The organism is Microbacterium marinilacus, from assembly GCF_019753765.1.
GTDB lineage: Bacteria > Actinomycetota > Actinomycetes > Actinomycetales > Microbacteriaceae > Microbacterium > Microbacterium marinilacus.
In genome coordinates this window covers 610855-656564 of sequence record NZ_JAIJZW010000001.1, presented here as the reverse complement: position 1 = coordinate 656564, position 45710 = coordinate 610855, and the positions used below count along the sequence as shown (strand labels likewise).

The 45710-nt window shown below is 71.6% G+C and carries 45 protein-coding genes and 2 riboswitches (1 of these 47 running past the window's edge); of the genes, 17 read left to right on the top strand and 28 right to left on the bottom strand.

The genetic code is table 11. From position 1 onward, the window contains the following. Positions 1–88: 88 nt before the first annotated feature. The 3 genes from K5S26_RS02990 to dapE form a co-directional block, all read right to left on the bottom strand. Complete coding sequence (locus K5S26_RS02990) at positions 89–259, bottom strand: DUF3117 domain-containing protein (protein ID WP_188756929.1); 171 nt, start codon at positions 257–259, stop codon at positions 89–91. Positions 260–379: 120 nt separating this feature from the next. After that, positions 380–1585: a hypothetical protein gene (locus tag K5S26_RS02985; RefSeq protein ID WP_308122733.1), complete on the bottom strand. Its 1206-nt coding sequence runs from the start codon at positions 1583–1585 to the stop codon at positions 380–382. Continuing rightward, positions 1567–2658 carry a succinyl-diaminopimelate desuccinylase gene (gene dapE / locus K5S26_RS02980; RefSeq protein ID WP_221855806.1) on the bottom strand — a complete coding sequence of 364 codons (1092 nt, stop codon included), beginning with the start codon at positions 2656–2658 and terminating at the stop codon, positions 1567–1569. The genes K5S26_RS02985 and dapE overlap by 19 nt, the downstream gene beginning before the upstream one ends. A 194-nt stretch (positions 2659–2852) precedes the next feature. On the opposite strand from dapE, the gene dapD reads away from it, so the two are divergent. Then, positions 2853–3800: a 2,3,4,5-tetrahydropyridine-2,6-dicarboxylate N-succinyltransferase gene (gene dapD, locus K5S26_RS02975; RefSeq protein WP_221855805.1), complete on the top strand. Its 948-nt coding sequence runs from the start codon at positions 2853–2855 to the stop codon at positions 3798–3800. A 94-nt stretch (positions 3801–3894) separates the two neighbouring features. Here the strand turns inward: dapD and K5S26_RS02970 are convergent, their stop codons facing one another. From K5S26_RS02970 to K5S26_RS02945, 6 genes are all read right to left on the bottom strand, one after another. Then, complete coding sequence (locus K5S26_RS02970) at positions 3895–5193, bottom strand: citrate synthase (RefSeq protein WP_221855804.1); 1299 nt, start codon at positions 5191–5193, stop codon at positions 3895–3897. Between the two features lie 231 nt (positions 5194–5424). Next, positions 5425–6534 carry a succinyldiaminopimelate transaminase gene (dapC, locus tag K5S26_RS02965; protein WP_221855803.1) on the bottom strand — a complete coding sequence of 370 codons (1110 nt, stop codon included), beginning with the start codon at positions 6532–6534 and terminating at the stop codon, positions 5425–5427. A gap of 70 nt (positions 6535–6604) precedes the next feature. After that, the gene (fdxA, locus tag K5S26_RS02960; RefSeq protein ID WP_221855802.1) at positions 6605–6925 is read right to left on the bottom strand and encodes a ferredoxin; all 321 of its coding nucleotides are present in this window, start codon (positions 6923–6925) and stop codon (positions 6605–6607) included. Continuing rightward, a complete protein-coding gene (locus K5S26_RS02955) occupies positions 6922–7380 on the bottom strand; it encodes a histidinol dehydrogenase (RefSeq protein WP_221855801.1) in 459 nt (152 codons plus the stop codon). The genes fdxA and K5S26_RS02955 overlap by 4 nt, the downstream gene beginning before the upstream one ends. A 25-nt stretch (positions 7381–7405) precedes the next feature. Then, positions 7406–7720 carry an AzlD domain-containing protein gene (locus K5S26_RS02950; RefSeq protein ID WP_221855800.1) on the bottom strand — a complete coding sequence of 105 codons (315 nt, stop codon included), beginning with the start codon at positions 7718–7720 and terminating at the stop codon, positions 7406–7408. Next, positions 7717–8433: an AzlC family ABC transporter permease gene (locus tag K5S26_RS02945; RefSeq protein ID WP_308122732.1), complete on the bottom strand. Its 717-nt coding sequence runs from the start codon at positions 8431–8433 to the stop codon at positions 7717–7719. The genes K5S26_RS02950 and K5S26_RS02945 overlap by 4 nt, the downstream gene beginning before the upstream one ends. 94 nt (positions 8434–8527) lie before the next feature. Here K5S26_RS02945 and K5S26_RS02940 point away from each other — a divergent pair, with 94 nt between their 5' ends. Further along, positions 8528–9076 carry a helix-turn-helix domain-containing protein gene (locus K5S26_RS02940; protein WP_221855796.1) on the top strand — a complete coding sequence of 183 codons (549 nt, stop codon included), beginning with the start codon at positions 8528–8530 and terminating at the stop codon, positions 9074–9076. Positions 9077–9114: 38 nt separating this feature from the next. Here K5S26_RS02940 and K5S26_RS02935 read toward each other — a convergent pair whose 3' ends face one another. From K5S26_RS02935 to K5S26_RS02905, 7 genes are all read right to left on the bottom strand, one after another. Beyond that, positions 9115–9591: an NUDIX hydrolase gene (locus K5S26_RS02935; protein WP_221855794.1), complete on the bottom strand. Its 477-nt coding sequence runs from the start codon at positions 9589–9591 to the stop codon at positions 9115–9117. A 14-nt stretch (positions 9592–9605) separates the two neighbouring features. Continuing rightward, positions 9606–11510 carry a translational GTPase TypA gene (gene typA, locus K5S26_RS02930; protein ID WP_221855792.1) on the bottom strand — a complete coding sequence of 635 codons (1905 nt, stop codon included), beginning with the start codon at positions 11508–11510 and terminating at the stop codon, positions 9606–9608. 119 nt (positions 11511–11629) lie between these two features. After that, positions 11630–12196 carry a PH domain-containing protein gene (locus K5S26_RS02925; protein ID WP_221855790.1) on the bottom strand — a complete coding sequence of 189 codons (567 nt, stop codon included), beginning with the start codon at positions 12194–12196 and terminating at the stop codon, positions 11630–11632. 2 nt (positions 12197–12198) lie between these two features. Then, on the bottom strand, positions 12199–13914 hold the full coding sequence (locus tag K5S26_RS02920) for an ABC transporter ATP-binding protein (RefSeq protein WP_221855788.1): 1716 nt from the start codon (positions 13912–13914) through the stop codon (positions 12199–12201). Next, positions 13911–14855 carry an ABC transporter permease gene (locus tag K5S26_RS02915; protein WP_221855785.1) on the bottom strand — a complete coding sequence of 315 codons (945 nt, stop codon included), beginning with the start codon at positions 14853–14855 and terminating at the stop codon, positions 13911–13913. The genes K5S26_RS02920 and K5S26_RS02915 overlap by 4 nt, the downstream gene beginning before the upstream one ends. Next, on the bottom strand, positions 14845–15774 hold the full coding sequence (locus tag K5S26_RS02910; RefSeq protein WP_221855783.1) for an ABC transporter permease: 930 nt from the start codon (positions 15772–15774) through the stop codon (positions 14845–14847). Before K5S26_RS02910 ends, K5S26_RS02915 begins: the two co-directional genes overlap by 11 nt. Positions 15775–15956: 182 nt before the next feature. Beyond that, complete coding sequence (locus tag K5S26_RS02905; protein ID WP_221855781.1) at positions 15957–17582, bottom strand: peptide ABC transporter substrate-binding protein; 1626 nt, start codon at positions 17580–17582, stop codon at positions 15957–15959. 215 nt (positions 17583–17797) lie between these two features. On the opposite strand from K5S26_RS02905, the gene K5S26_RS02900 reads away from it, so the two are divergent. Both K5S26_RS02900 and K5S26_RS02895 read left to right on the top strand, forming a co-directional pair. Next, positions 17798–18583 carry a CPBP family intramembrane glutamic endopeptidase gene (locus K5S26_RS02900; protein ID WP_308122731.1) on the top strand — a complete coding sequence of 262 codons (786 nt, stop codon included), beginning with the start codon at positions 17798–17800 and terminating at the stop codon, positions 18581–18583. Positions 18584–18687: 104 nt separating this feature from the next. Then, positions 18688–19329: a hypothetical protein gene (locus K5S26_RS02895; RefSeq protein WP_221855777.1), complete on the top strand. Its 642-nt coding sequence runs from the start codon at positions 18688–18690 to the stop codon at positions 19327–19329. A gap of 3 nt (positions 19330–19332) precedes the next feature. Here the strand turns inward: K5S26_RS02895 and K5S26_RS02890 are convergent, their stop codons facing one another. The 4 genes from K5S26_RS02890 to gcvT form a co-directional block, all read right to left on the bottom strand. Beyond that, complete coding sequence (locus tag K5S26_RS02890) at positions 19333–19914, bottom strand: GNAT family N-acetyltransferase (protein ID WP_221855774.1); 582 nt, start codon at positions 19912–19914, stop codon at positions 19333–19335. A gap of 89 nt (positions 19915–20003) precedes the next feature. Then, a complete protein-coding gene (gcvP, locus tag K5S26_RS02885; RefSeq protein ID WP_221855772.1) occupies positions 20004–22886 on the bottom strand; it encodes an aminomethyl-transferring glycine dehydrogenase in 2883 nt (960 codons plus the stop codon). After that, complete coding sequence (gene gcvH, locus K5S26_RS02880; protein ID WP_221855770.1) at positions 22883–23269, bottom strand: glycine cleavage system protein GcvH; 387 nt, start codon at positions 23267–23269, stop codon at positions 22883–22885. The genes gcvP and gcvH overlap by 4 nt, the downstream gene beginning before the upstream one ends. Further along, positions 23266–24408, bottom strand: a complete 1143-nt coding sequence (gene gcvT / locus K5S26_RS02875) for a glycine cleavage system aminomethyltransferase GcvT (RefSeq protein ID WP_221855768.1) — start codon at positions 24406–24408, stop codon at positions 23266–23268. The genes gcvH and gcvT overlap by 4 nt, the downstream gene beginning before the upstream one ends. Positions 24409–24449: 41 nt before the next feature. Then, positions 24450–24565: riboswitch (glycine riboswitch) on the bottom strand. Positions 24566–24588: 23 nt separating this feature from the next. After that, positions 24589–24713, bottom strand: a riboswitch (glycine riboswitch). 301 nt (positions 24714–25014) lie between these two features. Here gcvT and K5S26_RS02870 point away from each other — a divergent pair. Then, the gene (locus K5S26_RS02870) at positions 25015–25590 is read left to right on the top strand and encodes an excalibur calcium-binding domain-containing protein (protein WP_221855766.1); all 576 of its coding nucleotides are present in this window, start codon (positions 25015–25017) and stop codon (positions 25588–25590) included. Between the two features lie 15 nt (positions 25591–25605). On the opposite strand, the gene K5S26_RS02865 is transcribed toward K5S26_RS02870, so the two are convergent. Next, on the bottom strand, positions 25606–27384 hold the full coding sequence (locus K5S26_RS02865) for an MDR family MFS transporter (protein WP_221855764.1): 1779 nt from the start codon (positions 27382–27384) through the stop codon (positions 25606–25608). Between the two features lie 115 nt (positions 27385–27499). On the opposite strand from K5S26_RS02865, the gene K5S26_RS02860 reads away from it, so the two are divergent. The 6 genes from K5S26_RS02860 to K5S26_RS02835 all read left to right on the top strand — a co-directional run bounded on the left by K5S26_RS02860 (position 27500) and on the right by K5S26_RS02835 (position 34439). Further along, positions 27500–28198: an NUDIX hydrolase gene (locus K5S26_RS02860; RefSeq protein WP_308122730.1), complete on the top strand. Its 699-nt coding sequence runs from the start codon at positions 27500–27502 to the stop codon at positions 28196–28198. Positions 28199–28421: 223 nt separating this feature from the next. Beyond that, the gene (gene nadA, locus K5S26_RS02855) at positions 28422–29756 is read left to right on the top strand and encodes a quinolinate synthase NadA (protein ID WP_221855762.1); all 1335 of its coding nucleotides are present in this window, start codon (positions 28422–28424) and stop codon (positions 29754–29756) included. 1 nt (position 29757) lies between these two features. Then, positions 29758–31338, top strand: a complete 1581-nt coding sequence (nadB, locus tag K5S26_RS02850; protein ID WP_221855760.1) for an L-aspartate oxidase — start codon at positions 29758–29760, stop codon at positions 31336–31338. Further along, positions 31332–32204, top strand: a complete 873-nt coding sequence (gene nadC / locus K5S26_RS02845; RefSeq protein ID WP_221855758.1) for a carboxylating nicotinate-nucleotide diphosphorylase — start codon at positions 31332–31334, stop codon at positions 32202–32204. Before nadB ends, nadC begins: the two co-directional genes overlap by 7 nt. A 3-nt stretch (positions 32205–32207) precedes the next feature. Then, positions 32208–33398: a cysteine desulfurase family protein gene (locus K5S26_RS02840; RefSeq protein WP_221855756.1), complete on the top strand. Its 1191-nt coding sequence runs from the start codon at positions 32208–32210 to the stop codon at positions 33396–33398. Positions 33399–33542: 144 nt separating this feature from the next. Next, the gene (locus K5S26_RS02835) at positions 33543–34439 is read left to right on the top strand and encodes a glycosyltransferase family 2 protein (RefSeq protein WP_221855754.1); all 897 of its coding nucleotides are present in this window, start codon (positions 33543–33545) and stop codon (positions 34437–34439) included. A 57-nt stretch (positions 34440–34496) separates the two neighbouring features. On the opposite strand, the gene K5S26_RS02830 is transcribed toward K5S26_RS02835, so the two are convergent. Beyond that, a complete protein-coding gene (locus K5S26_RS02830) occupies positions 34497–34898 on the bottom strand; it encodes a barstar family protein (RefSeq protein ID WP_221855752.1) in 402 nt (133 codons plus the stop codon). After that, positions 34895–36895 (bottom strand): ABC transporter ATP-binding protein, encoded by a 2001-nt coding sequence (locus tag K5S26_RS02825; RefSeq protein WP_221855750.1) that lies wholly within the window; start codon positions 36893–36895, stop codon positions 34895–34897. Before K5S26_RS02825 ends, K5S26_RS02830 begins: the two co-directional genes overlap by 4 nt. Positions 36896–37094: 199 nt before the next feature. Between K5S26_RS02825 and K5S26_RS02820 the strand changes: the two genes are divergently transcribed. Continuing rightward, positions 37095–38588: a DHA2 family efflux MFS transporter permease subunit gene (locus K5S26_RS02820; RefSeq protein ID WP_221855748.1), complete on the top strand. Its 1494-nt coding sequence runs from the start codon at positions 37095–37097 to the stop codon at positions 38586–38588. Positions 38589–38650: 62 nt separating this feature from the next. Here K5S26_RS02820 and K5S26_RS02815 read toward each other — a convergent pair whose 3' ends face one another. Both K5S26_RS02815 and K5S26_RS02810 read right to left on the bottom strand, forming a co-directional pair. After that, on the bottom strand, positions 38651–38860 hold the full coding sequence (locus tag K5S26_RS02815; protein WP_221855746.1) for a hypothetical protein: 210 nt from the start codon (positions 38858–38860) through the stop codon (positions 38651–38653). A gap of 56 nt (positions 38861–38916) precedes the next feature. Next, positions 38917–39525: a flavodoxin family protein gene (locus tag K5S26_RS02810; protein ID WP_221856036.1), complete on the bottom strand. Its 609-nt coding sequence runs from the start codon at positions 39523–39525 to the stop codon at positions 38917–38919. 193 nt (positions 39526–39718) lie between these two features. On the opposite strand from K5S26_RS02810, the gene K5S26_RS02805 reads away from it, so the two are divergent. Both K5S26_RS02805 and K5S26_RS02800 read left to right on the top strand, forming a co-directional pair. After that, entirely contained in the window at positions 39719–40429 is a 711-nt protein-coding gene (locus K5S26_RS02805) for an SGNH/GDSL hydrolase family protein (protein WP_221855744.1), read from the top strand. A gap of 101 nt (positions 40430–40530) precedes the next feature. Further along, positions 40531–40947 carry a pyridoxamine 5'-phosphate oxidase family protein gene (locus tag K5S26_RS02800; protein WP_221855742.1) on the top strand — a complete coding sequence of 139 codons (417 nt, stop codon included), beginning with the start codon at positions 40531–40533 and terminating at the stop codon, positions 40945–40947. A 15-nt stretch (positions 40948–40962) separates the two neighbouring features. Here the strand turns inward: K5S26_RS02800 and K5S26_RS02795 are convergent, their stop codons facing one another. After that, positions 40963–41193, bottom strand: a complete 231-nt coding sequence (locus K5S26_RS02795) for a hypothetical protein (RefSeq protein WP_221855741.1) — start codon at positions 41191–41193, stop codon at positions 40963–40965. A gap of 185 nt (positions 41194–41378) precedes the next feature. Here K5S26_RS02795 and K5S26_RS02790 point away from each other — a divergent pair, with 185 nt between their 5' ends. The 3 genes from K5S26_RS02790 (at position 41379) to K5S26_RS02780 (ending at position 44286) form a co-directional block, all read left to right on the top strand. After that, entirely contained in the window at positions 41379–43277 is a 1899-nt protein-coding gene (locus tag K5S26_RS02790; RefSeq protein WP_221855739.1) for a penicillin-binding transpeptidase domain-containing protein, read from the top strand. Between the two features lie 34 nt (positions 43278–43311). Continuing rightward, positions 43312–43605 carry a DUF1905 domain-containing protein gene (locus K5S26_RS02785; RefSeq protein ID WP_221855737.1) on the top strand — a complete coding sequence of 98 codons (294 nt, stop codon included), beginning with the start codon at positions 43312–43314 and terminating at the stop codon, positions 43603–43605. Between the two features lie 105 nt (positions 43606–43710). Beyond that, positions 43711–44286 carry a 1-acyl-sn-glycerol-3-phosphate acyltransferase gene (locus tag K5S26_RS02780; RefSeq protein WP_221855735.1) on the top strand — a complete coding sequence of 192 codons (576 nt, stop codon included), beginning with the start codon at positions 43711–43713 and terminating at the stop codon, positions 44284–44286. Between the two features lie 40 nt (positions 44287–44326). Here the strand turns inward: K5S26_RS02780 and K5S26_RS18575 are convergent, their stop codons facing one another. Beyond that, positions 44327–45007 carry a G5 domain-containing protein gene (locus K5S26_RS18575; protein ID WP_246603417.1) on the bottom strand — a complete coding sequence of 227 codons (681 nt, stop codon included), beginning with the start codon at positions 45005–45007 and terminating at the stop codon, positions 44327–44329. A 146-nt stretch (positions 45008–45153) separates the two neighbouring features. Further along, positions 45154–45710 carry the 3' portion of a hypothetical protein gene (locus K5S26_RS02770; RefSeq protein ID WP_221855733.1) on the bottom strand. 136 nt of this gene lie beyond the right edge of the window, so 557 of the gene's 693 nt are visible here — the last part of the coding sequence; its start codon lies beyond the right edge, outside the window; it ends in the stop codon at positions 45154–45156.

Genomic DNA, 45710 nt, shown 5'->3' with positions numbered 1-45710 from the left:
CGCTGCGGGTTGCTCCCCGCCCCGCCGCCGGCTCCGCGGCCGGCCCCCCGCGGGGCCCGCACCTCTTCTCTTCACGAGTCGGTGTGGCTCAGGCGTTCACGACCTCGCCGAGGACGCCGTAGAGCTCCTTGGCCTCGTCATCGTTGACAGAGACGACCAGACGGCCGCCGCCCTCGAGCGGCACGCGCACGATGATGAGGCGCCCCTCCTTCACGGCCTCCATCGGTCCGTCACCGGTTCTGGGCTTCATGGCTGCCATCGTGGCTTCCTTTCGTCGTGGTCTCCCTCGTACAGTTTACCGGGCGCCGGGGCACCGGCCCACTCGAGTGCGCAGGATGGCGCCGATATCCCGGTTGTCCGGCGGTGAGGAACCAGACGTTCAGGGAACCTGCCAGAAGGTATTCCCCGAGCCGTACATGGCAGCGGTCCACGCCCACTGGCCCACGAGGCACAGCACCAGGGTCGCGGAGCGGCCCGCCCGCGATCGCGGCGCGGCTCCCCAGAGCGGAGCCAACGGCAGCAGCAGCCGGAAGGTGCTCGACTGCGGGAAGAAGACGGCCAGGAGATAGAGGATGTAGCTCGCCGACCACAGGCGCACCTCGACCGGCAGACGGCGCACGGAACGCGAGAGCAGACCGGCCGCCGCGCCGATCACCAGCACCGCGAGGGCGACGTAGCCCAGCCACTCGGGCAGGCCCCACAGCCGCATCCAGAGCTCTGCGGCGCGCACCCAGCCCTCGAACGGCACGAAGGACTCGATGCCGGGCACCCAGCCGCGCCGCCACGCCAGCTCGGTCTCGAGGTAGGCGTCTGCCCGGCCGGTGACGACCGCCGCGATCAGCTGCCACGAGAACCCGACCACGACGGCGAGTCCGCCGAGCGCGATGACGTGGACGATCTCGCGCACCGGCAGCGGATCCGTCGCACGACGCATCCACCGCCATATGCCGTAGAGGCCCAGCAGCAACGCGAAAGCGAGCACGCCGGGCCGCGTGTAGCCCATCAGCGGGATCAGCGCGTACAGCGCCCACCAGCGCCGCAGCGCCAGGCACAGCAGCGCCCCGAGCAGAAGCGCGAGGAACAGCGACTCCGCGTAACCGACCTGGAACAGGACGGCGAGCGGCGAGTTCGCGAACAGGACGACCGCCCAGGTCGCCGCGCGATCGCCGACGCGCGCGCGCAGCAGGCGGTGCAGCAGCAGGCAGGCGGCGAAGCCGGAGACGAGCGAGATCAGGAGCGCGCCGAGACCCCAGGAGCCGAACCCGACGACCTTCGCGAGGTACGCGTAGACCGGCATGAAGGCCCACGCGTTCTCGGAGACGACGCCGCTGTCGTCGACAGGGAGCTCGGTGGGATACCCGGAGACCGCCACGAGCCAGTACCACTGTGCGTCCCAGCCCAGCACGTACGTCGCGGGCGACGCATCGGCGCCGAACCGAGAGTCGCTCCCTGCCCCGGCCCCCACCGCCAGCATCAGCAGCGTGGTGAGCACGCGGGCGGCCACGTAGATCGCGGCGATCCGCGCCACCGCGGGCCAGGCGCGCCACGCGGCGCGCACGGTGCCGATCACGGAGTGGTCAGCCACGCCCGCAGACCTCGCTCGACCTCGGCGATCTGCGAGACCAGGACCCGCTCCTCGTCGTGGTGCGCGAGCAGCGGGTCGCCCGGCCCGTAGTTCACGGCGGGCACGCCGAGGCGCGAGAAGCGCGCGACGTCGGTCCAGCCGTACTTCGGCCGGGGCGTGCCGCCGACGGCGCGCAGGAAGTCCTGCGCGAGCGGGGCGTCCAGCCCGGGGCGTGCGCCGCCCGACAGGTCGGTGATCTCGACCTCGAACCCCTGGAAGACGCGCCGGACGTGTGCGACCGCCTCGTCATCGCTGCGGCTCGGCGCGAAGCGGAAGTTCACCTCGACCTCGCAGAGGTCGGGGATGACGTTGCCGGCGACGCCGCCCGAGATGCGCACGGCGTTGAGTCCCTCGCGGTAGTCGAGGCCGTCGACCGCGAGGGTGCGCGGCCGGTGCTCGGCCAGGCGCGCGAGGATCGGAGCGGCCGCGTGGATCGCGTTCTCCCCGATCCAGGCTCGCGCGCTGTGGGCCCGCACGCCGTGCGTCCGCACGACGGCCCGCAGGGTTCCGTTGCAGCCGCCCTCCACGAGCCCGGCGGTGGGCTCGCCCAGGATCGCGAAGTCCCCCGCGAACAGATCGGGACGGTTCGCGGCGAGCCGGGTGAGCCCGCTCAGCTCCGCGGCGACCTCCTCGTGGTCGTACCAGATCCAGGTGATGTCCACCGCGGGCTCCGTCAGCTCGGCGGCGAGCTTCAGCTGCACGGCGACGCCGGCCTTCATGTCGACCGTGCCGCGACCCCAGATGTACTGTTCGCCGTCGATCACGATGTCGCGGGTCGGCACGTTGCGGCCGTCCTCGCGCTCGCTGATCGGCACGGTGTCGATGTGCCCGGCGATCACCACGCGCTGGGCGCGCCCGCCCGAGGTCCGCGCGACGATCGTGTCGCCGTCCCGGTGCACCTCCAGGTGCGCGAGCGGTGCGAGCGCCTCCTCGATCGCGTCGGCGAGCAGCGTCTCGTCATCCGACACGCTCGGGATGTCGCAGATCGCCCGGGTGATGTCGGCGGCGGAGGCGGTCAGGTCGAGCGTCGGCATGCACCCAACTCTACGGTCGAGCGGGGGGGGGGGGGGGGGGGGGGGGGGGGGGGGGGGGGGGGGGGGGGGGGGGGGGGGGGGGGGGGGTGGGGGGGGGGCGGTGCGGCCCCCCCACCCCCCGCGCTCCCCCCCCCCCCCCCCCCCCCCCCCCCGCGCCGTGCGGGACGAGCTCGCGCGCTCAATAGGATGGGGCCATGACTGATGAGCGATGGGTATCCGGTGTCGGCCTTGCGACGGTGGCCGCGGACGGCACCGTCCTGGACACGTGGTTCCCCTCGCCCCGCGCGGGTCGTGCGGGCGATCTGACGGACGAGATCGAGAGCCTCGACCGCCTGGCCGCCCCCGACGATCGCCGGGGCGTGTCGGTCGAGGTCGTGACGCTCGAGATCGACCTCGACGCCGCGCCCGCGTCCACGTCGGACGCCTACCTGCGGCTGCACGCACTGTCGCACCGCCTCGTGCAGCCGAACGGCCTGAACCTCGACGGCGTCTTCGCCCACCTGCCGACGGTCGCGTGGACGAACGCGGGACCGATGCATCCGGCGGACGCCGTCCGTCTGCGTCCTTACCTGCAGCGCGACGGCGTGCAGATCGTCTCGCTCGACAAGTTCCCGCGCCTGACCGACTACGTCGCCCCCGAGGGCGTGCGCATCGCGGACGCGTCGCGTGTGCGCCTGGGCGCCCACCTCTCCCCCGGCACCACGGTGATGCACGAGGGCTTCGTCAACTTCAACGCCGGCACGCTCGGCGCGTCGATGGTCGAGGGACGCATCTCCCAGGGCGTCGTGGTGGGCGACGGCTCGGACATCGGCGGCGGCGCCTCGATCATGGGCACGCTCTCGGGCGGCGGCACCCACCGCGTCTCGATCGGCCAGCGCTCGCTGCTCGGCGCGAACTCGGGGGTGGGGATCTCCATCGGCGACGACTGCGTCGTCGAGGCGGGGCTGTACCTGACTGCGGGCAGCAAGGTGCTCCTGCCCGACGAGCCGCGGACGGCCGACGGGACCCCGCAGGCCGTCAAGGGCGCGGAGCTCTCAGGTCGTCCCGGGCTGCTCTTCCTGCGCAACTCGCTCACGGGCGCGATCGAGGCCCGTCGCCGCACGGGCGTCGGCGTCACTCTCAACGAGGCGCTGCACGCCTGACGCGCCGGTGCCGGGGCGGGGCGGTCGTGCACTGGCCCCACTCACCCGGCCGCCCACCCCCTGGGGGGCGGGCGCCCTTCTTCGTCTCGGCTGCTTACGCGCCCGGGTAGCCCCGCTCGGGCGAGCCCGTGTACAGCTGCTGCGGACGGCCGATCTTCGTCTTCGCGTCGAGGTGCAGCTCGCGCCAGTGGGCGAGCCAGCCGGGAAGGCGGCCGATCGCGAAGAGCACCGTGAACATGCGGGTGGGGAAGCCCATCGCCTTGTAGATCACGCCGGTGTAGAAGTCGACGTTCGGGTAGAGGCGGCGCTCCTTGAAGTAGTCGTCGCTCAGCGCGATCTCCTCGAGCTCCTTGGCGAGGTCGAGCAGCGGGTCGTGCACGCCCAGCTGGTCGAGGACCTCGTCGGCCGACTGCTTGACGAGCTTGGCCCGGGGGTCGTAGTTCTTGTAGACGCGGTGCCCGAAGCCCATCAGCTTCACGCCGTCTTCCTTGTTCTTCACCTTCTCGACGAAGCGTGCGACGCCCTGACCGGAGTCGCGGATCTGCGCGAGCATGGTCAGCACGGCCTCGTTCGCGCCGCCGTGCAGGGGGCCGGAGAGAGCGTGGATGCCGGCGGAGATCGACGCGAACTGGTCGGCGCCGGTCGATCCGACGAGACGGACGGTCGACGTCGACGCGTTCTGCTCGTGGTCCTCGTGGAGGATGAGCAGGCGCTCGAGTGCGCGCGACATCACCGGGTCGACCTCGTAGTCCTCGCTGCGCACGCCGAAGTTCAGCTTGAGGAAGTTGTCGACGAAGCTCAGCGAGTTGTCCGGGTAGAGGAACGCCTGCCCGACGCTCTTCTTGTGCGCGTACGCGGCGATCACCGGCAGCTTGGCGAGCAGACGGATCATGTTCAGCTCGACGTGCTCGGGATTGGCGGGGTCGGACTCGTTCTCGTAGTACGTCGACAGCGCCGAGACTCCGGACGACAGCACGGCCATGGGGTGAGCCGTGTGCGGCAGCGCCGTGAAGAAGCGCTCCTTCAGGTCCTCGTGCAGCAGCGTGTGGTGACGGATCTTGTCGTCGAACTCCGCCAGCTGGTCGGCGGTCGGCAGCTCCCCGTAGATGAGCAGCCACGCGACCTCGAGGTAGCTCGAGTGCGTGGCCAGGTGCTCGATCGGATAGCCGCGATAGCGCAGGATGCCCTTGTCGCCATCGATGAACGTGATGTCCGACTTGGTCGCGGACGTGTTCACGAAGCCGTAGTCGAGGGCCGTGTACCCGGTCTGCCGGGTCAGGGTGGAGACGTCGATGCTGGGGGCACCGTTCGTCGCAGGCTCCACCGGGAACTCGGCGGTCTTGTCACCGATCGTCAGTGTGGCCTTGTCGGGCAGCTGTCCCGCGTCGCTCACGGCGCCTCCTTGCGATGTGCTGTCGCGAATCGTGTCGCTAAGTCGAGGGAGTCGGCCCGCCGTCGTGGTTCGTCGACGCACCGCTTGCGGCGCTCCGGTATGCCGGGACCGCCTCGTACAGCCTATCGGCCGTTGAGCACACTGGTGACACCGGCCAGGGACCGGGCCGATCCGTTGAGGGTTCCCACGAAAGATCGTCCTCGCCGGCGCCTCCCCCGGGCAGGGCGGAACTCAGGCCGTCGCGTGCAGGCGCGCCGCGGCGGCGGCGATCCTCTCGTCGCTCGCGGTCAGCGACAGGCGGACATGCTGCGGGAAGTGCGGGCCGTAGAAGACGCCGGGGCCGGCCAGGATGCCGAGGTCGGCGAGGCGGCCCATCGACTCCCAGGCGTCGCGCCCCTCGGTCGCCCAGAGGTACAGCCCTGCCTCGCTGCGGTCGACACGGAAGCCGGCCGCCTCGACGGCCGGCCGCAGCGTCGCGCGCCGTGCGCGGTACCGCTCCCACTGCTCGGCGACGTGCCCGTCGTCCGCGAGCGCGACCGCCATCGCGTGCTGCACGGGTGCGGGCGGCATCAGGCCGAGATGCTTGCGGGCGGCGAGCAGGTCGCCGACGACGCGGGCGCATCCGGCGACGAACGCGGCACGGTAGCCGGCGAGGTTCGACTGCTTGCTCAGCGAGTAGACGCTCAGCACGTTCTCCCGGGTGTCGCCGACGACGCGGGGGTCGAGGATGCTCGGCACCGGCTCCGCGTCCCACGGGGCGTCCCAGCCCAGCTCGGCGTAGCACTCGTCCCCCGCGATGACCGCGCCGAGCTCACGCGCCCGCGCGACGGCACGACGCAGCTCGGGGACGTCCCAGACGCGGCCGTCGGGGTTTCCCGGCGAGTTGATCCAGATGAGCCGCGTGCCCTCGGGCCACTCGTCCGGCTCGTCCGAGGCCAACGGGGTCGCGCCGACGATCCGCGCCCCGACCTCGTAGGTGGGATACGCCGCCCGTGGATGCACCACGACGTCGCCGGCGCCGAGACCGAGCAGCGTCGGCAGCAGCGCGACCAGCTCCTTCGATCCGATCGTGGGCAGCACATGACGAGCCTCCAGGCCCGGCACGCCCCGCCGACGCGCGAACCACTCGACGATGGCCTCGCGCAGCCGCGGGGTGCCCACCGTCTGCGGGTAGGCGTGCGCGTCCGTCGCTTCGCTCAGCGCGCGGCGCACGACCTCCGGGGTCGGGTCGACCGGCGACCCGATGGACAGGTCGCAGATGCCGTCCGCGTGAGCACGAGCCCGCTCCGCGTAGGGGACGACCGCGTCCCAGGGATAGTCGGCCAGGTCACGAACGCTCATTCAGACTCCTCGGAGGCGACGGACGAGGGCGGTGCCGCCGCACGCGACGGCACAGGCTTCGCGGGACGCTCTAGTCGCCCTGCGGGGGCAGCGCGGCGATGATCGGGTGGTCCTTGGGGATCACGCCCACCTTGGCAGCTCCGCCCGGAGAGCCGACCTCCTCGAAGAACTCGACGTTCGCCTTGTAGTAGTCCTGCCACTCCTCGGGCAGGTCGTCCTCGTAGTAGATCGCCTCCACCGGGCACACCGGCTCGCACGCCCCGCAGTCCACGCACTCGTCCGGATGGATGTACAGGCTGCGCTCACCCTCGTAGATGCAGTCGACCGGACACTCGTCGATGCACGCTCGATCCTTGACGTCCACACACGGGAGGGCGATCACATAAGTCACGGTTCGATCCTACGCGTCCCCGGGGCGCCATCCTCCGAGGCCCCTGCGTGCCCGTCGCCCGCCGGAGACGGAGCGCTCCTGCGAAGCCGCGAGAGGTCGGGCCAGGCCCCGACGAGCAGCACGACGCCGGTGAGCGCGTAGGTCCACACGATCCCGAGCGGGAACTCCCCCGGCGCAGCCTGCGGCACGACGACGGAGCCGCCGGGCCCACGCCCCGAGAAGACGAACAGCATCGCCAGCATCGCGAGCCCCGCCACCCAGGCGACCCACCGGTGCTCGCCCAGCAGACGCAGCCCGATGAGCAGAGCGGCGCACCCGCCGAGCGCCAGTACGAGCCCGATCGGCATCCAGCCGAGCGTGTATGCGTGCGCGATCGTCCCCGCCACGCCGAAGACCGCGCCGGAGACGACGGCGAACACGACGAGCAGGACGCGAGTGGGCAGGGATGCGCGCATCGCCCCAGGCTACGCGGAGCGGCTGTCAGGCCGCCCAGCCGACGGCTCGCAGGGCCGCAGCGACCACGGCCGCCGCCAGCACCACCACGAGGAAGGACGCGCGCAGCCACAGCAGGACGCCGGCGACGGCGACCGCGGGCAGGCGGGCGTCGAGCTCGACGGCCATCCCGGAGCCCACGGTCTGGACGGCCACCAGCGCCGCCAGCAGCGCGACGGTGAGCAGGTCGGTGATGCGCGCCGGGCGCTCCCGCTCGAGCCACTCGGCCGGGGTGAGGTACCCCGCGAGCTTCAGCGCGACGCACGCCACGGCGGCGATCAGGATCGCGGTCCACATCGTCATCGCCGCTCCTCCCCCGAGCGCAGAACGCCGTCCGTGCGCGGACGCCCGAGCCAGTCGAACCAGCCGACGAGGACCGCCACCAGAGCGGCGATCAGCACCGGCATCCCGGGCATCAGCGAGGGCGTGAGCGCGGCGGCCACGACCGCGGCGGCCACGCCCACGGCGATCGCCTGACGAGAGCGCAGCCGCGGCCAGAGCAGGGCCAGGAACGCGGCGGCCGCGGCGGCGTCGAGGCCGTAGGCGCGCACGTCGCCCAGCACGTCGCCGAGCAGGGCTCCGGCGAGCGTCGTCAGGTTCCAGCCGAGATAGATGCCGATGCCGGTGACCCAGAAGCCGATCCGTCGCGCCCGCGGGTCGGTGTGCGCCAGCGCCACGGCGGTGGACTCGTCGATGGTGAACTGCGCGGCGGCGAGGCGATGCCACCAGGACACGCCCACGACGGGGTTCATCCGCACGGCGTACGCGACGTTGCGGGCGCCGAGCAGCAATGCCGATGCGATCGCCGCCGGAGCGGCGGCGAGGCCGCCCGACGCGATCACGCCGATGAAGGCGAACTGCGATCCTCCGGTGAACATCACGAGGCTCAGCACGCACGCCTGCCACACGTCGAGCCCCGCGGCCACCGCCAGCGCGCCGAACGAGACGCCGTAGGCGCTCGTCGCCACGGAGACCGCGACACCATCTCGCCACGCGCTCCGCTCCTCGGTCCTCACGAGACGACCGTTCGGCAGAGTGAACACATGCTGGTCATTCTGAACGACGGATGTCCGTCCGTCAAAGCGAACGGACGTTTGAGAAGATGAACGCATGGAGGATCTCGGATCGCGCATCGCCCGCACCCTGCGCCGGGAACGGGAAGCGGCGGGGCTGTCCATCTCCGAGCTCGCACGCCGCGCCGGGGTCTCGAAGGCGACCGTCTCCCAGCTCGAGAACGGCTCGGGGAACCCGAGCGTCGAGACGCTGTGGGCGATCGGCGTCGCGCTCGGGGTCCCGTTCGCGGTGCTCGTCGACCAGCAGGCGGGCGCCCCCACGCTCATCCGCGTCGCGGATCTGTCCGGCGTCCCGTCGGCGGCAGCGCCGTACAGCGCGACCCTGCTCTCCGCGAGCCCGCCGGGAGCCCGACGCGACGTCTATCTCATCCAGGCCGAGCCCGGTGAGCCCCGCCGCTCGCTGCCGCACCACGCCGGCACCACCGAGCACGTGATCCTGATCTCCGGCGGCGCCCGCATCGGTCCCGACGACGCGACGATCGAGCTCTCCCCCGGCGACTACCTCTCCTACGCCGGCGACGTGCCCCACGTCTTCGAGGCGCTCGTTCCCGGCACCAGCGCGGTCATGATCTCCGAGCTTCGCTGAGCCGCCACGACCGCCTCACGCCGGCTCGATTCCGGCCCTCACCGCTCGAAACGGACGGCGACCCCGCCCGACACCGCCTGCCGGACCCGCGCGCGCATGTCGTCGCTCATGTCGGAGAGCGCCGCCAGCTCGGCCACCGGCCACCAGAACGCCTCGGTGTTCTCGCCGTCGGCGGGCCGGGGCTCGCCCGACTCCCAGCGGCAGCGCAGCACGATGTCGAGGTACTGCGCCCGATCCCCGTTCTCGTAGGTCATCGGCGGAGTCGACCGCACCCATACGAGGGCCTCGGTCGATGCGACGACGTCCGCCTCCTCGAGCACCTCGCGCTCGGCGGCGACGGCCGGCTCCTCGCCGGGGTCGACGATGCCGGTCACGGGCGTCAGCCGCCCGTTGTCCGTGCGCCGCACGAGGAGGACGTCGTCGCCCTTCAGCACCACCGCCGTCACGCCGATCAGCCAGAGCAGCTCGTGCCCGACCCTCTCTCGCAGCGACAGGATGAAGTCGGGAGTCGCCATGGAGAGACCGGAGGTCAGCCCTGCTTCTTGGCGCGAGCGGTGGCGCGGCCGCGCTCGGTGGCGTCCAGGATCACCTTGCGGATGCGCACGGCCTCCGGCGTGACCTCGACGCACTCGTCCTCGCGCGCGAACTCGAGCGACTCCTCCAGCGACAGCAGGCGCGGCGGCGTCATCGACTCGAACGAGTCGGCCGTCGCGGAGCGCATGTTGGTGAGCTTCTTCTCCTTGGTGATGTTCACGTCCATGTCATCGGCGCGGGAGTTCTCGCCCACGACCATGCCCTCGTAGACCTCCTCGGTCGGGCGGACGAAGAACGACATGCGCTCCTGCAGGCCGATGATGGCGAACGGCGTGACGACGCCCGAGCGGTCGGCGACGATCGACCCGTTCTGGCGCGCCACGATCTGGCCCGCCCAGTCGTCGTAGCCGTGCGAGATCGCGTTGGCGATGCCCGTGCCGCGCGTGATCGAGAGGAACTCGGTGCGGAAGCCGATGAGACCGCGCGACGGCACGATGAACTCCATGCGGATCCAGCCGGTGCCGTGGTTGATCATGTTGTCCATGCGGCCCTTGCGGTTCGCCATGAGCTGGGTCACCGCGCCGAGGTGCTCCTCCGGGACGTCGATGGTGAGGTGCTCGAAGGGCTCCTGGACCTTGCCGTTCTCGCCCTTGCGGGTGACGACCTGCGGCTTGCCGACCGTGAGCTCGAAGCCCTCGCGGCGCATGTTCTCGACGAGGATCGCGAGCTGCAGCTCGCCGCGACCCTGCACCTCCCAGGCGTCGGGACGGCCGATGTCGTTCACGCGGATCGACACGTTGCCGATGAGCTCGCGGTCGAGGCGCTCCTTCACCATGCGGGCGGTGAGCTTGTGCCCCTTGACCTTGCCGACCAGCGGCGACGTGTTGGTGCCGATCGTCATCGAGATGGACGGCTCGTCGACCGTGATCTGGGGCAGCGGACGGACGTCCTCGGGGTCGGCGATGGTCTCGCCGATCATGATGTCGGCGAAGCCGGCGATGACCGCGATGTCGCCGGGGCCGGCCTTCTCGGCCGGGTAGCGGTCGAGCGCCTTGGTCATCAGCAGCTCGGTGATGCGCGCGTTCTGCGTGGTGCCGTCCTGACGCACCCACGCGACCGTCTGACCCTTCTTGAGCTCGCCGTTGAAGACGCGCAGCAGCGCGAGGCGGCCGAGGAACGACGACGAGTCGAGGTTCGTGACCCACGCCTGCAGCGGCGCCTCGTCGTCGTAGGACGGGGCGGGGATGTGCTCGAGGATCGCCTGGAACAGCGGCTCGAGGTCGTCGTTGTCGGGCAGCGAGCCGTCGGCCGGACGGGTGCGCGAGGCGGCGCCGGCACGACCCGAGGCGTACACCACCGGCACGTCGAGAAGCGCGTCGACGTCGAGGTCGGGGACGTCGTCCTGCAGGTCGCTCGCGAGGCCCAGCAGCAGGTCCTGCGCCTCCTCCTCGACCTCGGCGATGCGGGCGTCGGGGCGGTCGGTCTTGTTCACCAGCAGGATGACCGGGAGCTTCGCCTCGAGCGCCTTGCGCAGCACGAAGCGCGTCTGCGGCAGGGGGCCTTCCGACGCGTCGACCAGGAGCACCACGCCGTGCACCATCGAGAGGCCGCGCTCGACCTCGCCGCCGAAGTCGGCGTGACCGGGGGTGTCGATCACGTTGATCGTGATCGGGGTGTCGGTGTGCGTGCCGTTGTAGGTGATCGCCGTGTTCTTGGCGAGGATCGTGATGCCCTTCTCACGCTCGAGATCGTTCGAGTCCATCGCGCGCTCCTCGACGTGCGCGTGCTCGCCGAACGAGCCGGTCTGGCGCAGCATGGCGTCGACGAGCGTGGTCTTGCCGTGGTCGACGTGCGCGACGATCGCGACGTTGCGGAGGTCGGAGCGGAGGGCGCGCGCCATGGATGATCCTTAGCTGGAGAAGGGAGACGGCCCGGAACCGGGCCTCAACATCTTATCGCCTCGATGCTGACCGCCCGGCGAGAGCGGCGCACGGGGCGGTCGTCGCCGCCGCCGGAGCGTCAGCGGGAGGCGAGGAAGGACGCCGCGCACAGCACGACGATCGCGGCCGCGGACCACAGCGGCAGCAGATACCAGGAACGCGTCGGGGCGGCCCCCCGCTCCTCCGTCGCGGCGCGGTGCAGGTCGCGCAGCACCTCGAGCGTGGCGTCGGACTCGTCCGCCGCGGCTCGACGACGCGCGGCCGTCGGCGCCGTCCGCCGACGCGACACGGCCCAGGCGGAGACGAGCCCCTTGCCGCCGCCGACACCGGTGGCCGCAGCCTCCGCCGTGAGACGGAACTCGAGCTGCCACCTCATCGAGACCTCGTCGACCGCGCTCCACGGCAGCTCGACGACGCGCAGCACGTTCTGCACCCGCACGCCCGACTCCGTCGCCGCCACGTGCGGCAGATAGAACATCACGGCGGCGAACCAGACCGGGATCAGCATCCACGGCGCGATCAGCAGCGCCTGCGCCCAGCTGCCGCGCACGACGACGTCTCCGAGCAGGAACAGCACCACCGCCGCGACGCCCACGAGCCAGACGAGGCCCGTGGGCGCGCGGAGGATCCGCGAGCGGTCCGTCACCGTCAGTGACCGGCCAGGTCCACGCTGGCGCCGGGGATCGCGTCGAGCAGGCGCTGCGTGTACGCCTCCTTCGGCGACGCGAAGATCTCATCGACGGTGCCCTGCTCGACGATGCGCCCCTTCTCCATCACCGCGACGAGGTCGGCGGCGACACGCACGACCGCGAGGTCGTGCGTGATGAAGAGGTAGGTCAGCCCCAGCTCCGACTGCAGCTCGGCGAGCAGCTTGAGGATCTGGTCCTGCACGAGCACGTCGAGGGCCGACACCGCCTCGTCGAGCACGACGATGGACGGCTTGAGCGCGAGGGCCCGCGCGATGGCGATGCGCTGACGCTGGCCGCCCGAGAGCTCGTTCGGATAGCGCCAGGCGAGCTCGCGGGGCAGCGCGACCTGCTCGAGCAGCTCGAACACGCGCGCCTGGCGGGCCTTCTCGTCACCAACGCCGTGCACCTTAAGCGGCTCGGAGATCAGGTGTCCGATGCTCCGCAGCGGGTCCAGCGACCCGTACGGGTCCTGGAACACCGGCTGCATCCGGCGGCGCAGGGCGAAGACGTCCTTGCGAGCCATCTGCTGCGTGTCGTTGCCGTCGATCAGGATCTGACCGCTGGTGACCGACTCGAGCTGCAGCACCATTTTCGCGACGGTCGACTTGCCCGATCCGGACTCGCCGACGAGCGCCAGGGTCTTCCCGCGAGGGATCTGGAACGACACCTCGTCCACCGCGCGGAAGGGCTCGCTGCGGAACCCGCCCTTGCGGATCCGGTAGTCCTTCACCAGGTCGCGCACCTCCACGACCGGGGCCGTCGTGGCGACGTCCTCGATCGTCTCGACGCCCTGCTCCTCGACCACGGCCTGGATGCGCTGCGACGCGAGGCTCGGGGCCGCGGCGACCAGACGCTGGGTGTACGGGTGCTGGGGGTTCTCGAGGATCTCGCGGCTCGGCCCGGCCTCGACGATCTCGCCCTGGTTCATCACGACGATGCGATCGGCGCGGTCCGCGGCGAGGCCCAGGTCGTGCGTGATGAAGAGCACCGAGGTGCCCTTCTCGCGCGTCAGCGAGGCGAGGTGGTCGAGGATCACGCGCTGCACCGTCACGTCGAGCGCGCTGGTCGGCTCGTCGGCGATCAGCAGCTTCGGGTCGGCCGCGAGGCCGATGCCGATCAGCGCGCGCTGGCGCATGCCGCCCGAGAACTGGTGGGGGAACTGGTGCAGGCGGCGCTCGGCGTCCGCGAGACCGGCCTGCTTCAGCACCTCGATCGCGCGGTCGCGCACCTCCTTGCGGCCGCTGGCGAGCCCGTTGGCCCGCACGGCCTCCTCGACCTGGAAGCCGATCGACCACACGGGGTTCAGGTTCGACATCGGGTCCTGCGGCACATAGCCGATCTCCCGGCCGCGCACCCGCTCCATCTCGCGGCGCCCGGCGGTGGTGAGGTCGACGCCGTCCAGCGTGATCGTCCCGGCGGTCACCTTGCCGGTGCCGGGCAGCAGGTCGATGACCGCCGTCGCCGTGGTCGACTTGCCCGACCCCGACTCCCCCACGATCGCGACCGTCTCGCCCGGGAACACGTCCAGGTCGATGCCGTGCACGACCTCGCGCGCCTTCTTGCCGGTGCCGAACGACACCTTGAGGCCGCGGATCTGCAGAAGCGGCTCGGACACGCTGTTCTCCTTCTTCGACGCGCGCACGTCGGCGCGGGTCAGCGGCTCGTTCGTGCTCATCGCTGGGCCCTCGCCTTCGGGTCGAGAGCATCGCGCAGCAGCTCGCCGAGCGTGATGAACGCCAGCACGGTGACCGTGAGAGCGATCGAGGGGTAGATCAGCGGCATCGGCGCATTGCGCAGCGTCTGCTGCGCCTGGCTGATGTCATTGCCCCAGGACATCGTGCTCGAGCCGAGGCCGACGCCGAGGAAGGACAACGTCGCCTCGGCGACGATCGCCGATCCGAGGCTGATCGTCGCCACCACGATCACCGGAGCGAGTGCGTTCGGCAGGACGTGCAGGATGAGCGTCTTGAAGCGCGACAGGCCGAGGGCGATCGACGCCATGACGTAGTCGTTCTGCTTCACCCGCAGCACCTCAGCCCGCACGATGCGTGCAGTCGAGGCCCACGAGAACCCGCCGATCGCGAACGCCAGCGTGAGCTCGTTCCTGAAGTCGGCGCCCACCACGGTCATCACGACGATCGCCGCGATGATGTAGGGGATCGTGAAGAAGATGTCACCGACGCGCGAGAGCAGCGAGTCGAGGAAACCGCCGTAGAACGCGGCGAGGGCACCCATGATGACACCGATCAGGGTTCCGATGATCGTCGCAAGAAGGCCCACCAGAAGAGACGTACGCGTTCCCCACAGGACCCGGGACCAGACGTCGCAGCCCTGTCGGTTGAAGCCGAGCGGATGCCCGGCCGTCGCCGCAGCGTTGCTCAGTCCCAGCTCGCAGCCGGAGTTGGGCGCGACACTCGTGAACAGTCCGGGGGCAGCAGCGATGACGACGAGCAGCAGCACGAAGGCCGACGACACCCAGAACAGCGGGCGGCGGCGGAGGTCCCTCCACGCGTCGAGCCAAAGGTTGCTGGGCTTCTCCGAGATGCGAATCGCATCGACGGCGATCTGCGCGTTCTTCGTGGGCGCGACGTAGTGCGTCGGTGCGTTACTTGACATATCGGATCCTCGGGTCGAGCAGACCGTAGAGCAGGTCGATCAGCAGGTTCACGAACACGTACACGATGACGAAGACCGTCACGAACGACACGACGGTCGGCGTCTCGTGACGGATGATCGCCTGGTACAGGGTGTTTCCGACGCCGGGGATGTTGAAGATGCCCTCGGTCACCGTCGCGCCGACCATCAGCACACCGAAGTTCGTGGCCATGTCGGTGATGGTCGGAATGAGCGAGTTCCGCAGCACGTGCACGGGCACGACGCGGCCGCGCGAAAGGCCCTTCGAGTACGCGGTGCGCACCCAGTCCTGTCCGAGCGTCTCGATCGTCGACGCGCGGGTGAGGCGCATGCTCGTCGTGTAGATGCTGAGCGCCAGCACGATCGCAGGGAGGATCAGACCGCCCCAGTCGTTGTCGGCGCCCACCGTGGGCTTGAACCATCCGAACTGGATCGCCAAGAAGAACTGCGCGAGGAAGCAGAGGACGAACACCGGGATCGAGACGAACACGAGGCCGATGACCAGCATCGCGTTGTCGAAGATGCCCCCCTTGCGCAACGCGGAGAACAGACCGACCACGACGGCGATCAGGAGCGCGAGCACAACGGCCATGACCGCCAGGCGCAGGGTCACGGGGAACGTGCGCTGCAGCACCTCGATGACCGGCTGACCGGAGAAGCTGGTGCCGAAGTCGAGCTGGAAGACGCCCATGATGTAGTAGAAGTACTGGACGATGAACGGCTGGTCCAGGTGGTAACGCTGGCGTAGCTGCTCGAGCACAGCCTCTGTGGGCTGCTTGTCGCCGAAGAGCGCGGCGATCGGGTCTCCGGGCATCGCGAAGACCATGAAGTAGATCAGCAGGGTGGCGCCGAAGAACACCGGGATCACCTGCAGGACCCGCCGGAGGACGTAACTAGCCATCCTCTTCCTTCCTATGGGATTGGGTCCGCGCTCGCACACGGAAAAGGGCCTCGCGCCGTGGACGCCCGAAGCTCGGACATCCTCTCCCCGAATTCCTGGGAAAACGGTGAGATCACGCGGGAAGACATGGGGCGAGGCGGTGACGCATGCGTCACCGCCTCGCGGGAGTCATTCAGGGCCGATCACTCGGCCTTCGTGATCTCCTCGTACAGCGGGACCGAGTTCCAGCCGAACTCGACGTTGTCCACGGCGGCGCTGTAGCCGCCGACCACGTTGGAGTACCACAGCGGCAGCACCGGGAGGTCCTGCAGCAGCACCTCCTGCGCGTCCAGGAAGAGGCCGGTGGCCGTCTCCTGGTCCGCCTCGGAGATGCCCTCCTTGATGAGCGAGTCGAACTCGTCGCTGGAGTAGCGACCGTAGTTCGATCCAGCGCCCGTCTGGTAGAGCGGGCCGAGGAAGTTGTACAGACCCGGGTAGTCGGCCTGCCAACCGCTACGGAACGAGCCGGTCATCGCGTCGTTGTCCTCGTCCTCCAGCAGGCTGGCGAAGTCGGGGTACGCGTTGCCCTCAGCCTCGATGCCGAGCGTGTTCTTGATCGAGTTCGCGACTGCGTCCACCCAGGTCTGGTGTCCGCCGTCAGCGTTGTAGGAGATCGTGAACGTCCCCTCGTACGGGCTGATCTCGTCGGCCTCTGCCCACAGCTCCTTCGCCCGCTCCGGGTCGTAGCCCAGAACGTCGGCGCCCTCGAGCTCGTCGGTCCAGCCGTCGATGACCGGCGACGTGAAGTCGGTGGCCGGGGTACGCGTGCCCTGGAAGATCACCTCGGTGATCTCGTCACGGTTGATCGCGAGCGACAGCGCCTGACGACGCAGCTGGCCTTCCTCGCCCTGGAAGTGCTCCAGGTACTGCGGGATGGTGAGCGACTGGAAAATCGCGGCAGGCTGGTTGACGGAGCGGCCGTCGAGGTCGGTCTCGTAGTTGCCGAAGGCCGAGTCGGGAATCGCGTCGAGGACGTCGAGGTCGCCACCGAGGAGCGCGGCGTAGGCCGCATCCTGCGACGCGTAGAACGAGATCTCGAGGCCGCCGTTCGCCGGCTCGCGCGGGCCGTCGTAGTCCTCGTTGGTGACGAGGCTGATCTTGACGTCGTGCTCCCACGCGGCGTCGCCGTCCAGCTTGTACGGGCCGTTTCCGATCGGGTTCTGGCCGAACGCCTCGATGTCCTCGAACGCGGCGTCGGGCAGCGGGTAGAACGCCGAGTAGCCGAGCCGCTGAGCGAAGTCGGTCGCGGGCGTGTTGAGCGTGATGGTGAAGGTGTAGTCGTCCACCTCTGCCAGGCCCGAGAGCTCAGCCCCCTCGCCGAAGCCTTCGATCTCGGAGAAGAAGTAGCTGCCGCCGTGCGCGTTCTCGGGGTCGGCGCCGTAGTTCCATGCGTCGATGAAGTTGTGCGCCTGGACCGGCGTCCCATCGGTGAACGTGAGGCCCTCGCGGAGCTTGACGGTGATCTGCGTCGGGGAGTCGACCGTGATGTCCTCGGCGACGTCGTTCTCCACGGATCCGTCGGCCTTGTACGTCACCAGACCCGCGAAGAGCGAGTCGACGATCTTGCCGCCGCCGGTCTCCGTGGTGTTCGTCGGGATCAGCGGGTTCTGGGGCTCCGAGCCGTTGGTGGTGATGACGGCAGCCGACGAGCCTTCGTTCGGCGTCTCGCTGCTGTCGGTGTCGCCGCCGCCGCTCGCGCAGCCGGCGAGCACGATGCTGCTGGCACCGAGCAGCGCGAGGCCCGCAAAGGCGATCTTGTTGCGCTTCACTAGAAGTTCCTCCTGGGGAAGGGGTGGGTAGTGCCCGGGGCATGAGAGACCTCCGGGCGATAGCGATGACTCTAGGCCTGTGAACGGACTGTCCCAAATCTTGAGCAGAACTGTTACATAGCCTTTACCCGGCTTGGCCGATGCTGGGCAATCTGCCGAATCGGGGACGGATAGGCCCCGGTGGTGCGCATGACGTCCTGTGGCAGGCTGACCGGGTGAGCGCCACGACCCCGTTCCCCGCCCCGGTCCCCTCCGCCGATCGAACGCGGGTGCGGGTGGAGATCGCCATCGTCCTCGCGCTGACCGTCGGCCAGTCGGCCCTCTACTCCGTCCTGACGCTGCTGCGGCGCCTGCTCGATCCCCGGCCGCTCTCGGAGCAGTCGGCCGAGCTGAACGTCCCCCTCGACGCGGCCGTGCTGTGGGACGTCTTCTATCGCGTGCTCGACGTCGCGTTCGACCTCGCGCTGGTCGCCCTCGTGCTCTTCCTGCTGTGGGAGCCCGCCAAGGGCGTGTTCCGGCGCCTGGGCATCGACCTCTCCCGCCTCGGAAGCGACACCCTGCGCGGCATGGCCCTGGTCGCCGCGATCGGCATCCCGGGCTTGGCCCTGTACGCGGCGGGGCGGGCGATCGGAGTGACCGTCTCGGTCCAGGCCTCCCCCGACGCGCTGCAGTGGTGGACGATCCCGCTGCTCGTGCTGTCGGCGCTGCGGGCGGGCCTCATCGAGGAGGTGATCGTCGTCGGCTATCTCGGCGACCGCCTGTCGAGACTCGCGTGGGGACCGTGGCGGATCATCGTGGCCGCCGCGCTGCTGCGCGGCGCCTATCACGCGTACCAGGGGTTCGGAGCGATCGTCGGCAACGTCGCGATGGGCATCGTCTTCGGCTGGTGCTACCGCCGCTGGGGGCGCCTGATGCCGCTCGTCGTCGCGCACACGCTGATCGACGTGATCGCGTTCGTGGGGTACCCGCTCGCCGCGAGCCTCTGGCCCGATCTGTTCTGACGGGATCCGGCTCCGCGTGCGGCGGTCGTCGCCCCTCGTCCCCAGTGAATCCTGGGGTGATTCTGTCCCCATTCCCCCGCGTGGCTCACCAGGATGCGTTGTGCGTGCGCGAATCTTGGAGCATGTTCCTGCTCGCTCGTCGCTCCGGACACGCGTTCGGTCTGCTGGTGGTCGATGAGGCCCGCCGGTCCGGCTGGCTTCCCCGGCTCGATCGCGCCATCTCGCGCGGCGCGGCGACCGAGGTGCGCCCGGGCGTCTACATGTCGGCCCGCCGCTGGCGCGCGCTGCCCGGCGCCGATCGCACTCTCGCGCGCATCTACGCCGCGGCGCTGACGCACCCCGACGCGGTCTTCGCCTTCCACTCCGCCGCCGCCCTGTACCGCCTGCCGCTGCCGGAGGCGGATCTGGAGGACGTGCACGTGCTCGAGGCCGACCCGGGCGCCCAGGGCTTCGTCGCGCATCCGGAGTCCGCTCACAGCGAGGTGGTCGAGCGGTTCGGCCTGAACACCACCTCCCCGGTGCAGACCGTTCTCGACATGGCGAACGCGCTCGACTACGACGACGCGCTCGAGCTGGTGCGCGCCGCGACGCGCGAGCCCGACGACCTCCGCTTCACGGCGCCGCCGCTCTGCACGAAGATCGAGCTGCTCGACGCGGCCGAGGCGCTGGCCGAGCGCACGGGCGACGGGCGCACGGTCGAGCTTGCCCGCGCCGCCGATCCCGAGCACCTCTCGAACGCGGCCTGACCCTCAGCCGCCGATGCGGTGCTCGAGCCCTGCGCGCACCGACGGCCACTCGGTGTCGAGGATCGAGAAGACCACCGTGTCGCGGACGGTGCCGTTCGGCAGGATCCGATGGTTGCGCAGCACGCCGTCCTGCTTCGCGCCGAGCCGGGCGATCGCGGCGCGCGACTGGTGGTTGTGCCAGTGCGTCAGGAACTGCACGACGATGCAGCCGAGCTGGTCGAAGGCGCGCTCGAGCAGCAGCAGCTTCGCCGCGGGGTTGACCCCGGTGCCGTGCGCGGCGCGGCCGAGCCACGTGTAGCCGATCTCGACACGCCGGTTCGGCTCGTCGAAGGTGGTCATCGTGGTCATGCCGACCGCCCGGCCGGAGGCCGCGTCCACCACCGCCCACGGCGCCATCAGCCCCTGAGCCTGCAGAGACAGCCGCCGATCGATCTCGGCGGACATCCCCTCGGGCGAGGGCACGCTGGTGTACCAGGCACGGTGCAGGTCGCCGACGGCGTCCGCGAGGTCGTCGCGGTGGTCCGGCGCCAGCGGCTCCAGCCGGACGAGGCGGTTGTGCAGGATCGGCGTCTCGGCGAAGCTCACGACGTCACGCTACCGAATCGCGAGAATCCCCTCCCGCGCTGAGAATGCGTGTGGTGCATGCATTCCCGGCGCGGGAAGGGATTGTCGGGTCAGGCGAAGGCGTCCACCGGAGGGCAGGCGCAGACGAGGTTGCGGTCGCCGTAGGCCTGGTCGACCCGCCTCACCGGCGGCCAGTACTTCGCCTCGGCCGTGCCCGCGGGGTAGACGGCGAGCTCGCGCTCGTACGGGTGCGGCCAGTCGCTTGCGACGGCCGCCGCCGCGGTGTGCGGCGCGTTGGCGAGCGGGTTGTCGTCGGCCGGCCACTCCCCCGCACCCACGCGCTCGGCCTCCGTGTGGATGGCGATCATCGCGTCGACGAAGCGTTCGAGCTCCGCGAGGTCCTCCGACTCGGTCGGCTCGACCATGAGGGTCCCCGCGACCGGGAACGACATGGTCGGCGCATGGAAGCCGTAGTCGATCAGCCGCTTGGCGACGTCGTCGACGGAGACCCCCGTCCGCTCCTTGAGCGGGCGCAGGTCGAGGATGCACTCGTGGGCGACGAGGCCGCTCTCGCCCGTGTAGAGCACCGGGTAGTGGTCCTTCAGCCGCGCGGCGACGTAGTTCGCCGCCAGCACCGCGGCGCTCGTCGCCTCGGTCAGGCCCTCGCGCCCCATCATCCGGATGTACGACCACGTGATCGGCAGGATGCCCGCGGATCCGTAGGGCGCTGCCGAGACCGGACCGATTCCGGCGGTGTCGCCGTCGCCCTGCGCCGCGTCGTGCGAGGGCAGGAACGGCGCGAGATGCGCCTTCGCCGCCACGGGGCCCACGCCCGGCCCGCCGCCCCCGTGCGGGATGGCGAACGTCTTGTGCAGGTTGAGGTGCGAGACGTCGCCGCCCAGGTCGCCGAACCGACTGTGGCCGACGAGCGCGTTGAGGTTGGCGCCGTCGATGTAGACCTGGCCGCCCGCCTCGTGCACCGCCGCGGTGATGTCGAGCACGTCGTGCTCGTACACCCCGTGCGTCGACGGGTACGTGATCATCAGCGCCGCGAGCGAGTCGGCGTGCGCCGCGATCTTCGCGCGGAGGTCGTCGAGGTCGACGTTGCCGCCCTCATCCGTGGCGACGACGACCACCCTCATGCCCGCCAGCACCGCGGACGCCGCGTTGGTGCCGTGCGCCGACGACGGGATCAGGCAGACGTCGCGGTGCACGTCGCCGCGCGAGCGGTGGTAGCCGCGGATCGCGAGCAGGCCGGCGAGCTCCCCCTGCGAGCCGGCGTTCGGCTGCAGCGACACCGCGTCGTAGCCGGTGACGTCCGCCAGCCAGGCCTCGAGCTGGTCGATCATCTCGAGGTAGCCCGGCACGTCTTCGCGCGGCGCGAACGGGTGGATCCGCCCGAACTCCGGCCAGGTGATCGCCGCCATCGCGGTCGCGGCGTTCAGCTTCATGGTGCAGGAGCCGAGCGGGATCATGCCGCGGTCGAGCGCGTAGTCCTTGTCGGCGAGGCGCTTGAGGTAGCGCATCATCGCCGTCTCGCTGCGGTGGGAGTGGAAGACGGGGTGGGTGAGGTACTCGTCGGCGCGCCGCAGCGACTCGGGCACCTTCGCGGCACCCTGCCCGCCCACGTAGCCGAACGACCTCTCCGCGGGGCCGCCGAACGCGACCGCCACGCGGTGGAGATCGGTCATCGTCGTCGCCTCGCCGACGGAGACACCGACGGTGTCGGCGTCGAACCGGTGCAGCTGCACCCCGCCCTCCCGCGCCCGGGCGACGACCTCGCCGGCCCGGCCGGGAACGCGGACCGTCAGCGTGTCGAAGAACGTGTCGTTCACGATCTCGACGCCGGTCTCGGCGATCCAGTCGCGCAGCAGGCCGGTCTTCGTCATCACCTCTGACGCGATCGCGCGCAGCCCGTCGGGGCCGTGATAGACCGCGTACATGGACGCCATGACCGCGAGCAGCACCTGCGCCGTGCAGATGTTCGAGGTCGCCTTCTCGCGCCGGATGTGCTGCTCGCGCGTCTGCAGCGCGAGGCGGTACGCGGGACGCCCCTCGGCGTCGACGGACACGCCGACCAGCCGACCGGGCAGCTGACGCTCCAGCCCCTGGCGCACCGCCATGTAGCCCGCGTGCGGTCCGCCGAAGCCGAGCGGCACGCCGAAGCGCTGAGTGGAGCCCACGACCACGTCGGCTCCCATCGAGCCGGGCGACGCCAGCAGGGTCAACGACATCAGGTCGGCGGCGACGACCGTCTGGCCGCCCGCGACGTGCACGGCGTCGATCGTGCCCGACGGATCCCACACGCGCCCGGACGCACCGGGGTACTGCACGAGCGCGCCGAAGACGCCCTCGGGCAGGGGCGCGCCGCCGGCGAGGTCGAGCTCCACGAGCTCGATCCCCAGCGCCTCCGCGCGCACGGCCAGCACCGCCTTGGTCTGCGGCAGCGCGTCGGCGTCGACGACGAAGACGTTCCCGCCCCCGCGCACCGCGCGTCGCGCCACGAGCATGCCCTCGACGACGGCGGTCGCCTCGTCCAGCATCGACGAGTTCGCGACGGGGAGGCCGGCGAGGTCGCCGACCATCGTCTGGAAGTTCAGCAGCGCCTCGAGACGCCCCTGCGAGATCTCCGGCTGGTACGGCGTGTAGGCGGTGTACCAGGAGGGGTTCTCCAGCACGTTCCGCTGGATGACCGACGGGGTGAGCGTGTCGCTGTAGCCGAGGCCGATCATGGGGGTCAGCACGCGGTTGCGCGCCGCGATCTCGCGCAGCTCCGCGAGCGCCTCGGCCTCCGAGAGCCCGTGCTGCGGCAGCGCGCCCGCTCCCTGCGGCGCACCGGTGCGGATGACCGACGGCACCGCGGCGCCCATGAACCGCTCTGCGGCCGTGCGGTCCTCGTCGGCGGGCACGCCGACCGCATCGACCATCGCGTCCTGGTCGGCGGCGGAGGTGCCGATGTGACGCTGGGCGTACGACCCCCGAGCGATGATCATGCCTGTCCCGTCAGAGCGACGTACGCGTCGCGGTCGAGCAGGTCGCCCGGCTCCTCCGCGAGGCGCACCCGGATGAGCCACGCGCCGAACGCGTCGCTGTTGACCAGTCCGGGATCGGCGTCCACGTCGGCGTTGACCTCGACCACCTCGCCGGTGGCGGGCGCGTAGAGCTCGGAGACCGACTTGGTGGACTCGATCTCGCCGAACACCTGTCCGGCGGTGATGGTGCTGCCGACGGCGGGCAGGTCGACGTAGACGACGTCGCCCAGCTGGTCGGCCGCGAAGTCGGTCACCCCGACCGTGGCGATCGTCTCGCCGGCGTCGGAGCCGAGGGCGACCCACTCGTGCTCGGCGGTGTACTTGAGGGCGGTGAGATCGGTCATGAGTTCCTCCGGTAGAACGGCAGGGCGGTGACGGCGGCCGGGATGCGCGTGCCGCGGACGTCGATGGTCAGGTCGGGGGCGTCGGCGGCGGCAGGCTGCACGAACGCCATGGCGATGGGGTGGCCCAGGGTCGGGCTGAGCGCGCCGCTCGTGATCTCTCCGACGAGGGCATCCCCGCGGTACACGCCGTAACCGGCACGCCCGGCGCGGCGGCCGTCGGCGGTCAGGCCGATGAGCACCGGGGCGTCGGGGCGCGGCTCGGTGGCGGCGACCCCGACGAAGTCGGACTTGCCCGCCGGGACGACCCGGCCGAGGCCGGCCTGGGCGGGCACGACGTCGCGGGAGAGCTCGTGGCCGTAGAGCGGCATCCCGGCCTCCAGTCGCAGGGTGTCTCGCGCGGCGAGCCCCGCCGGCACGAGGCCGTTCGGCTCGCCCGCCTCGAGCAGCGCGCGCCACAGCGCGGCGGCCGCGGAGACCGGCACCAGCAGCTCGAAGCCGTCCTCGCCGGTGTACCCGGTGCGCGCGATCAGCAGCGGCTCGCCCCGGAACGCGGCGGCGCCCCAGGCGTAGTTGCGGATCTCGTCGAGTGGACGGGTGAGCTCGTCCACGCCCGCGGTCTCGGCCAGGATGCGCGCGGCCGCGGGGCCCTGCAGGGCGACCAGCGCGTAGTCGTCGCTCTGGTCCTCGACGGTCGCGTCGAACCCGGCGACGCGGTCGGTCAGCACGCGCGCGACGCTCTCGCGGTTGCCGGCGTTGGCGATCACGAGGTACTGCTCGTCCTGCAGCCGGTAGACGATCAGGTCGTCGATGATCCCGCCGTCCTCAGCGAGCACCATCGTGTACTTCGCCTTGCCGACCGCGACCGCGGACGCGATGCCCGCGAGGGCGTGGTCGAGGAACGCGCCCGCTCCCGGGCCCTCGACGAGGATCTCGCCCATGTGCGAGATGTCGAACAGGCCCGAGGCCTGCCGAACGGCGTGGTGCTCGGCGAGGTCGGAGGTGTAGCGGACGGGCATCATCCAGCCGCCGAAGTCGGTGAACGCGGCGCCGAGCGCCTCGTGCTCGCCGCGCAGCGGCGTGTCGCGCGGCTCGTCGCCGGCGTCGGGGGGCACGTCTCCTGTGAGACCGAGTGGATCCATGAGTTCTCCTCGCACCCGGGGCTCGGATGAGACCCGGGAAGAACTCCCCCTCTGTCATGGACCTGAGAGCTTCGGCGCGCTGCCCTTCGATCGAGAAGGGTGCTTTCGTCTTTCACCGTCGGCGGGAGCGTGGGCTCCGCTTTCCAGAGTGGCCCTGACATCTCAGCTGACGGCAGTCAGGTGAGCCGCACGGTACGTGCACCTGAGAGATTGGCGGGGAGGCTTGCTCCTTCGGTGTCGCCGTCGCACCCGGTGATCGCACTGCGTGCGGTCCGTGCGCCCGGCGACTCTCCCGTGCGGGTCATGGGGCCGTATTCGGTTGTGCCACGCCATCGGAAGCGCGCGGTGCTCGCGCCAGCCTATCGCCCCCGACACCCGTCGCGAAGAGGCCGAGCCGGGCGGCGCGCCGCTCTCGGCGTCCGACCAGCGGGAGCGTGTCCCGCGGCAGGGCGGTGACGACGCTATGCTCTTGCCGCCGACGCGGGAAAGCGGGCCACGCGGCAGGTCTCCGGCGACGACGCCGGGGAGACGGGGCGGTCATCGCCTCGCCGCAGCGCCCGCGCACTCGCTCGCGCCGACGCGCGGGCGCCCCACGGAAGAGGAACCATGAGCACAGCCGCCCCCGTTCGGCGCGCCCGGTCCGCACGCATCGCGATCGCCGTCGCCGCGGTCATCTCGCTGTCACCCCTCGGTGCGACCGGCGCCCAGGCGGCGACGAGCGCCGCACAGGCCCCGACGCACGTGACGACACAGGAGCTCGTCTCGACCGGCGCCGCCGTCGCCGCCGCGAAGAAGAAGCTGACGTCGTCGACGCCGAAGCTCTCGGGCAGGTCCAAGGTCGGCCAGCGGATCACGGCGAAGCCGGGATCGTGGACGTCCGGGACACGGCTGACCTACCAGTGGCTGCGCAACGGCAAGGCGATCGGCGGAGCGACGAAGCCGACGTACACGCCCGTCAAGGCGGACGCGGGCAAGAAGCTCTCCGTGAAGGTGACGGGAACGAAGGCCGGCTACGCCTCGACGTCCCGCACCTCAGCCGGGCGCACCATCGCGGCGGTCGCGACCGGGCGGTATGCGAACTGCACGGCGGCCCACCGGGCCGGCGTCACTCCGATCTACCGCGGCGAGCCCGGCTACGCGCTGAAGCTCGACCGCGACAAGGACGGCATCGCCTGCGAGTAGCCGGCCCGCGGCCGGTCAGCGCCGATCGCCGCGCTTGCCGGTGCCGGTCTGCTCGGGAAGGACGATCTGCCCGGTCTCCACGAGCTCTCGGAACCCCTCGCCGCCGCGCTCGGCCGGCTCGAGCGCGGCGAGCTCGGCGCCCAGCTCCTCCTCGATCTGCTCGGCCGCGGTCTTGCGCGACAGCGGAAGGTTGGGCAGGAAGCACACGCAGAGGAACGTGACGATCGCGAGGGGCACCACCAGCAGGAACAGGAAGGCGATCGAGTCGCCGTAGCTGCTCTCGACGACCGTGCGGACGGGCTCGCACAGCTGGCCGACGGCCGGCACCGCGCCGGTGCCCAGGGCGTCCACGCTGTCGGCGCAGTCCGGGTTGTCCACCAGCAGCGACGGCACCTGCAGCGTCGGGTCGATCTTCTCCAGGAGCGCGCTCAGGCCGTCCTTGATCCGGTCGCCCACCTGGGCGCCGAGCACCGAGCCGAGGACGGACACGCCCACCGTGCCGCCGAGGCTGCGGAAGAACGTCACCGCGCCGCTGCCGGCGCCGAGCTGCGTGGCCGGCAGCGAGTTCTGGGTGACCAGCACGAGGTTCTGCATCAGCACGCCCGACCCGAGGCCCAGCAGGAACATGTTGAGCCAGACCGACCAGATGTCGGTGTCGTAGTGGATGCGGGACATCAGCGCGAGGCCCGCGAGCAGCGCGACCGACCCGCCGATCACGAACGGCTTCCACCGACCGGTGCGCGAGATCGCCTGCCCCACGCCGACGGCGCCCGCCATCGAGCCGATCACCATGGGGATCGTCGCGAGCCCGGAGTCGGTCGGGGTGAGCCCGCGCGCGAACTGCAGGTACTGGCTGAGGAACACCGAGGTGCCGAACATCGTCACGCCGACCGCCACGGACGCGACCGAGGCGAGGGCGAAGGTCCGCTGGGCGAAGAGCCGCACCGGGATGATCGGCTCCTCGACGAGGAACTCCGTCACGATCGCCGCGATCGTCAGCACGGCGCCGATGCTCACCAGGACGATGCTGTTGGTGGAGTCCCACGGGAACCCGCCGGTGTCCTCGGTCTTGCCTCCGAGGCTGATCCAGATCAGCAGGATGCTGATGCCGGACACGATCAGCCCGGCGCCGAGGTAATCGATCTTCACCTTGCGGCGGATGTCGGAGACGTGCAGGGTCGCCTGGATCATCACGAACGCCACGACCGCGATCGGCGCGCAGACGAAGAAGCACCATTCCCAGCCCCAGCTGTCGGCGATCACGCCGCCGAGCAGGGGCCCGCCGATCTGGCCGACGGCCATCACCGCGCCCATGATGCCCATGTACTTGCCGCGCTCGCGCGGGCTGATGATGTCGGCGATCACGACCTGACCGAGCGCCATCAGGCCACCGGTGCCGAGGGCCTGGACGAAGCGCCAGCCGATCAGCCACGACGCGCCTCCCTCGTGCGTCGCGCCGCCGATCTGGCCGGCGAAGCCCGCGGCGACGGTGGCGACGGTGAAGATCGCCAGCGCCAGCTGCAGCAGGAGCTTGCGGTTGAAGATGTCGGCGAGCTTGCCCCAGATCGGCGTGCTGACGGTCATCGAGAGGAACGCGGCGACGAGCACCCACGTGTACTCGGTGTTGGTGCCGTTCAGATCGGACATGATCCGCGGCATGGGCGTCGCGACGACGGTCGACGAGACGAGCACGACGAACATCGCGGCCATCAGGCCCGAGATCGCCTGCAGCACCTGCGCCGGGCGCATCGTCGGGGTCGAGGACGTGGCAGGGCGCGCAGGTTCCGTTGACATATCTCAACTGTCGTCCTCTTGGTTGAGCAAAGTCAAATGACGGAGGCCCGGCGCGGCGCGACCCTTCGCGCGGGTCGCCTCGGCGGGCGCGGGCCGAGCGAATAGGCTCGACGACGTGAGCCAGCTCAGCCCCGGCCCCGGTGACGCGATCCGCGTGGCCGTGTCCGCCGTGATCTTCTCGCTGCGCTCGGACCCGGACGCCGACCGGCTGATGATCCCGCTGGTCAGGCGGACCCGCGCGCCTCACGAGGGCATGTGGGCGCTGCCCGGCGGATGGCCGGGCACGACGGAGGGGCTCGACGACGCAGCCGCGCGCACGCTCGCCGAGACGACGGCGCTCACCCCCAGCTATCTCGAGCAGCTCTACACGTTCGGCGACGTCGACCGCTCGCCCACCCGGGTGGTCTCGGTCGTCTACTGGGCGCTGCTGCGCTCCGACCTGGTCGACGCCCAGCGCGCCGTGGCGGGCGCGCCGGAGAACGTCGAGTGGTTCGACGTCGACGACCTTCCCGCGCTCGCGTTCGACCACAACCACATCGCGGGGTACGCGCTCTGGCGACTGCGCAACAAGGTCGGCTACAGCCGCATCGCCGCGGGCCTGCTGCCCGACGAGTTCACCCTGACCGAGCTGCGCGAGGTGTACGAGACCGTGCTGGGCCGACGGCTGGACCCGTCGAACTTCCGCCGCCTGCTCGAAGGGTCCGAGGAGCTCGTGCCGACCGAGTCGTTCCGCACGGGCAAGCACCGCCCGGCACGCCTCTATCGCTACAACGCCGACGCCGAGGTGGAGACGCTCGGGCCGCTCGAGGCCTGACCGCCACCCCGTCGCCCATCCGGCCGAGCTGAGTGCCATATGGCACTCGGCCATCCGGCGTGAGTGCCATATGGCACTCGGCGATGCGGCGTGAGTGCCATATGGCACTCGCGGAGCTCGCGCGGGCACGTCCGGGCGCACGCTGTTTGCAGTTCTGGTCAGTTCGACTTAATCTGACGTCGACGCAGTAAAAGTCGAGCCGACCAGAACGCGAGGGCGCACCATGACCGCCTCCCCATCGACACTCCCCGCACGCGCCGTCGTCGCGTCGGTGGACCGCGGCATCCGGGCGATCGTGTCGGGGACGGCGGGCGGCAGCACGTGCACGACCGAGCTCGCCGCCTCACCCTGGACGTTCGACGCCGCCCCCGGGTACGGCCCCGGTGCATCGATGGGCGACGTGATCCCGACGGGCGCTCCCCGGCAGGGCGTGCTGCCGACCGAGTACCGCGAGGCCTCGGAGAGCGAGCTGCACGCGAGGATCGCGGCGGCGAAGCGGGTGCTCGGCGATCGGGTGGTCGTGCTCGGCCACTTCTACCAGCGCGACGAGGTCGTGCGGCATGCCGACTACGTCGGCGACTCGTTCCAGCTCGCGAAGGCGGCCCAGGCGCATCCGGAGGCCGAGGCCATCGTCTTCTGCGGCGTGCACTTCATGGCCGAGACGGCGGACCTGCTGTCCGGACGGGAGCAGGCGGTGATCCTGCCGAACCTCGCGGCCGGCTGCTCGATGGCGGACATGGCCGACATCGATCAGGTCGAGGACTGCTGGGAGCAGCTCGAGGACGTGTACGGGCCGCTCGATCGTCCCGGCGAGGACGGCCTGGTGCCGATCGTGCCGGTGACGTACATGAACTCGTCGGCGGCGATCAAGGGCTTCGTCGGCCGGCACGGCGGCATCGTGTGCACGTCGTCGAACGCCCGGACCGTGCTCGAGTGGGCCTTCGCGCGCGGTCGCCGCGTGCTGTTCTTCCCCGACCAGCACCTGGGCCGCAACACCGCCAAAGCCATGGGCGTGCCGCTCGAGGCGATGCCGATGTGGAACCCGAACCGCGCGCTCGGCGGGTCGTCGTCGGAGCAGCTGCAGGACGCCCGCGTGATCCTGTGGCACGGCTTCTGCTCGGTGCACCGACGTTTCACGGTGGACCAGATCGAGCGGGCCCGCGCCGAGCACCCCGGGGTGAGGGTCATCGTGCATCCCGAGTGCCCGATGCCGGTGGTGGACGCCGCCGACGAGGCCGGATCCACCGACGTCATCCGCCGCGCGATCGAGGACGCCGTCGAGCCGACGGTCTTCGCCATCGGCACCGAGATCAACCTCGTCCAGCGCCTGGCGGCAGCGCATCCCCGTCACACGGTCTTCTGCCTCGATCCGGTCGTGTGCCCGTGCTCCACCATGTACCGGATCCATCCCGGGTACCTCGCCTGGACCCTCGAGGAGCTCGTCGCAGGTCGCGTCGTCAACCGGATCGAGGTGCCGGGAGCCGTCGCCGACCCGGCGCGGCTGGCGCTGGAACGCATGCTGGCCTGCGCGCCGCAGGCCACGGCCCGGACGGCCTGACGTGCCGCACGCGATCGTCGTCGGCACCGGGATCGCCGGCCTGACGTGCGCGCTGCACGCGGCCTCCCGCGGAGTCGACGTGACGCTCGTGACGAAGGACGCCGCCGATCACGGGGCGACGCGGCTCGCGCAGGGCGGCATCGCGGGCGTGGTCTTCCCGGAAGACCGGATCAAGGATCACGTGCGCGACACGCTGATCGCCGGCGCCGGACTCTGCGACGAGGCCGCCGTGCGGGCCGTCGTCACCGAGGGGCCGCACCGCATCGACGAGCTGGCACGACGCGGCGTCGCCTTCGATCGCGACGGCAGCGGACGCCTGCGCCGTGGCCTCGAGGCTGCCCACTCCTTCCCGCGGATCCTGCACGCCGGCGGCGACGCCACCGGTCTCGCGATCGAGACGGCCCTGCTGCGGGCGACGCGGCAGACGGGTATCCGGATCGTGGAGCATGCCCTCCTCATGGACCTGCTCACGCGCGACGGCGCCGTCACGGGCGTGCGCCTGTTCATCGGCGGGCGACCGGCCGAGCTGCGGGCCGACGCCGTCGTGCTCGCCACCGGCGGTGCGGGACAGCTGTACTCCCGCACCACGAACCCGGCGGTCGCGACGGCGGACGGGATCGGCGCGGCTCTGCGAGCGGGCGCGGAGGCGCGCGACCTGGAGTTCGTGCAGTTCCATCCGACCGTCCTCCTCGGCGGACGACGACTGCCCGCATCGGGCGCCGGCGACGCGTTCCTCGTGTCGGAGGCCGTGCGCGGGGAGGGAGCCACGCTGATCGACGAGGACGGGCGGCGATTCGTCTTCGACGCGCATCCCGACGGCGAGCTCGCTCCGCGGGACGTGGTCGCCCGCGCCATCGCCGCGCGCATGAACGCCCAGCGCGGGCGCCCCGTGAGACTCGACGCGACGTCTGTGCGAGGCCTGACCGAGCGCTTCCCCTCCATCGACGCCGCCGTGCGCGAGCGGGGGCTCGACTGGACGCGGGAGCCCATCCCGGTGACACCAGCCGCCCACTACCTGATGGGCGGCGTCCGCACCGACCTGCGCGGACGCACCACCCTGCCGGGCCTGTACGCGGTCGGCGAGACCGCCTGCACGGGCGTGCACGGCGCGAACCGCCTGGCGTCGAACTCGCTGCTCGAGGCCGCGGTGTTCGGCGCCCGCGCGGCCGCGGACATCGCGGACGGCGGCGGGGCGCATCCCGTCGCCGTCTCCGCGCCGCGCCCTGCCGTCACGGAATCGGCGCGAGGCGGAGGCGATCCGGCCACGAGCGCCGAGCCCTTCAGCCGCCCGGCGCTGCAGCGCGTGATGTGGCGGCACGTCGGACTGACTCGGGACGGGGACGGCCTCGCCCGCGCGGCCCGCGCCATCTCGGTCTGGCGCCGGTCCGCGAGCCCGGCGGGCACCCCCGCCGAGCACGAGGACGCGAACCTGCTGCTCGTCGCCGAGGCCGTGGTCACGGCGGCGAGCGCGCGGCGCCGCTCCGTCGGCGCCCATTTCCGCAGCGACGACCCCGCACCGCCCGAACTGCCCTCCTCGTCACCCGCCCGAGAGGCGCTCGTCCCTTCAGGAGCCCCATGCTGACCCCGCAGACCGTCGACCGCGTCGTCTCCGCCGCGCTGGAGGAGGACGCGCCCTGGGGCGACCTCACCAGCCGGGCCTTCCTGCCCGACGGCGCAGACGCTCGGGCCGAGCTCGTCGCGCGCGAGCCGGGCGTGTTCAGCGGCGGCGAGGTGTTCGCCGCCGCATTCCGCCTCACCGACCCGGCGGTCGTCGTCGAGACGCGCGTGGCGGATGGCGCGGCGTTCGCCTCCGGCGCCGTGCTGGCCGCGGTCGCGGGCCCGGCCCGGGCTGTGCTCACGGCCGAGCGGGTCGCTCTCAACTTCGTGCAGCGGATGTCGGGCATCGCGACGCTGACCTCGCGATACGTCGCGCAGGTCTCCCACACCGCCGCGCGCATCGTCGACACCCGGAAGACGACCCCGGGTCTGCGAGCCTTCGAACGGCACGCCGTGCGATCCGGGGGCGGCGCCAACCACCGCTTCTCGCTCTCCGACGCCGTCATGGCGAAGGACAACCACCTGGCCGTGCTGACGGCCGGCACGGCAGAGTCCGACTACGCGACGGCGCTCACGGCCGCCCTGCGGGCGGGGGCCGCCCGCCTGCCGCACACCGTGCACGTGGAGGTGGAGGTCGACCGCGTCGAGCAGATCGAGCCGGTGCTCGCCGGCGGCGCGCGCACGGTGATGCTCGACAACTTCTCGCTCCACGATCTCCGGCGCGGCGTCGAGCTGATCGCCGGACGCGCGATCGTGGAGGCGTCGGGCGGCGTGACCTTGGAGACCGTCCGCGCGATCGCCGAGACGGGCGTCGACGTGATCTCGGTCGGAGCGCTCACGCACTCCGCGGCCGCGCTCGACCTCGGGCTGGACGTCGTCGTCGGGGGCTGACTCATGCGGTATCTGGACGCCCTGTATCTCGACAACGCCGCGACCGCTCCCGTGCGACGGGAGGTCCTTGAGGCGATGGCGCCGCACCTGACGACGGAGTTCGGCAACCCGTCCAGTCGCCACGGTGCGGGAGAGCGGGCGGCGAACGCGCTCGAGGACGCGCGCTCGCGCGTCGCCGCCGTGGTGGGCATGCGCCGCGGCGACATCGTCTTCACCTCGGGTGGCACCGAGGCGAACAACCTCGCGGTGAAGGGCGTGGCGGTCGCGGCGATGCTGGAGCGTCGACGCCGGGACCACGTGAGGCATCCCCCCGCGAGCGCCGGACACATCGTCATCACCTCGATCGAGCACGAGTCGGTGCTGCGCTCCGCCGCGCATCTCGAGGCGGTGCACGGCATCGAGGTCGGTGTCGTCCCCGTCGACCGTCACGGCCTCGTGGACCCCGCCGACGTGGGCGAGACGATCCGCGACGACACCGAGCTCGTCTCGGTCGCCTACGCGAACAACGAGGTGGGCACGGTGCAGGATCTGGTCGGCATCCGTGCCGCGATCGGCCGGATCCCGTTGCACACCGATGCCGTGCAGGCCGCCGGCTGGCTGCCGCTCTCCGGGCTGCCGGTGGACGCGCTCACGATCGCCGGGCACAAGATCGGGGCCCCGAAGGGCACCGGGGCGCTGGCGGTCCGCGGAAGGGTGCCGATCGAGCCGCTGCTGCACGGAGGCGGACAGGAGCGCGGCCGACGCAGCGGCACCGAGTCGGTCGCGGGGGCCGTGGCGCTGGCGACGGCCCTGGAGCTCGCCGAGTCCGAACGCGTCGCGAACGCCGAGCGGGTGGGGGCGCTGCGCGACGAGCTCATCACCCGGGTGCTCGCCCTCGTCCCCTCGGCGCGCCTCACCGGACACCCGACCCGGCGCCTGCCGGGCACTGCGAGCTTCACGTTCGCGGGCGCCGACGGCCCCGGGACGAGCGGGGAGGCGGTGCTGCTCGAGCTGGAGCGCCGCGGGGTGCTGTCCTCCAGCGGCTCTGCGTGCGCCGCCGGCAGCTCCGATCCGTCGCACGTGCTCCTGGGCATGGGCGTGTCCGCCGACGCCGCCCAGACCGCGCTGCGCATCTCCCTCGCCCACGACCACCGGACGCGGCTCGTCGACGTCGCGGAGGCGGTCGCGGCGTCCGTCGCCGCCGTCCATCGCTGACCCCGTCACCTCGGCCGTCGCGCGCGGCAAGCGGGAACGTCCGGGCGTCGGGGCGGCGTGCCGCCGGGACATGCCGTCGAGCGGCCCCGTGCATGCTGCGTCGTGCGCGAGCCGAGCCCGACCCCGCGGCCGTAGGATCGCGGGGTGCCCTCCCCCGCCGCGGAACCGCTCGTCACCGTGATCGTGCCGGGGTGGGACGTCGCCCCGTACGCCGCGGAGGCTCTGGAGTCGCTCCGGGCCCAGACGCTCGACGCCTGGCGCGCGATCCTGGTGGACGACGGGTCCGCCGACGGCACGGGCGACGTGTTCGCCCGCTTCGCGCGCGACGACACGAGGTTCACCGTCGTCTCGCACCCGGCGCAGCGCGGACTCGGCGCCGCTCGCAACACGGGGCTGGAGCTCGCCGACACCCCGTACATCGCGTTCCTCGACGCCGACGACGTCATGCTGCCGCGCGCGCTCGAGCTGCTGATCGGATCGCTCGAGCGCACCGGCAGCGACATCGCGGTCGGTCAGTACGCCCGGCTGCGCCCGACCGAAGAGGGCTACGCGCCCTCGCCCGTGCAGCCGTGGGTCGTCGCGTCGACCGCGCCGCCGCGGGAACGAGCGACCCTCGGCACGCACCCCGAGGTCACCGGCAACATCGCCGTGTGGTCGAAGGCCTACCGGGCATCGCTGTGGCGCTCGCTGCGGTTCCCGCAGGGGCTGTACGAGGACCAGGCGGTGACGCAGCTTCTCTACGCGCGGGCCGCCGCGATCGACACCGTCGCCGAGCCCGTCGTGCACTGGCGGGTACGCGCCGAGGGCACCTCGATCACGCAGCGCGAGGCTGATCCGGTCGTGCTCGCCGGCGCGCTCTCGGCGCTGCGCGACGGGCTCGACGTCCTGCATCGCGAGGCGCCGCCGAACGCCCACCAGGCGCGCGTCGCACAGATCCTGCGGATGGACGTGCCGCGCCTCGCCGGCCTGGATCTCGACGCCGCCTCGCGCGCGGCCGTGGACGCCTTCGCCGCGGAGGTCGAGGCGTCCCTCGCCCTCTGACCCGCCCGCCGACCCGGTGCCCGCCGACCCGCTGTCCTCGGACCTGATGCGCCGGCGTCAGGCGCGCACGAGGTCGATGTTCGGGTGCGAAGCGATGATCTCGAGCACGATGTCGATGTAGGTCGGCCCTGTCCCGGCCTCGAGCGCCTCGAGGTCGGCGCGGATCCTCGCCTCGTCGAACGTGCCCGGCCGCTCCAGCTTCGCCCGCAGCCACGCGCGGGTGGCCTCCACGCCGAGCGCGGCGGCGCTCTGCGCGAACCCGCGCCAGCGCAGGATCACCGGCTCGCCGCCCTGGATCTCGCCGTACCCGCCGTAGAGGAGGTCGTCCAGCGCATCGAGACTCTGCCCGAGACGCCACTCCACCCCGCTCATCAGCGCACGGTCGAGCTCGGCGTACAGCGAGGGGATGTCCCGGATCCGGGTGCCGTCGATCTCGACGGTCCTGACGTCGACGCTCATGCCTCGGGCACCGGTCCGGGGATGGACGACTGCACGAGCACCACCGGTGTCGTCGGCACCGGGTCGTCGTCGGCGGGCGGACGGTCGGCACGACGATCGGGATGGTCGGCCGCCTCGCCCTCGGCCTCGAGGACGCGGCTCGCCGCCAGCTGCTCCTCCGCGAGCTCGGCGTACAGCCCGCCTCTCGCCAGCAGCTCGGAGTGCGTGCCCGACTCCACGATGCGGCCGGCATCGACGACGTGGATCACGTCGGCGTCGATGACCGTCGACAGCCGGTGGGCGATCGACAGCGTCGTCCGACCGGCGGCCGCCGCATCCAGCGCCTCCTGGACGATGCGCTCCGACACCGTGTCGAGCGCGCTCGTCGCCTCGTCGAGCAGCAGCACCGGCGGGTCCTTCAGCAGCACCCGGGCGATCGCGATCCGCTGCTTCTCGCCGCCCGAGAGGCGGTAGCCGCGCTCCCCCACCACGGTGTCGTAGCCGTCCTCGAACCCCGCGACGATGTGGTGGATGTTCGCCTTGCGGCACGCGTCCTCGATCTGCTCGTCCGTGGCGTCCGGCCGCGCGTAGCGCAGGTTCTCGCGGATCGTGGCGTGGAACAGATAGGTCTCCTGCGACACGATCCCCACGTGGTCGATGATCGACTCCTGCGACAGCTCGCGCACGTCCCGCCCGGCGAACAGCACCTGCCCCGCCGAGGCCTCGTACATCCGCGGGGTCAGATACAGGACGGTCGTCTTGCCCGCACCGCTCGGACCGACGAACGCCACCTGCTGGCCGGGCTCGGCGACGAAGGAGACCCCACGGAGCGTCGGGCGCGAGTCGGCCGCCGCATCCGGGTACCGGAACGACACGTCGCGGAACTCGATGCGGCCGACGGGGCCCGGCGCGTCCGTCACCGACGCCGCACCGGGGGCGTCCTCGATCGCGGGCTTCAGGTCGAGGTACTCGAAGATGCGGGCGAACAGCGCCGCGGACGTCTGCAGGTCGAGCGCCACCCGCATCAGGCCGATCAGGGGCTGGAGCAGCCGCGCCTGCACGGTCGTGAACGCCACGACGGTGCCCGCGGTGATCGCGCCGGGCGCACCGGCGAGCAGGAACCCCGCGACGAGGTAGATGACGGCGGGGACGCTGGCCATCAGCACGTGCACCACCGCGAAGAAGCCCTGACCGCTCATCGCCTGCCTCACCTGCAGCGAGATCTGGTTGCGGTTCTCGCTCGCGTAGCGCGCCGACTCGGTGCGCTGGCGGTTGAACGACTTCGACAGCAGGATGCCCGAGACGCTCAGCGTCTCCTGCGTGATCGCGGTCAGCTCCGACAGCGACTGCTGGGTGGCGGCGGCGATCCTGGCGCGGACCTGCCCGACCCGGCGCTGCACGACGACGAGCACCGGCATCATCACCACCGCGATGAGGGTCAGGCGCCAGTCGATCAGGATCATCGACACCAGGGCGCCGATCACCGTGACGGCGTTGCCCAGGATGCTCGTGACCGTGTTGGTGAGAACGCCCGAGACGCCCCCCACGTCGTTCTGCAGGCGCGACTGGATCACGCCGGTCTTGGTGCGGGTGAAGAACCCGAGCTCCATCGCCTGCAGGTGCTCGAACATCCGCACCCGGAGATCGCCGGTCACCCGGTTCCCGACGTTGGAGGTGAACCAGGTCTGGGCGACGCCCACGAGCGCGCTGGCGACGTAGAGCCCGACCATCAGGGCCACGAGCCTCACCAGCAGGCCCGTGTCGACCGCGCCGCCGTCCGTGGGGAACAGCGCGTCGTCGAAGATCCGCTGGATGACGAGCGGCGGGATGACGCCCAGGGCCGCGCCGACGACGACGAGCAGCACGGTCACGGCGATGCGTCCGCGGTAGGGGCGGAACATCGCCACCACTCGGCGACCGAGATCGGGGATGCGCGGGGCCTCGGCGTTCTGCCGTCGCAGCGCGTCCTCGTCGCCGCGTGCGAACCCCACGCGCGCGCCGCGCATCCCCATGCTCATGCGGCCAGCCTAAGACGGCCTGCGCCGCCGATCTCGGCGCAGGCCGGGTGACGGCCGGGTGAACTCCTGCCGATCGGGAATGCCGCGGCGAGCCCCGCCGTTACGCTGGAACGTCGGCCTGCGTGATCACGCGTCCTCGTGCCGTCCCACCCGTCTGATGCCGCGTCCGGGTGCTTCGCCCTTTCCCTCGAGGAGATCAATGACAGCCACAGACATGAGTCCCCGCACCGGATCCGTCCCCGCGGCGCCCGAGATCGATCCGAAGGGCATGCGCGTGGTCTGGCTGCTGCTGATCGCCGCCTTCGTCGCGATCCTCAACGAGACGACGATGAGCATCGCGATCCCGCACCTCAACGTCGACCTGGGCGTGCCGCCCGAGCTCGGCCAGTGGCTGACGAGCGCGTTCATGCTGACGATGGCCGTGGTGATCCCGACCACCGGCTTCCTCCTGCAGCGGCTGACCACACGGCAAGCCTTCGTCGTCGCGATGTCGCTGTTCACCGCCGGCACGATCATCTGCCTGGTCGCCCCGGGCTTCACCCTGCTGCTGATCGGCCGCATCGTGCAGGCCGCAGGTACCGCCATCACCATGCCTCTGCTGATGACCACGGTGATGTCGGTCGTGCCGGCGCACGCCCGCGGCCGCATCATGGGCCGCGTCGGCATCGTGATCTCGCTCGCCCCGGCGATCGGCCCCACGCTCGCCGGCGTGCTGCTCGACATCGCCAACTGGCGCTGGATCTTCGGCACGGTGCTGCCGTTCGCGGTCGTGGCGCTGGTGATCGGCATCCGGCTGCTCACCAACCTCGGCGAGACCTCGCGCGCGCCGCTCGACGTGTTCTCGGTCGTGCTGTCGGCGCTGGCGTTCGGCGGACTGGTGTTCGGCCTGACCCAGATCGGCGGCTCGCACGGCGGCGAGACCACGGCGACGGCCGAGTCGCCCGTGCTGGCGATCGCCATCATCGCCGGCTCGGTGGTGCTGCTCGCCGGCTTCATCTGGCGTCAGATCGTGCTGCAGCGGATCGACGACGCGCTGCTCGACCTGCGGGTGTTCGCGTCGCGCAACTTCACCATGTCGATCGTCGTGATGGGGATCCTGTCGCTGGCGATGTTCGGCACGTTCACCGCGCTGCCGCTGTACATGCAGAACGTCGTGGGGCTGTCGGCCACGGAGTCGGGCCTCATCGTGCTGCCCGGCGCGATCGTCATGGGCCTGCTCGGCCCGATCATCGGCCGCATCTACGACGCGCGGGGGCCGAGGGTCACGCTGATCCCCGGCACGATGCTCGTCGCCGGCGTGATGGCGTTCTACGCCACGCTCACCGAGGGCACGCCGGTCGTCGCCCTGGTGATCGCGCAGACGGTGATGTCGGTCGGCATGGCGATGTCGTTCACGCCGATCTTCTCGGCGTCGCTCGGGTCGCTGCAGCGCCGCTTCTACTCGCACGGCTCCGCGGTCCTGAACACCCTGCAGCAGGTGGCGGGCGCGGCCGGCGTCGCGGTGCTGATCACCACGATGTCGTCGGTCTCGGCGGCGCAGGAGGCGAGCGGGGTGGCGGAGCTCGCCGCGGGAGCCGCCGGCGCACGCGCCGCGTTCCTCTTCTCGGCGATCGTCGCGATCGTCGCAGTCGTGGCGGCGTTCTTCGTCCGCAAGCCGGTCGACAACCCGGAGGGCGTCGGCGCGGCCCACTGAGCCGTCGACATCACACGACGAAGCGCCGGCCCGGTCATCCGGGTCGGCGCTTCGCCGTCGGGTCAGCGACGCGGGTCTGTCGTGCGGCGCGCCGTCGCAGACGGCAGCGCGCACGCTCCGCCCGAGCAGAGCCCGGCCGAGGCGGCGGCGTCGCCGAGCAGCGTGAGCGGTGCGACGCCCGGCGCCGACAGCAGAGCGGGGGCGCTCACCGGCGCCGTAGGCCGTGCGGCCTGGTCCGCGGCGGAAACGACAGCGTCTTCATGCGAAGTCACGCGCGCCATGCTACGCCTGCTTTCCGATCATCGGGGCCGTCCGCTGCCGGCGGTCCTCAGTCCTGCGGTGCGGGGTAGGCGTGCTCGCCCAGCAGAGCCGCGAGATGGGCGGCGTTCTGCGCGAGCGTCTCCGTCGTGCTGGCGACCTTCTCCGGGGTCTCCGACAGATCGCGGTAGTCGACGGTCTGCATCGCCTCACCGTTCCAGTACACGCTGCCCTGGGCGGGGATCGTGTACCCGACGTCGTTCAGCCCCTGGAAGGCGTCCGCGATGATCGCGTGCGCGCCGTCCTCGTTGCCGACGACGGCCACGACGGCCACCTTTCCGGCGAGGATCGGGCGCCCGTCGTCGTCGGTCTCGGACAGCTCGGCGTCCAGGCGCTCCAGCACGCGCTGGGCGACGCTCGACATGTGCCCCATCCACGTGGGCGTGCCGAGCACGAGGATGTCGGCGTCGAGCACCTTCTGACGCAGCTTCGGCCACTCGTCGCCGTCCCCCATGTCGGCGAGGACGCCGGGGCGGACGTCGTGGTCCACCACGCGCACCTGCTCGCCCTCGACACCGAGCGCCGAGAGCGCGTCGAGCACCTGGCTGTTCAGCAGCGCGGTGCTGGAGGGGGCGGGAGAAGGGCTGAGCGTGCAGTTGAGCGCGAGGGCGCGGAGCATGGGTGCCTCCAGGTTCTTGGGCCGCGCGAGCCGCGGCATGCTCCTTACTCAACGCCCTGGCCGGCGATCGCGCGCGGGGGTTGACAGCGCCGCCGTCGGCGCCCGTTCGCCGCCGCGTGAGGACACGCGGAGGGTGCGCGTGGTGGACGCCGCGTTCAGGGTTCGGTGAGGCGGCGCGCGAGAGGGTGGTCTGATGCGTCGTTCCCGGATCGTGCTGTCCGCCCTCGGTGCGGCGGTCGTCGTCGCGGCGGGGACGGCCGTGGTCGCCGCCGCGCTCTCCGACGCCCCGGCTGGCACTCCGTGCGACGGCTTCGAGGCCTACGAGCAGCGCTACGGGAAGATCGAGACGCTCGGCGACGGAGAGCGCACGATCGCCGTGCTCGGCGACTCGTACTCGGCCGGCGACGAGGCATCCGACCGTGGCAGCCGGTGGACCGATCGGCTCGTCGCGCTCGATCCGCAGCTCACGCTGCTGCTCGACGCGGTGCCTTCCACCGGCTTCGTCAACGACGGGCAGTGCGGGGCGGACGCCTTCGGCACGCGCATCGACCCCCTGGTGCGCGAGGCGACGAGGGCAGACGGCTTCCTCGTCATCCAGGGCGGCCTCAACGACGTCCACGTCGGGCCCGACGACGTCGAGCGGGCCGCGGCCGCGGTGCTCGACGCCGCGTCGAGCGCGCCGGGTGTCGCCGTGATCGGCCCCCTCGACGTGCCCGGCCACGATGACGAGGACGAGGTGGACGCCGTCCTCTCGCGGCTCGCGCAGGAGCGTGGCCTCACGTACGTCTCCACGCTCGGCTGGGACCTGCCCGTCGGGTCGGACGGGGTGCACCTCACCGCCGACGGGCACGGCGAGTACGCGCGGCGAGTGCTCGACGCCCTCGTCGACGCGGGACTGCTCTGACCCGAGGCACGCGGTCCGAGCAGCGCCATGGTGGGCCCGCGGACGTACCATCGAGTCACCGCAGGGTCGCGGGCCCGTCCCGGGCGCGAGGAGGATGAGCGATGATCATCACGCTGAGCGAGCACGAGTGCAGGCAGCTTCTGCCGACGACGACGGTGGGCCGGCTGGGCTTCGTCTACCAGCACCGCGTCCAGATCATCCCCGTCAACTACCTGCTCCACGACGGAGACGTGGTGGTGCGCACCTCTCCCGACGGGGTGCTGTCGTCGCTGGCGGACGGCGAAGGTCCCGTCTCCTTCGAGGTCGACTTCCACGACGCCAGCCGCGGGGCCGGCTGGAGCGTGCTGATGAGCGGCTCGGTCGTCGCGATGGCCGAGGAGGAGGCGTCGTCCATCGCTGGTGCGTCCCGTGTGGTGCCGTGGGCGGGCGGGTCCCGTCCGCTTCACCTGCGCTTCTCGCCGGCGACGGTGTCGGGCAGGCGTGTGCAGCGCCGACGCGACGACCACGCCGACTTCTGACGGCGCGGTCGAGCGTCAGGCGTCGCCGCGGTCTCGCACGGCGTCGGCGTGGCGCTTCGCCGCAGCCAGCACCTCGCCGAGGCCTTCACTCTCGCGGTCGTCCACCTGCGCCTCGCCGACCGCCGTCGACGACGCGTACCGATGGACGACCTCGACGAGGTCGACCAGGAACTGCGCGCGTCCTTCCTCGTCCAGGGGCTTGAGCTGCTGTTCGATGTCCGCGGCGAGCATGGTGTCGAGAGTCATGCCGCGAACGTACGCCGGGCCCGCCGGGAGACGCCAGGGGTTGCGACGCCGTCCCAACGCGGTCTACGGGTGCCGCTGTCGCACGCGCGCGCAGGTCGCGGCGCGCCCTCCGCGCGCGCGTCCGCCTGTCGGCCTGCCAGGATGGCGGTGCACCCCCGTGGCTTGTCGGAAGGATCCTGAGTCCCATGCCCCTCGCGCTGAAGCCTGTCCGTCTGAAGCCCGTCGCCGCCGCGGCCCTCGTCCTTCTACTGCTGCCGCTCAGCGCATGCTCGAACGCCAGCGAGGAGGCTGCGCGCGCCGCCGTCGACGACCTCACCGCTGCGCTCTCGTCGCACACGCTGGAGGGCGCGCCGCTCACGGATGCGGACGCCGCAGCGACCTTCGAGCAGCAGGTGTCGCCTCTGAGCGGCTACGACGTCTCGGTGACGGCCGACGAGGTCGAGCGCGACGGCTCGGAGGGCACCGTGGTGCTGCATTGGGCGTGGGACGTCGAGGGCAACGAGTGGACGTACGACACCACGGCCGCGCTCGTCGAGGGCGAGGAGAGCTGGGCGGTCGAGTGGACCCCGTCGACGTTCCTGCCGGAGCTGGCGGCGGACGAGACGATCGAGATCAGCCGCCGCTTCGACGAGCGCGCGGACATCCTCGGCGCCGGCGACGAGCCGATCGTCACCGAGCGGCCCGTGGGCCGCTTCGGCCTGGACAAGACGCGGATCGAGGCCGAGCAGGTGGGCGACTCGGCCGAGCGCATCGCCACCGCCGTCGGCATCGACCCCGCCGCGTTCCGCGCCACGGCCGAGGCGGCGGGCACCGAGGCGTTCGTGGAGGCGCTCGTCGTGCGAGAGGGCGAGGAGCACCTCCACGTGAGCGACGACTTCGACAGCATTCCCGGCGCCCTGGTGGTCGAGGACGCCTTGCCGCTGGCGCCCACGCGCACGTTCGCCCGCGAGGTGCTGGGCGTGGTCGGCGATGCGACCGCCGAGATCGTCGAGGCCTCCGAGGGCGCGGTGCAGGCAGGCGACCGCGTCGGGCTCTCGGGCCTGCAGCGCACCCACGACACCACGCTGCGCGGCACGCCGGACATCGTGATCGACGCGGTCGACGCCGAAGACGAGCGGCGCGAGATCGCCCGTTGGGACGGCACGGACCCCGAGCCCCTCGTGCTCACGCTCGACACGGCGATGCAGACCGGTGCCGAGGAGATCCTTGCGACCCTCGGCGACGAGCCGCCCGCGAGCGCCATCGTCGCGATCCGGCCGTCGACCGGGGAGATCCTGGCGGCGGCCAACGGCGCGGGGGCCCAGGGTGGGAACATCGCGACCACGGGTTCCTACGCACCGGGCTCCACCTTCAAGCTGGTCACCGCCCTCGCCCTGCTGCGCGCCGGGGTGACGCTCGACGAGGTCGTGACGTGCGCGCCCGACCTCACGGTCGACGGCTACACGTTCCAGAACTACGACGACTATCCGGCCGCCGCCGTCGGCGAGGTCTCTTTCCGCACCGCGATCGCCAACTCGTGCAACACCGCGCTGATCGGCCTGCGCGACCGGATCGGCGACGGCGAGCTCGCCGAAGCGGCGGCATCGCTCGGCCTGGGGGCGGAGATCGACCTCGGCTACCCCGCCGGCCTCGGACAGGTGCCCGAGCCGGAGGGCGAGACCGAGAAGGCGGCCGACCTGATCGGGCAGGGCCGTGTGACCGCCACGCCGCTGGCCATGGCGACGGTCGCGGCGTCCATCCAGGCCGGGCGCACCGTCGTCCCTCATCTGATCGCCGACCGGACCGAGGAGGCCGACCCCGCACAACCGCTCACCGCCGAGGAGGCGGACGCGCTGCAGCAGCTGATGCGCGCGGTCGTCACCGACGGATCGGCGACCTTCCTGGCCGGGATCCCCGGCGAGCCCGTGGGCGCGAAGACGGGCACCGCCGAGTACGGCGAGCCGAATGAGGAGGGTGACCTCTCCACCCATGCATGGATGGTCGGGACGCACGGCGATCTCGCCGTCGCGGTGTTCGTCGAGTCGGGGACGTCGGGCGCGGTGACGGCGGGGCCGCTGCTGGCGGCGATGTTCGAGCGCTGGTGACCCCGGCGGAGGACGTCACGCTACGCTCGGCGACATGTCGTGGCGGTTCGAGGCCGAGCTGATCGAGTGGCGCGGGCCGGCGCCGTTCGTCTTCGCCCCGCTCCCGGCGGAGGCGTCGGCGGACGTCAAGGCGGCGGCGCGCGGCCTGATGTACTGGGGGCAGGTCCCCGTCGTGGCGACCATCGGCGCCACCGAGTTCGACACGGCGATGTGGCCGAAGGACGGTCGCTTCCTGCTCCCGATCAAAGTCGCCGTGCAGCGAGCCGAGCGCGTCGATGTCGGAGACCTCGTGTCCGCGGTCGTGCGCCTGCCGGACGAGATCGTCTGACGGCGATGAGGCCGCAACCCCTGGGTGCAGCAGGGCAACCGCTGCAGAGGACGAGACGCGAGCCTCGATTCGGGCGGCGCATCCGCGGTGATCTACGGTGGGACGATGCTCCGACGCCTGACCGCCCGCGTGTTCTGGCGGTTCAGCCGCTGGACCCTCGTCTCGCAGCCGGCTCCCGATCGTCCCACGGTGCTCATCGGCGCCCCGCACACGTCGAACTGGGACTTCGTGCTGATGCTCGCGATCGCGTGGCAGCTGCGCATCGACGTGCGATGGCTCGGCAAGAAGAGCCTGTTCCACGGCTGGCGTGGGCCTGTCATGCGGGCGCTGGGCGGCATCCCCGTCGACCGCTCGGACCCGGGCGACGTCGTCACGCAGGTCGTCTCGCGGGTGCGGGCGGGCGAGGTGTTCGGCCTGGTCGTCACGCCCGACGGAACGCGCGGCGCTCACACCCACTGGAAGTCGGGCTTCTACCGGATCGCCCGCGACGCGCACATGCCCGTCACCCTCGGGTTCGTCGACCGCACGACGATGACCACCGGTCTCGGGCCGACCATCGAGCTGACCGGAGACGTCGCGGGCGACATGGACCGCATCCGCGCCTTCTACGCCGACAAGGCGGGCTTCACCCCTGCCCTGCGCGTGGAGCCGCGGCTTCGCGACGAGGCCTCTCGGCCCTGACCGCTGCGGCGAGCGCGGTCGCTGTCCGGGTCACGGCTGCTCAGGGCTCGCAGGCGTAGCCGTCGCCGTCACGATCGAGGTCGTAGACATCGGTGCCGACGACGCGGGCGACCCCGTCGAAGTACGCCGGCCCGTTGCCGCTGCCGCCGGCGCAGTCGACGTCGCTGGCGACGGGCACGCAGGCATCGGCGTAGTTCGGATCGCAGCCGCCCGTTTCCGCCACGGGCTCCGGCTCAGGCGGCGGCGCCTGGTAGGTGCCCACGGCGGTCACCCTGTCGACGGCCGGGGTGGTCACGACGTCGGACACCAACGCCCGCTCGATCTCCTCACCGTCGAGCTCGGTGATCCGGTACGTCAGAGTCCGCTCGCCGTCCCGTCCCTGCACCGTGACCTGGCTCTGCCCGACCGGCAGAGTCGCATCGTCGACGGACGTCTCGGCGAAAGCGACGGCCTCGATCACCGCTTCCTCGCGCACGATCGGCGTGGGTGTGGGGGTCGGCGTGGGCGTCGGCGTGGGCGTGGGAGTCGACCGTGACGTCGGCGCGGCCGCGGGCTCGGCGGACACGGGCGCGGAGAACCCCGCCGCCGTTGTGTCGTCCTCCTGGGATCCGGACACGGCGGCCGCGCCGATGCCGCCGGCGAGCAGGAGCGCCACCGCCGCGGTCGCGGTCATCGTGACGCGGCGGGAGGCCCCGCGCGGCGGTCTGCGGTGCGTGCTCATCTTCGTCGCCTGTCTGCTGCTCTGCGGCCAGGGATCGCGGGTCGATCCCGATGAAGTAAAGCGCCTGGACGCCGGGCGGTCTCCGTCTGCTCCCGATGCGCGGGAGCAGACGTCCGCTCCTCCCGATCACCGGAGCAACCCGCGGGTCAGAGCCCCGAGCTGCGGCGACCGTCGTCGGGCGTATGGTGTGGCACGACCGCGGAGGCGAACCGCTGATGCGCGGAGGCGAACAGCTGCAGCGCCTCGCCCTCCGTCAGCCCCTCGACGCCGGGCAGCAGCAGGTACGGGATGTCCGGGCGCAGGTAGGGCTTGGGCCCCACCCGGTTCGCCCACCAGCCGGCCTGCCGGTTGACCACCGCGTGTCCCACCGGGGTGAGCGGCATGACGGTGCATCGGCCGCCGATGTCGTTCTTCACCCGCACCTGGCGCCGTTCGGGTGGCAGGAGGTGGCTCCAGGGGATCGGACCGATGCCACGCAGGGTGACGCCGCGGGGGTCCAGGCTCACCGGCTCCCTCTCGGCCCGCAGCCGCCCGCGCAGCAGGCGCGACGCGAGTGCGAGTCCGCCCACGCCGGCGAGACCGACGAACCCGAGGAACGCCCCGAAGAGGATCAGCAGCGCCCACACGCCGTCGTCGCGCAGCAGCAGCCCCGTGGCCAGCGCGACGGCGCCGACCGTGATCGCCCCGACGCAGGCGGCGTACA

Bases quoted from the DNA above. Each gene is read 5' to 3' on its own strand.
- K5S26_RS02935 (WP_221855794.1), bottom strand. From the start codon at position 9,591: ATGGCGACTCCCGACTTCATCCTGTCGCTGCGAGAGAGGGTCGGGCAC.
- K5S26_RS02810 (WP_221856036.1), bottom strand. From the start codon at position 39,525: ATGCTCCGCGCCCTCGCGCTCAACTGCACGCTCAGCCCTTCTCCCGCC.
- K5S26_RS02910 (WP_221855783.1), bottom strand. From the start codon at position 15,774: ATGGCTAGTTACGTCCTCCGGCGGGTCCTGCAGGTGATCCCGGTGTTC.
- K5S26_RS02955 (WP_221855801.1), bottom strand. From the start codon at position 7,380: ATGCGCGCATCCCTGCCCACTCGCGTCCTGCTCGTCGTGTTCGCCGTC.
- K5S26_RS02940 (WP_221855796.1), top strand. From the start codon at position 8,528: ATGGAGGATCTCGGATCGCGCATCGCCCGCACCCTGCGCCGGGAACGG.
- dapC (WP_221855803.1), bottom strand. From the start codon at position 6,534: ATGAGCGTTCGTGACCTGGCCGACTATCCCTGGGACGCGGTCGTCCCC.
- K5S26_RS02830 (WP_221855752.1), bottom strand. From the start codon at position 34,898: ATGAGCGTCGACGTCAGGACCGTCGAGATCGACGGCACCCGGATCCGG.
- K5S26_RS02915 (WP_221855785.1), bottom strand. From the start codon at position 14,855: ATGTCAAGTAACGCACCGACGCACTACGTCGCGCCCACGAAGAACGCG.
- K5S26_RS02920 (WP_221855788.1), bottom strand. From the start codon at position 13,914: ATGAGCACGAACGAGCCGCTGACCCGCGCCGACGTGCGCGCGTCGAAG.
- K5S26_RS02950 (WP_221855800.1), bottom strand. From the start codon at position 7,720: ATGACGATGTGGACCGCGATCCTGATCGCCGCCGTGGCGTGCGTCGCG.
- K5S26_RS02795 (WP_221855741.1), bottom strand. From the start codon at position 41,193: ATGACTCTCGACACCATGCTCGCCGCGGACATCGAACAGCAGCTCAAG.
- dapD (WP_221855805.1), top strand. From the start codon at position 2,853: ATGACTGATGAGCGATGGGTATCCGGTGTCGGCCTTGCGACGGTGGCC.
- K5S26_RS02865 (WP_221855764.1), bottom strand. From the start codon at position 27,384: ATGTCAACGGAACCTGCGCGCCCTGCCACGTCCTCGACCCCGACGATG.
- K5S26_RS02870 (WP_221855766.1), top strand. From the start codon at position 25,015: ATGAGCACAGCCGCCCCCGTTCGGCGCGCCCGGTCCGCACGCATCGCG.
- K5S26_RS18575 (WP_246603417.1), bottom strand. From the start codon at position 45,007: ATGAGCACGCACCGCAGACCGCCGCGCGGGGCCTCCCGCCGCGTCACG.
- gcvP (WP_221855772.1), bottom strand. From the start codon at position 22,886: ATGATCATCGCTCGGGGGTCGTACGCCCAGCGTCACATCGGCACCTCC.
- nadC (WP_221855758.1), top strand. From the start codon at position 31,332: ATGCTGACCCCGCAGACCGTCGACCGCGTCGTCTCCGCCGCGCTGGAG.
- K5S26_RS02785 (WP_221855737.1), top strand. From the start codon at position 43,312: ATGTCGTGGCGGTTCGAGGCCGAGCTGATCGAGTGGCGCGGGCCGGCG.
- dapE (WP_221855806.1), bottom strand. From the start codon at position 2,658: ATGCCGACGCTCGACCTGACCGCCTCCGCCGCCGACATCACCCGGGCG.
- K5S26_RS02990 (WP_188756929.1), bottom strand. From the start codon at position 259: ATGGCAGCCATGAAGCCCAGAACCGGTGACGGACCGATGGAGGCCGTG.
- K5S26_RS02805 (WP_221855744.1), top strand. From the start codon at position 39,719: ATGCGTCGTTCCCGGATCGTGCTGTCCGCCCTCGGTGCGGCGGTCGTC.
- K5S26_RS02825 (WP_221855750.1), bottom strand. From the start codon at position 36,895: ATGAGCATGGGGATGCGCGGCGCGCGCGTGGGGTTCGCACGCGGCGAC.
- gcvT (WP_221855768.1), bottom strand. From the start codon at position 24,408: ATGGATCCACTCGGTCTCACAGGAGACGTGCCCCCCGACGCCGGCGAC.
- K5S26_RS02820 (WP_221855748.1), top strand. From the start codon at position 37,095: ATGACAGCCACAGACATGAGTCCCCGCACCGGATCCGTCCCCGCGGCG.
- K5S26_RS02840 (WP_221855756.1), top strand. From the start codon at position 32,208: ATGCGGTATCTGGACGCCCTGTATCTCGACAACGCCGCGACCGCTCCC.
- K5S26_RS02780 (WP_221855735.1), top strand. From the start codon at position 43,711: ATGCTCCGACGCCTGACCGCCCGCGTGTTCTGGCGGTTCAGCCGCTGG.
- K5S26_RS02800 (WP_221855742.1), top strand. From the start codon at position 40,531: ATGATCATCACGCTGAGCGAGCACGAGTGCAGGCAGCTTCTGCCGACG.
- gcvH (WP_221855770.1), bottom strand. From the start codon at position 23,269: ATGACCGATCTCACCGCCCTCAAGTACACCGCCGAGCACGAGTGGGTC.
- nadA (WP_221855762.1), top strand. From the start codon at position 28,422: ATGACCGCCTCCCCATCGACACTCCCCGCACGCGCCGTCGTCGCGTCG.
- typA (WP_221855792.1), bottom strand. From the start codon at position 11,510: ATGGCGCGCGCCCTCCGCTCCGACCTCCGCAACGTCGCGATCGTCGCG.
- K5S26_RS02790 (WP_221855739.1), top strand. From the start codon at position 41,379: ATGCCCCTCGCGCTGAAGCCTGTCCGTCTGAAGCCCGTCGCCGCCGCG.